47 protein-coding genes and 1 pseudogene are annotated in these 49,643 nt (G+C 70.4%); 17 read left to right on the top strand and 31 right to left on the bottom strand.

What is annotated here, in order from left to right; translation table 11 throughout:
- Nucleotides 1-30 precede the first annotated feature (30 nt).
- Nucleotides 31-1,023, bottom strand: a complete 993-nt coding sequence (locus LE548_RS37625; RefSeq protein WP_225101541.1) for a phospholipase D-like domain-containing protein — start codon at nt 1,021-1,023, stop codon at nt 31-33.
- Between the two features lie 207 nt (nt 1,024-1,230).
- Here LE548_RS37625 and hemB point away from each other — a divergent pair, with 207 nt between their 5' ends.
- Nucleotides 1,231-2,223 (top strand): porphobilinogen synthase, encoded by a 993-nt coding sequence (gene hemB, locus LE548_RS37620; protein WP_225101540.1) that lies wholly within the window; start codon nt 1,231-1,233, stop codon nt 2,221-2,223.
- A gap of 16 nt (nt 2,224-2,239) precedes the next feature.
- Here hemB and LE548_RS37615 read toward each other — a convergent pair whose 3' ends face one another.
- Nucleotides 2,240-2,980, bottom strand: a complete 741-nt coding sequence (locus LE548_RS37615; RefSeq protein WP_225101539.1) for a DUF4232 domain-containing protein — start codon at nt 2,978-2,980, stop codon at nt 2,240-2,242.
- A 183-nt stretch (nt 2,981-3,163) separates the two neighbouring features.
- On the opposite strand from LE548_RS37615, the gene LE548_RS37610 reads away from it, so the two are divergent.
- Both LE548_RS37610 and LE548_RS37605 read left to right on the top strand, forming a co-directional pair.
- Nucleotides 3,164-4,591, top strand: a complete 1,428-nt coding sequence (locus LE548_RS37610) for a helix-turn-helix transcriptional regulator (protein WP_225101538.1) — start codon at nt 3,164-3,166, stop codon at nt 4,589-4,591.
- A gap of 92 nt (nt 4,592-4,683) precedes the next feature.
- On the top strand, nt 4,684-5,910 hold the full coding sequence (locus tag LE548_RS37605; RefSeq protein ID WP_225101537.1) for a PLP-dependent aminotransferase family protein: 1,227 nt from the start codon (nt 4,684-4,686) through the stop codon (nt 5,908-5,910).
- A 40-nt stretch (nt 5,911-5,950) separates the two neighbouring features.
- On the opposite strand, the gene LE548_RS37600 is transcribed toward LE548_RS37605, so the two are convergent.
- Nucleotides 5,951-6,757 (bottom strand): DUF4253 domain-containing protein, encoded by an 807-nt coding sequence (locus LE548_RS37600; RefSeq protein WP_225101536.1) that lies wholly within the window; start codon nt 6,755-6,757, stop codon nt 5,951-5,953.
- Between the two features lie 141 nt (nt 6,758-6,898).
- Here LE548_RS37600 and LE548_RS37595 point away from each other — a divergent pair, with 141 nt between their 5' ends.
- Nucleotides 6,899-8,062, top strand: a complete 1,164-nt coding sequence (locus LE548_RS37595) for a hypothetical protein (protein WP_225101535.1) — start codon at nt 6,899-6,901, stop codon at nt 8,060-8,062.
- Nucleotides 8,063-8,144: 82 nt separating this feature from the next.
- Here the strand turns inward: LE548_RS37595 and LE548_RS37590 are convergent, their stop codons facing one another.
- A complete protein-coding gene (locus LE548_RS37590) occupies nt 8,145-8,654 on the bottom strand; it encodes a CGNR zinc finger domain-containing protein (RefSeq protein WP_225101534.1) in 510 nt (169 codons plus the stop codon).
- Nucleotides 8,655-8,691: 37 nt separating this feature from the next.
- Between LE548_RS37590 and LE548_RS37585 the strand changes: the two genes are divergently transcribed.
- Nucleotides 8,692-9,393: a hypothetical protein gene (locus tag LE548_RS37585; protein WP_225101533.1), complete on the top strand. Its 702-nt coding sequence runs from the start codon at nt 8,692-8,694 to the stop codon at nt 9,391-9,393.
- A 7-nt stretch (nt 9,394-9,400) separates the two neighbouring features.
- On the opposite strand, the gene LE548_RS37580 is transcribed toward LE548_RS37585, so the two are convergent.
- A complete protein-coding gene (locus LE548_RS37580) occupies nt 9,401-9,790 on the bottom strand; it encodes a VOC family protein (RefSeq protein ID WP_225101532.1) in 390 nt (129 codons plus the stop codon).
- Nucleotides 9,791-9,864: 74 nt separating this feature from the next.
- Between LE548_RS37580 and LE548_RS37575 the strand changes: the two genes are divergently transcribed.
- Nucleotides 9,865-10,827, top strand: coding sequence for a YafY family protein (locus LE548_RS37575; RefSeq protein ID WP_225101531.1), 963 nt, complete (start codon nt 9,865-9,867; stop codon nt 10,825-10,827).
- Between the two features lie 6 nt (nt 10,828-10,833).
- Here LE548_RS37575 and LE548_RS37570 read toward each other — a convergent pair whose 3' ends face one another.
- The 6 genes from LE548_RS37570 to argS all read right to left on the bottom strand — a co-directional run bounded on the left by LE548_RS37570 (nt 10,834) and on the right by argS (nt 18,970).
- The gene (locus tag LE548_RS37570; protein WP_225101530.1) at nt 10,834-12,042 is read right to left on the bottom strand and encodes a HEAT repeat domain-containing protein; all 1,209 of its coding nucleotides are present in this window, start codon (nt 12,040-12,042) and stop codon (nt 10,834-10,836) included.
- 94 nt (nt 12,043-12,136) lie between these two features.
- Complete coding sequence (locus tag LE548_RS37565; protein ID WP_225101529.1) at nt 12,137-12,700, bottom strand: SUKH-4 family immunity protein; 564 nt, start codon at nt 12,698-12,700, stop codon at nt 12,137-12,139.
- A gap of 40 nt (nt 12,701-12,740) precedes the next feature.
- A complete protein-coding gene (locus LE548_RS46215) occupies nt 12,741-14,381 on the bottom strand; it encodes a nucleic acid/nucleotide deaminase domain-containing protein (protein WP_308030983.1) in 1,641 nt (546 codons plus the stop codon).
- 124 nt (nt 14,382-14,505) lie between these two features.
- A complete protein-coding gene (locus tag LE548_RS37550; protein WP_225101528.1) occupies nt 14,506-16,215 on the bottom strand; it encodes a hypothetical protein in 1,710 nt (569 codons plus the stop codon).
- 26 nt (nt 16,216-16,241) lie between these two features.
- Nucleotides 16,242-17,117, bottom strand: coding sequence for a nucleic acid/nucleotide deaminase domain-containing protein (locus tag LE548_RS37545; RefSeq protein WP_225101527.1), 876 nt, complete (start codon nt 17,115-17,117; stop codon nt 16,242-16,244).
- Nucleotides 17,118-17,191: 74 nt separating this feature from the next.
- A complete protein-coding gene (gene argS / locus LE548_RS37540; RefSeq protein WP_225101526.1) occupies nt 17,192-18,970 on the bottom strand; it encodes an arginine--tRNA ligase in 1,779 nt (592 codons plus the stop codon).
- 157 nt (nt 18,971-19,127) lie between these two features.
- Between argS and lysS the strand changes: the two genes are divergently transcribed.
- Nucleotides 19,128-20,873, top strand: coding sequence for a lysine--tRNA ligase (lysS, locus tag LE548_RS37535; protein WP_225101525.1), 1,746 nt, complete (start codon nt 19,128-19,130; stop codon nt 20,871-20,873).
- Between the two features lie 105 nt (nt 20,874-20,978).
- Here lysS and LE548_RS37530 read toward each other — a convergent pair whose 3' ends face one another.
- From LE548_RS37530 to LE548_RS37520, 3 genes are all read right to left on the bottom strand, one after another.
- Complete coding sequence (locus tag LE548_RS37530) at nt 20,979-22,226, bottom strand: DUF2637 domain-containing protein (protein ID WP_225101524.1); 1,248 nt, start codon at nt 22,224-22,226, stop codon at nt 20,979-20,981.
- A 142-nt stretch (nt 22,227-22,368) separates the two neighbouring features.
- Nucleotides 22,369-23,268 (bottom strand): DUF3558 family protein, encoded by a 900-nt coding sequence (locus LE548_RS37525; RefSeq protein ID WP_374116226.1) that lies wholly within the window; start codon nt 23,266-23,268, stop codon nt 22,369-22,371.
- A 122-nt stretch (nt 23,269-23,390) separates the two neighbouring features.
- On the bottom strand, nt 23,391-24,233 hold the full coding sequence (locus tag LE548_RS37520; protein ID WP_225101522.1) for a DUF3558 domain-containing protein: 843 nt from the start codon (nt 24,231-24,233) through the stop codon (nt 23,391-23,393).
- A gap of 225 nt (nt 24,234-24,458) precedes the next feature.
- Here LE548_RS37520 and LE548_RS37515 point away from each other — a divergent pair, with 225 nt between their 5' ends.
- Nucleotides 24,459-25,652 (top strand): RtcB family protein, encoded by a 1,194-nt coding sequence (locus LE548_RS37515; RefSeq protein WP_225101521.1) that lies wholly within the window; start codon nt 24,459-24,461, stop codon nt 25,650-25,652.
- Between the two features lie 45 nt (nt 25,653-25,697).
- Here the strand turns inward: LE548_RS37515 and LE548_RS37510 are convergent, their stop codons facing one another.
- The 4 genes from LE548_RS37510 to LE548_RS37495 form a co-directional block, all read right to left on the bottom strand.
- Entirely contained in the window at nt 25,698-26,531 is an 834-nt protein-coding gene (locus LE548_RS37510) for an LAGLIDADG family homing endonuclease (RefSeq protein WP_225101520.1), read from the bottom strand.
- Between the two features lie 165 nt (nt 26,532-26,696).
- A complete protein-coding gene (locus LE548_RS37505) occupies nt 26,697-26,882 on the bottom strand; it encodes a hypothetical protein (protein ID WP_225101519.1) in 186 nt (61 codons plus the stop codon).
- The gene (locus LE548_RS37500) at nt 26,882-27,649 is read right to left on the bottom strand and encodes an SDR family NAD(P)-dependent oxidoreductase (protein WP_225101518.1); all 768 of its coding nucleotides are present in this window, start codon (nt 27,647-27,649) and stop codon (nt 26,882-26,884) included. Before LE548_RS37500 ends, LE548_RS37505 begins: the two co-directional genes overlap by 1 nt.
- 53 nt (nt 27,650-27,702) lie before the next feature.
- Nucleotides 27,703-28,041, bottom strand: a complete 339-nt coding sequence (locus tag LE548_RS37495) for a YnfA family protein (RefSeq protein ID WP_225101517.1) — start codon at nt 28,039-28,041, stop codon at nt 27,703-27,705.
- A 136-nt stretch (nt 28,042-28,177) separates the two neighbouring features.
- Between LE548_RS37495 and LE548_RS37490 the strand changes: the two genes are divergently transcribed.
- Nucleotides 28,178-28,687: a hypothetical protein gene (locus LE548_RS37490; protein ID WP_225101516.1), complete on the top strand. Its 510-nt coding sequence runs from the start codon at nt 28,178-28,180 to the stop codon at nt 28,685-28,687.
- A gap of 12 nt (nt 28,688-28,699) precedes the next feature.
- Here LE548_RS37490 and LE548_RS37485 read toward each other — a convergent pair whose 3' ends face one another.
- Nucleotides 28,700-29,104 (bottom strand): helix-turn-helix domain-containing protein, encoded by a 405-nt coding sequence (locus LE548_RS37485; protein ID WP_225101515.1) that lies wholly within the window; start codon nt 29,102-29,104, stop codon nt 28,700-28,702.
- 139 nt (nt 29,105-29,243) lie between these two features.
- Between LE548_RS37485 and LE548_RS37480 the strand changes: the two genes are divergently transcribed.
- From LE548_RS37480 to LE548_RS37455, 6 genes are all read left to right on the top strand, one after another.
- Nucleotides 29,244-30,134: an NADP-dependent oxidoreductase gene (locus LE548_RS37480; protein ID WP_225101514.1), complete on the top strand. Its 891-nt coding sequence runs from the start codon at nt 29,244-29,246 to the stop codon at nt 30,132-30,134.
- Nucleotides 30,135-30,236: 102 nt separating this feature from the next.
- A complete protein-coding gene (locus LE548_RS37475; RefSeq protein ID WP_225101513.1) occupies nt 30,237-31,319 on the top strand; it encodes an LLM class flavin-dependent oxidoreductase in 1,083 nt (360 codons plus the stop codon).
- Between the two features lie 105 nt (nt 31,320-31,424).
- Nucleotides 31,425-32,168 carry a response regulator transcription factor gene (locus LE548_RS37470; RefSeq protein WP_225101512.1) on the top strand — a complete coding sequence of 248 codons (744 nt, stop codon included), beginning with the start codon at nt 31,425-31,427 and terminating at the stop codon, nt 32,166-32,168.
- Nucleotides 32,169-33,614 (top strand): HAMP domain-containing sensor histidine kinase, encoded by a 1,446-nt coding sequence (locus tag LE548_RS37465; protein WP_225101511.1) that lies wholly within the window; start codon nt 32,169-32,171, stop codon nt 33,612-33,614.
- An 85-nt stretch (nt 33,615-33,699) separates the two neighbouring features.
- Nucleotides 33,700-34,359, top strand: coding sequence for a hypothetical protein (locus LE548_RS37460; protein ID WP_225101510.1), 660 nt, complete (start codon nt 33,700-33,702; stop codon nt 34,357-34,359).
- Nucleotides 34,360-34,436: 77 nt separating this feature from the next.
- Complete coding sequence (locus LE548_RS37455) at nt 34,437-35,705, top strand: ArgE/DapE family deacylase (protein ID WP_225101509.1); 1,269 nt, start codon at nt 34,437-34,439, stop codon at nt 35,703-35,705.
- A gap of 6 nt (nt 35,706-35,711) precedes the next feature.
- On the opposite strand, the gene LE548_RS37450 is transcribed toward LE548_RS37455, so the two are convergent.
- Together LE548_RS37450 and LE548_RS37445 are read right to left on the bottom strand one after the other, a co-directional pair.
- Nucleotides 35,712-37,541 (bottom strand): phosphatidylglycerol lysyltransferase domain-containing protein, encoded by a 1,830-nt coding sequence (locus LE548_RS37450; protein WP_225101508.1) that lies wholly within the window; start codon nt 37,539-37,541, stop codon nt 35,712-35,714.
- Between the two features lie 183 nt (nt 37,542-37,724).
- On the bottom strand, nt 37,725-37,994 hold the full coding sequence (locus LE548_RS37445; protein WP_225101507.1) for a hypothetical protein: 270 nt from the start codon (nt 37,992-37,994) through the stop codon (nt 37,725-37,727).
- A gap of 190 nt (nt 37,995-38,184) precedes the next feature.
- Between LE548_RS37445 and LE548_RS37440 the strand changes: the two genes are divergently transcribed.
- Complete coding sequence (locus LE548_RS37440; protein ID WP_225101506.1) at nt 38,185-38,958, top strand: MBL fold metallo-hydrolase; 774 nt, start codon at nt 38,185-38,187, stop codon at nt 38,956-38,958.
- 173 nt (nt 38,959-39,131) lie between these two features.
- Entirely contained in the window at nt 39,132-40,028 is an 897-nt protein-coding gene (locus tag LE548_RS37435) for a helix-turn-helix domain-containing protein (RefSeq protein ID WP_225101505.1), read from the top strand.
- Nucleotides 40,029-40,142: 114 nt separating this feature from the next.
- On the opposite strand, the gene LE548_RS37430 is transcribed toward LE548_RS37435, so the two are convergent.
- The 10 genes and pseudogenes from LE548_RS37430 to LE548_RS37385 all read right to left on the bottom strand — a co-directional run bounded on the left by LE548_RS37430 (nt 40,143) and on the right by LE548_RS37385 (nt 49,186).
- On the bottom strand, nt 40,143-41,318 hold the full coding sequence (locus LE548_RS37430) for a flotillin family protein (protein ID WP_225101504.1): 1,176 nt from the start codon (nt 41,316-41,318) through the stop codon (nt 40,143-40,145).
- A gap of 11 nt (nt 41,319-41,329) precedes the next feature.
- Entirely contained in the window at nt 41,330-41,581 is a 252-nt protein-coding gene (locus LE548_RS37425) for a hypothetical protein (RefSeq protein WP_225101503.1), read from the bottom strand.
- Nucleotides 41,582-41,710: 129 nt separating this feature from the next.
- A complete protein-coding gene (locus tag LE548_RS37420) occupies nt 41,711-42,460 on the bottom strand; it encodes a polyprenol monophosphomannose synthase (RefSeq protein WP_225101502.1) in 750 nt (249 codons plus the stop codon).
- A complete protein-coding gene (locus LE548_RS37415) occupies nt 42,457-43,221 on the bottom strand; it encodes a hypothetical protein (protein WP_225101501.1) in 765 nt (254 codons plus the stop codon). The genes LE548_RS37420 and LE548_RS37415 overlap by 4 nt, the downstream gene beginning before the upstream one ends.
- Complete coding sequence (locus LE548_RS37410; RefSeq protein WP_225101500.1) at nt 43,218-43,529, bottom strand: PadR family transcriptional regulator; 312 nt, start codon at nt 43,527-43,529, stop codon at nt 43,218-43,220. The genes LE548_RS37415 and LE548_RS37410 overlap by 4 nt, the downstream gene beginning before the upstream one ends.
- A 214-nt stretch (nt 43,530-43,743) precedes the next feature.
- Nucleotides 43,744-45,273, bottom strand: coding sequence for a hypothetical protein (locus LE548_RS37405; protein WP_225101499.1), 1,530 nt, complete (start codon nt 45,271-45,273; stop codon nt 43,744-43,746).
- A 107-nt stretch (nt 45,274-45,380) separates the two neighbouring features.
- Nucleotides 45,381-45,530 (bottom strand): annotated as a pseudogene (locus LE548_RS37400) (transcriptional regulator); the annotation flags it as partial.
- 41 nt (nt 45,531-45,571) lie between these two features.
- Entirely contained in the window at nt 45,572-48,271 is a 2,700-nt protein-coding gene (locus LE548_RS46210; protein ID WP_225101498.1) for a caspase family protein, read from the bottom strand.
- A 47-nt stretch (nt 48,272-48,318) separates the two neighbouring features.
- A complete protein-coding gene (locus tag LE548_RS37390) occupies nt 48,319-48,678 on the bottom strand; it encodes a hypothetical protein (RefSeq protein ID WP_225101497.1) in 360 nt (119 codons plus the stop codon).
- A gap of 127 nt (nt 48,679-48,805) precedes the next feature.
- Nucleotides 48,806-49,186, bottom strand: coding sequence for a helix-turn-helix transcriptional regulator (locus LE548_RS37385; RefSeq protein WP_225101496.1), 381 nt, complete (start codon nt 49,184-49,186; stop codon nt 48,806-48,808).
- Nucleotides 49,187-49,643: the final 457 nt, after the last annotated feature.

Below are 49,643 nucleotides of genomic sequence, written 5' to 3'. Positions count from 1 at the left end.
CGGCCCCCCCCCCCCCCCCCCCCTCTCCGGTCAGGCCGCCGTGCCGCCCGCGTAGTCGCCGGCGAACGTCGTCTCGATCGTCTGGGCCACCGGCTGGGCCACGCCCGTGCCGGTCAGGATGATGCCCAGCTCCCTGTTGTTGCTCAGGGAGTTGCTGCTGATGTTCATCGAGCCGGCCTCCACCTCCTGGGTGGACAGGCCGTAGTCGGCGACCATCGCCTTGGCGTGGATGTAGAAGCCGTTGGGGTCGGAGTAGCCGACGACCGTGCCGCCGGCGGCCTTGATCTCGGCGACCTCGCTGGAGTAGCTGGAAGGATTCTCCAGGACCACGCGGACCTTCACGCCCGCCTTGGCGCGGGCCACGATCGCGTTGACCACCGTGCTGTCGCTGAACTCCAGCTCCTCCACGTCGAGCGTCTTGGTCGCGGAGTTGATGAAGGACACCAGGCGGTTGCGGGAGTCGGTGGGGGACCACAGGAGGTGGTCGCCGTCGGTGGGGGTGATCGACGTGGCCGTGTAGTCGGCGTTGAAGACCTTTTCGATGGAGGCGACGTCCCGGGTGTCGTCGGTGAAGACCCCGTAGTCCCGGCTGGTCGTGTAGTACTGGGACGTCAGGTTCCCCGTCATGATCAGGGACTTCACGCCGTCGACCGTGATCGTCTTCTGGTGGGTGTAGACGTAGGCGGAGGAGGACCAGACGACGCCTATGCCCGCGTTCGTCAGGGACGTGTACGCCGGGCCGTTGGCGCTCTGGTGCTGGCGGTCGAGGATGACGCGGACCGTCACGCCCTTGTTCTTCAGGGCTATGAGGTCGTTGACGGCGGTCGTGTCCTCCAGCTCGTACATCGTCATGTCGAGCGTGGTGGTGGCCGAGTTGATGAAGTCGTAGACGGCGGGCTGGCTGCCGCTCTGGGAGAAGGCGAACGCGGAGTAGCTCGCGGCGTTCGCGGGGACGGCGGTGGCGACGACGGCGGCGCCGGCGGCCAGGGCGACGCCCGCCCGGCCGAGGACCTTCCACAGCATGCGTGACTCCTGGGGTGAGCTCACGGGAGGGGGTGGCGCGTGCATGACACCACGCGCGTAGAACGCTGGGGAGGCGTGCGGTTCCAGGGACGGCCAGGGGAGCGCAAAAACTTGGTATCAGGGCGCCGCTATGCCCCGGTTGGGGCCTCTTGGCGGCCGACACAGTGTTGGCAAAGGCGGTATCCGGGCGGGCGTAGCGTAGAAGGCATGACGAAGTACGGATCCTTTCCCGGTACGCGTCCCCGGCGGCTGCGGACCTCGCCCGTCATGCGCCGGATGGTCGCCGAGACCCGCCTGCACCCCGCAGACTTCATCCTCCCGGCGTTCATCCGCGAGGGAGTGAGCGAGCCCGTGCCGATCGCCGCCATGCCCGGGGTTGTGCAGCACACCCGCGACAGCCTGAAGAAGGCCGCTGCCGAGGCCGTCGAGGCGGGGATCTCCGGGATCATGCTCTTCGGCGTGCCGGAGGAGTCGAAGAAGGACGCGCTCGGGACGCCGGGCACCGACCCCGACGGGATCCTCCAGGTCGCCATCCGGGACGTACGCGCCGAGGTCGGCGACGACCTGCTCGTCATGTCCGACCTGTGCCTCGACGAGACCACCGACCACGGGCACTGTGGCGTGCTGGACGCCGAGGGCCGGGTCGACAACGACGCCACCCTGGAGCGGTACGCCGAAATGGCCCAGGTGCAGGCCGACGCCGGAGCCCATGTCGTGGGCCCCAGCGGGATGATGGACGGCCAGATCGGCGTCGTCCGCGACGCGCTCGACCAGATCGGCCGCGAGGACGTCGCCATCCTCGCCTACACCGCCAAGTACTCCTCCGCCTTCTACGGCCCCTTCCGCGAGGCCGTCGCCTCCTCGCTGACCGGGGACCGCAAGACGTACCAGCAGGACCCCGCCAACTGGCGCGAGTCGCTGCGCGAGCTGGCCCTCGATCTGGAAGAGGGCGCGGACATGGTCATGGTCAAGCCGGCCGGGCCGTACCTCGACATCCTCGCCCGGGTCGCCGACAGCGTGGACGTGCCGGTCGCCGCCTACCAGATCTCCGGCGAGTACTCGATGATCGAGGCCGCCGCCGAGAAGGGCTGGGTGGACCGGGACCGGGCCATCTTCGAGACCCTCACGGGCATCAAGCGGGCCGGCGCCCGGAACATCCTCACCTACTGGGCGACCGAGGTGGCCCGGAAGCTGCGCTAGTTCCTTGCGGGGCTCATCAGTTGAGGGCGTCTTCCCGGTTCTGCTGCCAGTACGTCACGGTCAGCGAGCTGTCGTAGTAGACGCCCTTCGCCGGCAGGGCCGGGGTCGCGGCGGGGCCGCCGTCGCTGTTCGGCGTGCGGCCCTGGAACATCACCGTCAGTTTGTGGCCGGTCGTCCCGCCCTCGCCGCTGCCGTCGGCGGCCGACAACAGCACGCCCGCGTACCCCGACTCGCCCGGCCGCAGCGTCGTCACCGCCTGCGGCTGGGTGTCCTTCGCCCCCTGCGGCGCCCACTGCATCTCGTCGAAGCGCAGCACCGGGTAGTACGGCAGCAGGCAGGTCCTGCTGCCCGTGTTCGTCACCGTGAGCAGCATGTGGTTCAGGGGGCGGGTGACCGGCTGGGCGGTGACGCGGGTGTTCGCGCCGTTGCAGAGGACGGGTGAGGAGCCGGTACCGGTGCCGGTGCCCGTCGTCCTGCCGGCGCCCGGCCCGGTGGCCGGTCCGTGGGTACGGGCCACGGGCGTGCCGTTCGCCGTCCCACCGCCGGCCGTCCCGCCGCCCGCCGTGGTGCCGGAGGACGTCTGAGTGCCTGTCGACGCCGACGCCGACGCCGACGACGATGACGACGCCGACGGCGACACCGACCGCGCGGCGCCCTCGTCCTTCGTCCCCGTCCCATTGCCACCGCACGCGCTGAGCGCGAGGGCGGCCACCGCGGTGCCGGTGGCGGCGAGCAGACGGATGTGGCGCATTCGCATGGCAAGTCCTCTTTCAGGCTGGGCCAGTTGGCGTGTTTGGATGAGTCACAGCCTGAGCGGGGCCTTGTCCCGGCCGCCAGAGACCACGGCCGATCCGGGACGCTGGAACGCCCGCATAGGCGCTGACCTGCGGAGACATCCCCTTCCTGGAACGCCGGGATGGGACGAGGGGGAGGGGAGACGGTGGCGGACGACACCAGGGAGAGCGCTTTCGCCGAGCTGCTGCGGGAGTTGAAGAACCGCTCCGGACACAGCTACGGCACGCTCGCCAAGCGGCTCCACATGAGTACGTCGACGCTCCACCGCTACTGCAACGGGGACGCCGTACCGACCGACTACGCCCCCGTCGAGCGCTTCGCCCGCCTGTGCAAGGCCACGCCGGAGGAGCTGGTGGAGCTGCACCGGAGGTGGGTGCTGGCGGATGCGGGGCGGGGGAGGAAGGAGCCGGCGGCACGGGAGGAGGCGGTGGCGGTGGCGGTGCCGGCGTCGGAGACGGTGGCTGCCTCGGAGCCGGAGCCGGAGCCGGAGCCGGAGCCGGAGACGGTGCCGGTGGCGGAGCCGGTGCCGGTGGGGGGTGTTCCGGAGCCGGAGGCCGAGTCGGTGTCGAGTGTTCCGGAGCTGGTGCCGCCGGTGTCGGATGTACCCGAGCCCGTGCCGGACGCCCGCATCCGCACCCGCACCTGGCGTCGTACCCGGACCGTCCTCCTCTCCGCCCTCGCTCTCACCGCCGTGCTCGGCAGCGTGGCGCTCGCCCTCACCCTTCCCTCCGGCGGCCCGGAGGCGGACGGAAAGGGCGGGCCGGCCGCCGCGGGATCCGGGTCCGTACGGCAGCACGCGTCGACGGCCGGCGCGGCGCACGGGACGGACCCCAGCCGTTCGCCCTCCTCGTCCTCCTCCCCGTCCGGTACCTCGGCCACGGGCTCCGGGCCGTCGTTCGGCGACCAGCCGAGCGGCGCCGCACGCACCCCCACCGGCGCGGCCGGCGGCACGGACACCGCCGCCGTGCCCCTCGCGGTGACCACGCACCCGTACTCCTGGCCGTCCCCCTGCTCCCAGCACTATCTGATCGACCGGGCACCGGGCGACGTCTCCCCGCCGCCGCTGGAGCAGGACGCGCCCGCCTGGGTGGCCGTGCACCAGGCGGTCTCGGCGGGGGAGCAGTACGTCACGTTCACCGTGCAGGGCACCGGCGCGGACACCGTCGTCCTGGAGGGGCTGTCCGTGCGCATGGCCGGCCGGCGGGCACCGCTCGCCTGGAACGACTACGCCATGGGCTATCCCGGTGTGGGCTGCGGCGGGGGCGTGCCGACGCGGGCCTTCACGGTCGCCCTGGACGCCCTGCGCCCCCAGGTCGTACCGGAGTCCGGGCAGCAGGACTTCCCGTTCAAGGTGAGCCGCGCGGACCCCGAGGTCTTCCATGTCACGGCCGACGCGTCCGCGTACGACGTCAGCTGGTACCTGGAGCTGTCCTGGTCCAGCGGGACCCGGCACGGCACGCTGCTGATCAGCGACAACGGCCGGCCGCTGCGCACCAGTGGGAACAACGGGCGGCCCGCGTACGCCTTCCCGCTGGGCGGCGAGACCTGGAAGCCGGCGGCCGAGGCCAACTGAGGGTCCGGATCGTGGAATTGCCGGTGTAGACGGCAGGCACCTTCTCTAGGGTGGCCGGATCCAGAGCCGAAGAGCCGTAGGAGAGCCGCGCCATGCCCCTCACCGAGCCAGCCCCCGCCCCTGCCCTGACCCGCGCCCCCGTCCCGCCGTTCGCCGCGCGCGCCCGCAGCGTGGGCGGTTCGCCGGTGCGGGACATCCTCGCGGTCACCGCACGCCCCGAGGTGATCAACTTCGCGGGCGGGCTGCCGGCACCGGAACTCTTCGACCGCGAGGGCATAGCGGCGGCCTTCGAGGAGGTCCTGGCGCAGAGCCCGGAGCGGGCGCTGCAGTACTCCACGACGGAGGGCGAGCCGACGCTCCGCGCCGCCCTGGCCGCGCGCGTCACCGGCCGGGGACTGCCCACCGACCCCGACGACCTGCTGATCACCACCGGTTCCCAGCAGGCCCTGTCCCTCCTCGCCACTGCGCTGCTCGAACCCGGTGACACGGTCCTCGTCGAAGACCCCTGTTATCTGGCGGCACTTCAGGTCTTCGGCCTCGCGGGCGCGCGCGTGGTCGCCGTGCCGGGGGATGCGGACGGGGTGGATCCGGCTGCGCTGGAGGAAGCGGTGCGCCGCGAACGCCCGAAGCTGCTCTACCTCGTCCCCACCTTCCAGAACCCCACCGGCCGTACGATGCCCGCGCCGCGCCGGGAGGCGATCGCCGCCGTGGCCGCCCGCGCGGGCCTGTGGATCGTCGAGGACGACCCGTACGGCGAACTCCGCTACGACGGCGAGCACGCCCCCTGGATCGCCTCCCTCCCCGGAGCCGAGGACCGCACGGTCCTGCTCGGCTCCCTCTCCAAGGTCATGGCACCCGGCCTGCGCCTCGGCTGGCTGCGCGCCCCGGCCGGGCTGCGCCGGGCGTGCGCGGTCGCCAAGCAGGCGGCGGACCTGCACACCCCGACGCTCAACCAGCTCGCCGCCGCCCGCTACCTCGACGTCCTGGACGCGCACGTCGCGCGGGTACGGTCGGTCTACGGTGCCCGCCGGGACGCCATGCTGGCGGGCCTGCCCGGCGCCCTGCCGGCCGGCTCGCGGTGGAGCCGGCCCGAGGGCGGGATGTTCCTGTGGGTCCGGCTGCCGGAGTCGTACGACACGGTCGCCCTGCTGCCGCGCGTGGTCGAACAGAACGTGGCGTACGTCCCCGGCGCGCCCTTCTACGCCGGCACCCCCGACCCCGCCACGCTCCGCCTGTGCTTCGTCACCCAGACACCGGAGGAGATCGCGGAGGGGCTGCGGAGGCTGGGGCGGGGACTGGAGCAGGGCCTCGGCGGCTGAGCCCCCGTCCGGGGTCACCCGCACCGGCAGGCCCCGGTGATCAGTCCCACCAGAAGGTCCAGACGGTCTCGCCGAGCAGTGCCTTCGCGTACGTGCGCAGGCTGTCGGAGTTGAAGTTGTCCGGGCAGAACGCGTAGTGCTCCGCCGCCACCGCCTCGGCGTCCTCCTGGGTGGCGGGCGGGGCGGCGACGGACACGACCAGGGTGTCGAAGCCGAGTCCCACCACCCGTATGCCGAAGCGGTCCTCCCAGGAGCGCAGGACCGCGCACAGCCGGGCCACGTCGTTGTCGTGGTTCAGCGGGCCGGTCCAGCCGATCGCCGCCGGGATGTCGGCGGACCGGCGGGCCGGGACCAGGGCGAGGTGCGCCTCCCTGAACCATCGGGACGCGTCGTCCGTCAGCGCGTCCGCCACCTGGGCGGCCCGGGTGTCCGGCTCGGCGGAGAGGTGCGCCCCGGGCGCGAGTCCGGGCCACTCGTCCGCGAACGGTTCGATCTCCTCCCCCGCCCCCTCCTCGGTCCAGTCCTCCCAGTACTCGGCGAGGACGTCCTCGGCGTCGTGATCGCCCGGGTACGACATCAACTGGGGCGACAGCTCCCAGTCCGCGGGCCCGCCCTGGCTGCCGCCGACCTCGACGAGCACCGGCAGCAGACCGACCCGGGCGCCGGGTGCGCCCAGTGCCTTCCAGGTGCCCGGCGCGGCCGGCTTCTCGGCGTGCCACAGCAGGGGTTCGTGCCAGGGGCCGTCGTCCGTCGCGTCGACAAGCCGTCCAGGAGGGAGCTGCAGCCCCAGTGAACGCCCGCTGGGGTCGGTGGCCAGTGTGGGCAGCGGGTTGGGAAGAGTCGCCATGCCTGCGACTGTAGGGGGACCCACTGACAATCCCGTTACCGACGACCGGCACGATGAACCTGTGGCCCGCGTGGCCCCTCTTAAGAGGCGGTGTGGTGACGGGAAGGACGGATACGAGACGTGCGGCTCGGGAATAGCCCGGTGCGGTGGCATATTGTGCTGCTCACGCTGTGGACGGCCGTCTGGTTCGTGGTGGCCGAACGCCACGCGGCCGTGTCGTGGCACTATCTGCGCGAGGGCGAGCAGCTGCTCTTCGGCCAGCGGGGCGGCGGTGGTCTGGCCCTCTACGCCAACCACCCCGAGCTCCAGATCGGTCCCGTCAGCTTCCTGGTGGCCGGACTCTTCGCACCCTTCCCCGCCGCGATGGGCGAGAAACTCGCCGACGCGTTCATGTCGGGCCTCGGCCTGTACATGCTGGTGCTGATCGGCCGGGCGGCAGCGGACTACAACCGGGGCACGGGCCTGAACCACAAACGCCTCCAGCAACGGGTCCTGATCTCCGGGGCGGCCTTCATCCCGATGTGGGTGGAGGTCTCGGTCCGCTTCGCCCACCTCGACGACGTCCTCACCCTGTTCTTCACGACGCTGGCGGTCCGCGCGCTGGTGCGGGGAAACGCGACGGCGGTGGGAGTCTTCCTGGCGCTGGCGGTGGACTCGAAACCCTGGGCCGTGGGCTTCCTGCCCCTGCTGCTGGCCCTGCCCCGCCAGTCCCGGCTGCGCTCGGCGGCCTGGGCCTTCGGCCTGGTGGCGGTGGCCTGGCTGCCCTTCTATCTGACCCACCTGAACACCCTGCACGCGGCTCGCTTCACCATCCCCAACCAGCCGGCGTCCGCCCTGCGCTGGTTCGGCGTGGACGACCCCGCGACCCCGCCGTGGGACCGCCCCGCCCAGATGGCCCTGGGCGTGGCCCTGGGCTCCCTGGCCGTCCGTCGCAACCGCTGGCCGGCAGTGGTGTTCCTGGCGGTCGACGCCCGCATCATGCTGGACCCGAGCGTGTACACGTACTACAACGCCTCGGTCCTCCTCGGCACGCTCCTGTGGGACTCGATCGGCCAACGCCGCCTGGTCCCGTGGGTCAGCTGGATCGCCCTCCTCTCCCTGTACGGCAGCGTTCTGGTGGTCCCGTCGGACTCCACCCGGGGGCTGATCCGGCTGGCCTTCTGCATCGGGTCGGCGGCGTATGTGCTGCTGTGGCCCCAACGAACGCCACGGGGGAGACGGGGCCGACGGTCACGCCACCCGGGCGCGGACGGGGGCGGAGGGAACGAGATGCGGGAGCGGCCGGTGGGAGGGGCTGTTCTCTGACCTCTCTGAAAGCACGGCCCCGCCAAGGGCCGACCCCGGCCAGGGACACCGCTCTTTCGGGCCGCTCGCGTCCGCGGCCCTGTCAGCCCGCGGCCTTGCGGCGGGCGCGGTACGCGGCGACGGTGGTCCGGCTGGCGCAGGCGTTGGAGCAGAACCGTCGGGTGCGGTTGCGGGAGTCGTCGACGTAGAAGCGCCCGCAGTCGACGGCGTGGCAGCGGCCGATCGTCACGGCCGGATCGCCGCAGACGACGTGTGCGAGCGCGGCGGCGCAACTGCGCCCGAGCCAGCTCACGGCATCCTCGCCGTTCGGGGCGAAGTGCAGGTGCGCGGAGCCCTCGCCGTCGTGGTCGTCGACCCGGATGAGCGGCGGGTGCCGTTCCAGCAGGGCGTTGACGGGATCGACCGGCCCGCCCTGGGACGCGGCCTCGACCGCTGCACGCAGTGCGGGCAGGAACGCGTCGAGCCGCTCGGTGCCCGGCTCGGCGATCCGGTGCTGGCGGAACATCTCCTGGCGCAGCTCGCTCGGGACGTCGCCGTTGACCATCTCGACCGCGAGTCGGGTCAGATTCCCGATGTAGTCGACGTAACGCACTTGACCACCTACCTCCCCTGACTGAAGAGTAGGCACCATGAATACTGATGCCGCCTACATGGTGGACCGTGGGCCTGCCGTCGCGCGAATCCTGCACCGTGCGGGCCGGTGGGACGAGGCGTGGGCCGCGCTGCCCGAGGACGCGCTTGCGGAACGGGCCGAGATCCTGGTGGACCGGTACTGGTGGCGGCTGGACGGCGCCGCGGCGGCACAGGACGCGGTCGGCGCGCTCCGGCCGTACGACCCGGTGCTCGCCGGATATCTGGACGCACAAGTCCGCTACACCCGGCTGCTGTTCAACCTGGGCCCGCTCCCCGAGGACCTGCCGCAGGCCCGCGAGGACTTCACCGCCGCGACGGCCGACGCACGGTTGGCCGGCTGGGCCGCGTTCTGGCTCGGGGTGATCGCCGACAACGTCGACGGCGATCCCGGCGCGGCCGGGCCGTCCTACCGGAAGGCGCTGGAGCAGGCCCGGGAACAAGGTGACGCACTGCTGGAGTCCTACGCCGTACGCCACATCGGCGCTCACATGCTGGAGCAGGACCGGGAACAGGGCATCGCCCAGCTCCGCCGGTCCTACCACCTGCGGGCCGCCCTGGGCGCCCGTCCGCAGACGGCGGCAGCGGCCCTCACCCTCGCCGGCGAACTGCCCGCCGGTGCCGAAGCCGACCAGCTCCGCGAGACGGCCGGTCTGACGGCCCGTGAGCTGGGACTGACCTGGCTGCTGCGCTCCCTCTGACTGGGTTTCAGACCAGCGTCGTGATGCAGAACGGATGCCCCGCCGGGTCCAGCAGCACCCGCCACCGCTCCGGCTGCGGCTGGAACTCGGGCTTGATCGCGCCCAGTTCGAGCAACCGCTTCTCGGCGAGGTCCAGGTCGTCCACGCCCAACTCGATGTGCGCCTGCTTCTCCTGCGCCGGGTCCGGCCAGGTCGGCCGGCGGTAGTCGGCGAGGCGGTTGAAGCCGAGGCCGGCGGCGCCCTCCTTGCCGAGCAGGACGAAGTCGTCGGTGGAGAACAGGACCGGGAAGCCGAGCAACTCGCCGTAGAAGCGGGCCATTTCGGCGGGGTCGGCGCAGTCGAAGGTGACGGCGGCGTAGCGGAAGGCGGGGGCGGAAGAGGTGTCGTCCGTGGTCATGGGGAGCACGCTAGGACGTGACCAGGACAGTTCTGGTCCTGGTTACGGCGAACCCTGTGCCAGACTTTCCCACCGTGCTCAGCTCGTCCGCCCGCCTCCTGCGCCTGCTGTCCCTCCTCTCCTCCCGCCCGTCCTGGACCTGCGCCGAACTGGCGGACCGCATGGAGGTCACGGATCGGACGGTCCGCAGGGATGTCGCGAGGCTGCGGGAACTCGGCTACACGGTGGACTCCGAGGCCGGCCCCTGGGGCGGCTACCGCCTGCGCGCCGGCTCCCGCCTGCCCCCGCTGATCCTGGACGACGAGGAGGCGCTGGCCGTGGCGGTGGGGCTGAGCGAGGCGGCGCTGGGCGGGGACCAGGCGGCCCTGTCCGCGATGCTGAAGCTGCGCCAGGTCCTGCCCCGGCGCATCGCGGACCGCCTCGGCGAGCTGGACGACACCTTCGTACGACTCCCGGGCACCGACGCGCCGCAGATCAGCCCCGGCCTGCTGCTGGAACTGGCGGCAGCGTGCCGGAGCGGGGAGCGGGCCCGGCTGTCGTACACGGACGGGGAGGGGCGGGTGACCGTCCGGGACATCGACCCGTACCGCCTGGTCCACACGGGCAGGCGCTGGTACTTCGTCGCGCGGGACGTGGCCCGGGGCCAGTGGCGCACCTTTCGCGCCGACCGCGTCGACCGCCTCCAGCTCACCGGCCACCCGGCGGACCTCACCGACCCCCCGGACCCGGCCCACCTGGTCTCCCGCAACATCGCCAACGGCCCCTACCCGCTGACGGCGACCATCCGCCTCCCCGTCCCCCTCCGGGAAGCCCTCCGCCTCATCCCCGCCACGATCGGCACCCACCATCCCGGCGGCCCGGCCGCGACCACGGTCGACATCGGCGGCCCGGACGCGGACGGCCTGGCCCGCTATCTGCTGGGCTTGGGAACGCCGTTGCGGGTTCTCGGGCCGGACGCCGTACGGCAGGCCCTGGTGCGACGGGCCCGGGAGCTTGCGGTGGAGAATGCGCAGGACGGGGACGAGCCCTCCAGCTAGCCGTTGTCAGATGGCGTATGCCCCCGTGGCCGGTCTTCCGTGCTCTCGTGCGTACGGGGTCAGGGCCACGATCCCGGCTCCGCGCACCGTTGTGGGTGCGCCCAAGCCGAAGGGACTCACGCCTAGTTGGCGTGCCAGGTCAGGCGCGAGGTAGGGGGCGAAGTCCGCCCAGTCCTCCTCGTCGTCCGGTGCAAGGCCCTCCTCGATGCAGGCGGCGCGCTCTTCCGGCAGGGGTGCGCCCAGTGTGTACCGCGCGTCGGCCTCCCCCTGGAAGCCGCCGTAGCGCCGCACCACGTCGCCGTTCTCCGCGACGAGCCAGCCCGAACCGCCGCCCTGTTCACCGAAGTAGTAGGCCTGGGCCTTGCCGTAGCGCCGGCTCAGTTCCGTGACGACGCGCAGCACGTCCTCCGCGCGCTCCTCTTCGACAGGGTTGCACCAGGGACCGAGGACGAGGGTCCACCCGTCGACTTCCGGGGTGACGTACACCCTGCCGTACTCGAAGCCGTCGTGGCTGTCGTGGGCCCCGATGCTGTGCCCCAGCGCGAAGGTGGCTGGCCTCGCCTCGAAGAGGTCAAGAAGTTCCGTGATTCCCTGCTGGTCGCCGCCGGGGACGGCGATCCAGGACGTGAAGCAGACGTCCAGTGGTCGGGCCTGGTCGTCCAGCAGCTTGATGCGGATCAGTCGTTCTACGGCGGCCCGGTCCGCCGTCGACAGAGCCTCCTCGCCGCCGACCGCGGCCAGCACCGACAGCGCGCGAGCCCGCAGCTTGCCGGGACCGTGCCTGCGCACCTGCCGCATCGGCTCCACGACACCCGGCCCCAGCATGCACAGCAGCCAGGTCACGCGCTGGAGAACATCCGGATCCGGGTCGGCGAGCAGCGGAATCAGCGCGCCGATCACCGCGTCGTAGTCCACGTCGGGATTCGGCTTACGGCCGTAGGCGACCGAGCAGGCGGACTGGATGCCGTTGGCGGCGGAGAGCCGTACGGACGCGGACGGATGGTTCAGTGCCTCGATGTAGCGGTCGACCATGCCGAACGACGCGAAGACGCTGCTCAGGCGACGGTGCGGCTCCTCGTCCGATACCGAGGCCACGGCTGCCAGCACCTCGTCATAGGCGTGTTCCGGGAGCCATTTGACCAGCAGCCTTTCTATCTCCCCCGGTGGTACGGGTGACGTCATGTCCAGCAGCTCGTCGATGAGCGGCCGCACCACCGCTGGGCCCTTCACAGCCAGCCTGACCCGCGCCGCCTCCCGTCGGTACGGATCCGCTGCAAGAGCCTTGATCGCCTCTGTGATTCGCACGTTCCTACCAAATGCCGTCGAGGACCTCTTCGAGCACCAGGTTCCACTGGGACTCGTCGTCCTGGAAAGGTAGAGAATCAAATTCGGACATACGGGACCGGAGGCTCTCTACTCGCGATTCCAGTTCGGCGTCCTCGTCCCGTTCGTGCTGCAGGAACTGCAGGAACTGCTGGAACAGGTGTAGGGAGTAGACCAATGACTCGACATCCGCGTGGAGCTCGGTGTAGGAGTCCAGGGGTTCTCCTTCGCCGAATGCGTAGACCCTGCCGGTCTTGGGATCCAATGCAATGAGAGAGGCCGCAAAATAAGCCAGCACGAGCCAGTTTCGGCATTCCGCGGGCAGTGGTCCGTCTTCAGGGCTGAACCACTCGGTCAGGCTGATCGATTCGTCCTGGCCGACGCTGGCCTTGGACTTGAACCAGTTGGTGTGTGGCAGCCCCACCTGGCTGAGAAACAGCGCTGTCCGCTCGTCGAGCAGGTTCTCTGCCGTATCAAACCGAGGGAAGTAGACGACTCCCGTCAGCCCGAATGATTCCAGCACGTCATTCGATGAGACGGCGAAACTCATGTGAATACCTTCCAGATCACGTCAGTTGGGGAACGTCTTTCTATCGTCCGTGATGTAGTCTCAGTTCTTCCATGTAGGCCTTGTGTTCCTTGTCCCGGGTATGGCGTGGAAGTGACTGGTCGTAGCTGTTGTAGTGATGCACTGTCGTGGTGGCACGGAATCGCAGATTCAACCAGCGGTCGCAACTGGGCTTCTTTTGGCACGGCTCACGCTCGGTGAACACCTCTTTGAGCCCGGACTGGGTCTTCCTGTGCAGCAGTGGATACCCGATGGAACGCTCAGAATGCATACCGTCCTCGCTGTATCCGACGAGGATGCTCGTACCTCGGCCTTCGGGGTCAATATACCGGCCCGCGGCATAGTTGTTTCCGTCGTAGTCGTTCCTGGCGTACCGGGCAAGCTGCGTTGCCTGGCCGAGCTCATCGGTATACGGGTCGACCTTTGTCGAATGCACCTTCCCTGTATGAGAGTTCGGTACCTTCGTCTCATCCTGGTCTCGTCGGGTCTGCGGACGCCAGGCCCGCCCGTTGGCATCGAGAACCCCGTGCAGCCGGTGCCGGTCTGTGCTGTCGAGAGGATGGAGGTTGCCGTCGGAATGGAGACGCTGCACACTGCCGTCAGTGTGCAGCAGGTAGGTGCGGACGTCTTTGGCCTGCTCTCCTACCTCGTGGTCGATGTCCTTGTGGAGTTGCGAGACCGCCTTCGCGCGCTTCGGGACCGTCTCCGCAAGGTGTGTGCTGACCTTCTTGAGAGCCTGCTCGCAGCCTTCCAGCGCCCCGTGCAGCATCGAGTCGAAGGTCTGGGTGAAGGGATCCTTGCCCCTGTTGCGGCCGAACAGGCTCCTGGCGCGGCCCAGCGGGGCCGCGCTGTTCCGGTGGAGTTCGCTGCCGTGGAAGGAGAGCTTGCCGGCGCCGCTTTCGAACTCGTCGTGGTCGATGTGGAGGTCACCTCCAGCGCCCGAAACACCAGACGCCGAGGCCAGTTCCATGCCGCCGTTCCCGGCTCCCGCCGAGGCCAGCTGCATGCCGCTATGGTGTCCGTGACCGTGCCCGTGGTCGGCGCCGCCACTACCACCGCTGCCCGCGCCGGTCGGGGCAGGCGGCAGGGTGAACGCATCCTCCGCCAGGTTCAGGACCGCGTCCTGGATCATCGCCTCCAGCTTGGCGTTGACCGGCTCCGTGACCTTGGCCATCAGTTCGTTCACGATCTGGTTGGCCGCGTCGTCGATGATTCGTTTCACCAGCTGCCGCATGGCGGTGATCTCGGCCGCGCCGAGGAGTGCGGACAGGCCTCCGGTGATGAAGGCCGCGCCGAGCGAGAGGCCCACCGAGCCTGCCATGACGGCGAGTTCGGCCTCGGCCTTCGTCTTCATGCCGAAGATGACGTCCGCGATCACGTCCAGGGCGTCGGCGAACAGGCGGGCCAGCTCCGGGATCTTGTCCAGGTGGCCGGCCTTGACCTGGTTCCAGTGGGTCTGCATGGAGTGGACCGCCCAGCCGTGCGAGGAGGCGAGGATGGCCTCCACCGTCTTGTGCGCGTCGGCTCCGTGGCCCTCGAACTTGTCGGCGAACTCCCGCATGGCGTCGGCCATGTGGCGGTAGTCGTCCTCGTCGACGTTCGGGAAGTGGATGCCGATGTAGTCCACGACTTGATCCGGCCAACCCGGAATCGTGTAGCCCATCCCCCGTGACACCCCTCGTTCTCGTGATCATCGCACGAGTGTGAAAACCATAACGGGGGTTGAGAGTTGGCAGGCAAGGATGACTGACGGGTCTATGGCATGACTGTGACAACCACAGCCGTCTTCAGACGGGACGCAGACACACCAGCATCTCGTCCGTGCCGACAAGAAGCGCGCCGGTGCCGGTCAACGCCAGCGAGTGCACCGGGGCTCCGGGCCAGTAGGTGCGGACCGTGCCGTCCTCGTCCAGGGTGTGGTGTTCGACCAGGCCATCCGCCCACCCGACGGCCAGCACCGGCGCACCGCCTGCGCCTGTGGCCCCGGCCGCCGCCAGCGCCGTCACCGGGTACGGCCGTGACCGGACGGGGGAGGCGAGCGGCTCGGCGCCCGGGCCCCATGCCCGTACCGTCCCGTCGTAGCCGCCGCTGTAGACCAGTGGGATGCCCGGTCCGTCCTCGGGTACGGTGAGGCGCAGGGCTGCCACACCTGTGACCTCTCCCTCGTGCAGCCGGACCGTGAAAGACCTTGGCTCCGCTTCGACCTCTGCGTCGACTTGCGAGTCGCCTTCCGTGAAGGCGTGTACTCGACCTGCCCCGTCACCGACGGCAAGCAATTGTTCACAGGCCGCCAATGCCGTGACCTGACCGTCCAGTTGAGCTCGCGCGGCCTGTGCCAGCCGCTCCAGAGGCGTCGGCCCGTCGTCCAGCAGTGCCGACAGGCCTGTGGGCCTCGGTGCGGTGGGGTTGCGCCCTGTGTCCAGCCGGCCCTGTGCGTCCAGGACGATTACGTCGCCCCCGTGCGTGGCGGCGACAGCGCGCGCCTGTCGCACCGGCTCCGGCAGCCTGCCGACCGGCGCGGCGTCCCTCGCATCCACCAGGCGGACCGTGCCTTGGTGATCAGCCACGAGCAGATGCCCACGAGCGCACGCGAGCGCATGCGCCGGTCCCGGCCACGGTGGTCGCACATCGCCGCGGACCCTGCTCCAGACAACCTGCCACGCCGCGCTCTCGGCCAGCGCAGAGATCGCCTGCGGCAGCCTCGGGTCGGCCCCGTCGCCCAGCGCCGCCAGGAGTACGACGGCCCGGTCCGCGGGCGTCTGCTCACGGGTCAGGGACACCCCTGCTCGCAACCAGGCCGTCCGCAGACCGCCATGAGCCTCGTCCGAGCGTTCGTACAGGCGAGTCACCTGCCACGGGTCCGCGGCGCAGACAGCGGCGGGGTCGTACAAGTCGACGGCCGACAGCTCTGGCAGGGCTCCGTCATCCTCCGGTTCCGCCGGCCCGCGGGAGTCCTGCTCCCTGGCCCACACCGCGTACCGCTCCGGGTCGGTCCACTGCCTCTCGTCGAGGTCCATTACTGCGGGACGCGTGGCCAGGAGGCCACCTGCCACATCACTGTCGCCACGCAGTTCCACAATGAGTCGGACGTGCCCCAACTGGACGAGACGAAGGACAAGTTCCGCGACCGTGTCGGGATCGTCGGCCGAGTGCAGGTCCGGCAGCACGATCACCGTACGGCGTCCGTCGGCTGCGAGGGCGGTCACCAGATCCCCCGGGGTCCGTGCGGCGATTGCCAACTGCTGCGCCAGGGTCCAGGTGGCCGTGAGGGCGCTTTCCCCTGCCATCGGGACAAAGCCGTGCACCCGGCTTTCCGGCAGCGTCCCCTCCCGCGTCCCGTGCCCGATCAACCACGCCAGCAGCGTCGATTTGCCGCACCCCTCGCCCCCGGTCACCACACACAGGCGCGGGGCGTCCGGGTCGGCCAGCCAGGACAGCAGCGCGGCGGCGGCCGGTTCGCGGCCCGCTGCCGGGCGGGACCACTTCGGCTCGGGCACGGCAGACTCCCCCTTCCGTGACGACGTCACCGGCCCCCTGCCTGCTGGGCCGCGTGCGTGATGAGCTCCTTCAGGCCCTCTTCCCGCGACTCCGCCGTGTCGCCGTAGTCGAAGCTGTGCGTGAACTCCGCGTGCGGGAAGGTGGCCTGGAGCCATACGGCGCAGTAGTGGCCCGGCATCATGCAGGGCTCCAGCTCGCAGTAGACGCGGCGTACCTGCTCCGGGGAGATCCCTTGCGCGTGCAGGCGCTGCCAGATCAGTTCCTCGGGGTGCGGGCGGCCGGGGCCCGTCGCGTCGGTGACGATCTGCTTGGCGCCCGTCGCGTCGACGTACTCGAAGGCCGACGAGAAGGGGAAGTTGAGGGTGTGCCGTACGTCGTCCAGGACCCTCGGCCACCAGCTCTCGCGGTCCTCGAAGGCGGCGGCGTCGATCTGCCGCAGCTCGGCGTTGAGCTCACGGAACGCGGCCGCCGCCACCGGGAGGCTGGTCGAGGCGGCGATCACCGGCAGCCGGCGGTCCAGTGCGGCCAGCGAGGCGGTGAAGGCGGGGAGGTCCGAGCTGACGAACATGTCGTCCTCGCCGACCCCCAGGAAGACCGCCTGTACCGCTCCGTCGGGCCGTACGCACAGGTGGGCCAGCGGGTCCGTGCCGATGCGCAGCCAGGTTTCCTGGCCCGCGGGCACGGGCAGGCCGTGGTGGCCGGCCGTCATGCCCAGCGTCGGTCCGTCCGTCTCCGCCGCCGCCGTGAAGTACGGCGTCACATGCAGCGGGACCCCGGTGTGCGCCAGTGCCTCGCGGGCCATGTCGGGCAGCTGGACGCCGTAGGAGGCCGGCACCGTGAAGCGGCGCATGCCGGCCGCGCCGAAATGGGCCGTGGACGGGTCGGGGACTCGCTCGGACATCGGGCTCCCTCAGAGTCTGTTCAGGCCTGCAAGGACAGGACTGCTCCACAGACTCTAAGGGAGCCTCTCAGAGGTCAGAGCTTCTCAGGCGTCCTGATGCCCAGCAGGGCCATGCCCTGGTGCAGGGTGCGGGCCGTGACGTCGCACAGGAAGAGGCGGTTCTCCACCTGCTCCGGCGTCTCGGCCTTCAGGACCGGGCACTTGTCGTAGAAGGTCGTGTAGAGGGACGCCAGCTGGTAGAGGTACGCCGCCAGCTTGTGCGGGGCGTACTCCTGCGCCGCTTCCGCGACCGACTCCGCGAACGCGTCCGCGTGCAGGCCCAGGGCGCGCTCCGCCGGCGCCAGCTCCAGCTCCGGGTGCGCGACGGGGCGGACCTCGCCGGCCTTGCGGAGGATGGACCGGATACGGGCGTAGGCGTACTGGAGGTACACGCTCGTGTCGCCGTTCAGCGAGACCATCTGGTCCAGGTCGAACTTGTAGTCCCGGTTCGCCGACGTCGACAGGTCCGCGTACTTCACCGCGCCGATGCCCACCTGGGCGCCCCGCTCGGCGATCTCCTCCTCGGACAGGTCCTGGGCCTTCTCCCGGACCACGGCCGAGGCACGGTCGATCGCCTCGTCCAGCAGGTCGACCAGGCGGACCGTCTCGCCCTCACGCGTCTTGAACGGCTTGCCGTCCTTGCCGAGGACCGTGCCGAAGGCCAGCTGGAAGGCGGTGACGTCCTCGTTCAGCCAGCCGGCCCGGCGCGCCGTCTCGAAGACCATCTTGAAGTGCAGGGCCTGGCGGGCGTCCACCACGTAGACGAGCGTGTTCGCCTTGAGGCCGAAGACACGGTCGCGGATGGCCGAGAGGTCGGTCGCCGCGTAGCCGTAGCCGCCGTCCGACTTCTGCACGATCAGCGGGACCAGGCTGCCGTCCGGGCCCTTGATGTCGTCGAAGAAGACACACAGGGCGCCCTCCGAGCGGACGGCCACACCCGACTCCTCCAGGAGGCGGCAGGTCTCGGCCAGCATGTCGTTGTAGCCCGACTCGCCGACGATGTCCGGGTCCTGGATCTCCATGTCCAGCTTCTCGAAGACGGAGAAGAAGTAGATCTTCGACTCGTCGACGAACTTCTGCCACGTGGCCAGGGTCTGCGGGTCGCCCGCCTGGAGGTCCACCACACGGCGGCGGGCCCGCGTCTTGAACTCCTCGTCCGCGTCGAACTTCTTCCGCGCCGCCTTGTAGAGGCGGTCCAGGTTCGACATCGCCTCCTCACCGGACGCGGCCGTGTCCTCGGCGGACGCCTTGTGGTCCAGCTCGTGCGGGTGCTCCTCCAGGTACTGGATGAGCATGCCGAACTGGGTGCCCCAGTCGCCGATGTGGTGACGGCGGATCACGTTCTCGCCGGTGAACTCCAGGAGCTGGACCACCGAGTCGCCGATCACCGCGGAGCGCAGATGGCCTACGTGCATCTCCTTCGCCACGTTCGGCTGCGCGTAGTCGACCACCGTCGTACCCGGCTCGGCCGCGACCGGCACGCCGAGGCGGCCCGTCTCGTCCGCGTACCGCGCGGCCAGGTTCCCGGTGATCGCCCGGTCCGCGATCGTGATGTTCAGGAAGCCGGGGCCGGAGACCTCGACGTCCTCGATCAGCTCGTCACCCGTCACCACCTGAGCGACGACCTGCGTCGCCAGCTCCCGCGGGTTCGCCTTCGCCTTCTTGGCCAGGGCCAGGATCCCGTTGGCCTGGAAGTCGGCCCGGTCGCTTCGTCGCAGCAGCGGGTCCGCGCCGGCAGCCTCCGGCAGGGTGGCCGAGAGGGCGGACGCGAGGCGCTGCTGGACGGAATCGCTGAGGGACGTGACCGAGGCCATAGGAATGGGTGCCGTTCTCCTCGTGGGGATGGATAGACCCAGCCAGTATCCCATGGTGGGTAAAGCGGTTTTCGCGGGCGCGATCCGGTCTGTGAGAATGAGGTGTCACCCCGATCAGATGGAGTGCCTCCCCGTTCCAGGTTCCAGAAAGAAGGACGTGCCGATCGTGGCTCAGAGCAGCACCGAGACCGCCGACTGGGTCTCCCGTTTCGCGGATGACGTCATCGAGGAGTCGGAGCGCCGGGCCCCGGGTAAACCCGTCGTCGTCGCGTCCGGACTCTCCCCCTCCGGACCCATCCACCTGGGCAATCTCCGTGAGGTCATGACCCCGCACCTGGTCGCGGACGAGATCCGCCGCCGCGGGTACAAGGTCCGGCACCTGATCTCCTGGGACGACTACGACCGCTACAGGAAGGTGCCGAAGGGCATCGCCGGGGTCGACGAGGAGGCCTGGGCCGAACACATCGGCAAGCCGCTGACCTCCGTCCCGGCGCCGAAGGGGTCGCCGTACCCGAACTGGGCCGAGCACTTCAAGGCCGCCATGATCGCCTCGCTCGCCGAGCTGGGCGTCGAGTTCGACGGGATCAGCCAGACCGCGCAGTACACCTCCGGTGTCTACCGCGAGCAGATCCTGCACGCCATGAAGCACCGAGGCGACATCGACGCGGTCCTCGCCCAGTACCGCACCAAGAAGGCCCCGAAGAAGCAGCAGCAGAAGGCCGTCGACGAGGCCGAGCTGGAGGCCGAGGAGGGCTCCGGCGCGGCGAGCGAGGACGACGGCTCGTCCGGCTCCGCCGGCTACTTCCCGTACAAGCCGTACTGCGGCAACTGCGAGAAGGACCTGACGACCGTCACCTCCTACGACGACGACACCACCGAGCTCACCTACACCTGCACCGCGTGCGGCTTCTCCGAGACCGTCCGGCTCAGCGAGTTCAACCGCGGCAAGCTGGTCTGGAAGGTCGACTGGCCGATGCGCTGGGCGTACGAAGGAGTGATCTTCGAGCCCAGCGGCGTCGACCACTCGTCTCCCGGGTCGTCCTTCCAGGTCGGCGGGCAGATCGTCGGAATCTTCGGCGGCAAGCAGCCGATCGGCCCCATGTACGCCTTCGTCGGCATCTCCGGCATGGCGAAGATGTCGTCGTCCCGCGGCGGCGTGCCCACCCCCGCCGACGCGCTGAAGATCATGGAGCCGCAGATCCTGCGCTGGCTCTACGCCCGCCGCAGGCCCAACCAGTCCTTCAAGATCGCCTTCGACCAGGAGATCCAGCGGCTCTACGACGAGTGGGACAAGCTGGCCGGGAAGGTCGCGGACGGGTCCGCGCTTCCCGCCGACGTCGCCGCCTACACACGCGCCGTCGGCACCGCCGTCGGCGAGCTGCCGAAGACGACGCGCCCGCTGCCGTACCGCACCCTCGCCTCCGTCGCCGACATCACCGCCGGACACGAGGACCAGGCACTGCGCATCCTCTCCGAGCTCGACCCGGAGCAGCCGCTGGCCTCACTGGCCGAAGCCCGGCCGCGCTACGACAAGGCCGAGGCCTGGATCAACACCCACGTCCCGGCGGACCAGCGGACCATCGTCCGGGACGAGCCCGACGCCGAACTGCTGAAGTCCCTCGACGAGGCCTCCCAGCAGTCCGTACGCCTGCTGCTCGACGGACTCGCCGAGCACTGGTCGCTCGACGGACTGACCCACCTCGTCTACGGCGTGCCCAAGGTGCAGGCCGGCTTCCCCGCCGACGCCACGCCCAAGGAACTCCCGCCGGAGATCAAGACCGCCCAGCGCACCTTCTTCGCCCTGCTCTACCACCTGCTCGTCGGACGGGACACCGGGCCACGCCTGCCCACCCTGCTCCTCGCCGTCGGACAGGAGCGAGTGCGGCGCCTGCTCGGCGAGTAAGACCGCGGAAGTAATCGCGTAAGGAAAGAGGGGGCCCTCCGAAAGCGAGGGCCCCCTCTTTCCTATGCCTTCCTGCGTTCCTATGGCGTTCCCATGCGATTTTTCTTAGGCGATGTGGTCTTCCTGCAACTCCGCCGTGTGACGGTTGGTGAAGCGGTTGACCATGCGCTGGGCATCGTTCAGCGGAAGCACGATGCCGAAGGTCGCCTCGATGTCGTCCTTGAGCTGGGCAGCGGTCGGATAGCTGCCGTCGATCGACTTACGGAACACCTGGTAGAAGTCCTCCTCGGCCGGCTCCAGCCCCGGAGTGCCGCCGCCCTCGCCCAGCTCGCGGGTGCGGTTCGGACCCACCGGAATGGGGAAACTGCCGGTCTCCTCCGGGGACGGCTGCTGGAAGTCCTCCGGCTGCTGCTCCTCGTACCACCCCTCGTACTCCTCCTCCGGGACGTACTGAGGTTCCTGGGGCGGGTCATAGGTGGGGTCGTAGCCGCCGTGGTACTCGATCTGCTGCTGAGCCTGGAACCAAGGGCTCTGCTCATCCACAGCCACCGGAGGTTCAGGGGTTTCCAGCCGCCCGGGGTGGTGGCCGGGCAGCTCGGGGCGCTGCTCGCCAGGAGGCGCCGCCTGCACCGGGACGGGCGCCGCCCCAACGGCACGACCGTCCACAACGGCGGCAGGTATCAGCGTCGGCTCGATCCCCGCCGCCGCCAGACCCGCCGGAGCCGTGTCCGACAAGGGCACGCCGTAACGCGCCAGACGCAGCGGCATCAGAGACTCCACCGGAGCCTTCCTACGCCACGCGCGGCCGAAGCGGGAGTGCAGGCGGGCCTGGTAGACGAGACGTTCCTGCTCCAGCTTGATCACCTGGTCATAGGAGCGCAGCTCCCACAACTTCATCCGGCGCCACAACAGGAACGTCGGCACCGGAGAGAGCAGCCAGCGCGTGAGGCGGACACCCTCCATGTGCTTGTCCGCCGTGATGTCCGCGATCCGGCCGACCGCGTGCCGAGCCGCCTCGACCGCGACCACGAACAGGATCGGAATCACCGCATGCATGCCCACACCCAGCGGGTCCGGCCAGGCAGCGGCACCGTTGAACGCGATCGTCGCCGCCGTGAGCAGCCAGGCCGTCTGCCTCAGCAGCGGAAAGGGAATACGGATCCAGGTCAGCAGCAGGTCCAGGGACAGCAGCACACAGATGCCTGCGTCGATGCCCACCGGGAACACGTACGAGAAGTTCCCGAAACCCTTCTTGATGGCCAGCTCACGAACGGCCGCGTACGAGCCGGCGAAGCCGATACCGGCGATGATCAAGGCGCCGGTCACGACCACGCCGATGAGTACGCGGTGCATCCGAGTCAGCTGCGGTGGCGCGGCCACTCGTACTCCCCTCCCATTGCCTGATGTTGCGCGCAACAGGGTGGCACACGCATACGGCGAACGTGGCACCGGTCGGAAGTTCGCCGATGCCACGCCCACCGGAACGGCACCGGGATCAGCCCTTGCCGCTCGCCGACTTGGACGGAGAAGCGCTGGAAGAAGGGGACCCGGACGCCGCCTTGGACGGAGAACCGGAAGGCGCGGAAGACGACGACGAACCCGCCCCCGAACCCGACCCCGACGCGTTGCCGTTGGCGGCGGAGACCGCGGCGACCGCCTCCTTGACCGCCTTCTCCGCCGACTGAGTCAGCTCGTCCGCGTCCGGAGTCTGGTCACCCGCGAGGCCCGCACCGTTGTAGTCCAGCGTCACGACCACGTTCTCGACCCGGGCCACCACCGTCTGCTGCTTGAAGAGCCCTTCCTTCTTCTGCAGGTCGTAGCGCACCGCCGTCGCCTCCGAACCCACGCCGGACAGCGGCACCTCCTTGCTGTTCTTCGCCCCGCCCACCGCCTCGGCGTCCTTCACCTGCCGCGCGAAGTACGTGTGCGCCTGCGCCTCACCGGTGCCACGCGTGGAGTCCGAGTCGAAACGCAACAACGAGACGTTCAGCCAGCGGAACTGCGAACCCTTCACACCATTGTTGTCCAGACTGCTCCAGGAACAGGAGGCACGGGACGACGGGTCGTCCGAACTGCCCTTCTTGCCCGAAGTGCCCTTCGGCACCAGATCGGAGAGGGTGTTCTTCGACAGCACCCCGCACGCATCAGGAAGCTTCTGATACGCCGCCGCCTGCACGGTCGGGGACGCACTCGACGACGACGACGCGCCCGATCCGCCCGCGGACGCCTGCGCACTGCTGCCGCCACCCTTGCTCTTGGAGTCGCCCGAGTCCGACGAACAGGCGGCGGTGATCAGCATCGCGGGAACGGCTGCCGCGCAGACAAGCACACGGCTCAGGCGCTTGCCACGCCTTACTTCCTGGGCACGGTCGTCTCGCTGGGCTGCTCGCTGCATGGTTCCTTCACTACGCTCGGTATTCGTGCGGGTTCCTGCGGGCCCACGGTACGCGGTGAAGGAGCTGTGCGGTTTCCGTTCGCGTTCTTCGCGAACAGGGCGGCGCCGAGCCGCTGCGGACGTCAGCCGCCCAGCGAGTCATCCAGCTTGGCGGCCAGATTACGGGCCCTGTCCTGCATTTCCTTGCTGTCCGGGACCGTTCCCGTCGCCGTCGGCTGCTCCTCGTACTCGATGGTGACGAGGACGTTGGACGTGCGGAACACCACAGTCACCGTCCGCTGTTCGGCCGTCGAACCGGACGCGGCAAGCTGGTCGTCCAGATACGCGTCGTCACCGAGATCGGTCAGCACGCGCGGCTGCAGATCGGCGGAAGAGGAAGGGGAGCCGCTCGGCGAGCCCGACGGGGAACCCGAGGGAGAGCCCGACGGGGAACCGGAAGGAGAACCTGACGGAGAGCCCGAAGGGGAACCACTGGACGACGGCGCGGACGGAGACCCGGTCGCAGACCCGCTCGGCGCCGGCAGATCGGCCGCCGCCTCCTTGTCCGCGAACAGCTTCTTCGCCTGGTCGTCGTCGCTGACGCTGTTGTCGTACGACACCACGCGCTCGAAGTCGATCGACAGACGGTCGGTGGCGTCGTCGGAATCGACCTTCCAGCGGCAGCCGACCTTGCGATCGGTGTCGTACGTCAGCTCCGCGTCGCCCTGGTAGGCCTTGTCCCGCTGGCCGGGATCGGCGAGTTGCCTGATACCGGGCAGCAGTGTGTCGAGGGTGTCGTGGGTGACCGCGCCACACGGTTCGGGCAGCGTGCGGTACTTGCCCGGCTGAGCGGCGGCCGCCGTCGTACCGGCGTCGCCCGGGTTGGCGTTGTCCGTCGAGCCGTCACCGCCGGAGCCGCTCGTGCAGCCGGCCAGCAGCGCCGCGAGGAGGGCGGCGGTGCCGGGTACGTACGCCTTCCGCTGCACGGACGGGCTCCTCTCGGGTGGGTCTGCGCTCGCTCGGTGCTCCAGTGTCCCCGCTGGTTAATCGCTTGCCGCAGCGGGGCGTCCCCTGGAGACAATGTGTATCGCACGCACTGCGGTGGACGCCGGTCCCGTGTCCCTTTTCGCCACCCCTGGCGCTGTTTTGCGCTTTGTCGTGTTTGTTGCTTCTAAGTCTTTTGTTGTCGTAACCGGGGGAACGAGGAACGTATGTCGTACGTGGAGATGCCGGGCGCGAAGGTACCGATCCGGATGTGGACGGACCCCGCGACGGTCGAGGACGTGGCCCTGCGCCAGCTGCAGAACGTGGCGACCCTGCCCTGGATCAAGGGCCTCGCCGTCATGCCGGACGTGCACTACGGCAAGGGCGCGACGGTCGGCTCGGTCATCGCGATGCAGGGTGCCGTGTGCCCGGCGGCGGTCGGGGTGGACATCGGCTGCGGGATGTCGGCGGTGAAGACGTCGCTCACGGCCAATGACTTGCCGGGGGACCTGTCGCGGCTGCGGTCGAAGATCGAGCAGGCGATTCCGGTGGGGCGGGGGATGCATGAGGATCCGGTGGAGCCGGGGGATTTTCATGGGCTGGCCACCGCGGGGTGGGATGACTTCTGGGGGCGGTTCGACCAGGTCGCCGATGCTGTGAAGTTCCGGCGGGAGCGGGCGACTTTGCAGATGGGAACACTCGGAGCCGGGAATCACTTTGCAGAACTCTGCATAGATATGCAGGATGGAGTGTGGCTCATGCTGCACTCCGGCTCCCGGAACATCGGCAAGGAACTTGCCGAGCACCACATCGGCGTGGCCCAGAAGCTCCCGCACAACCAGGGCCTGGTCGACCGGGACTTGGCGGTCTTCGTCTCGGACACCCCGCAGATGGCGGCCTACCGTAACGATCTGTTCTGGGCGCAGGAGTATGCCAAGTACAACCGCACGCTGATGATGGCGCTCCTGAAGGACGTGATCCGCAAGGAGTTCAAGAAGGCCAAGCCGACCTTCGAGCCGGAGATCTCCTGCCACCACAACTACGTGGCGGAGGAGCGGTACGAGGGCATGGACCTGCTCGTCACCCGCAAGGGAGCGATCCGGGCCGGCTCGGGCGAGTACGGGATCATCCCGGGCTCGATGGGCACGGGGTCGTACATCGTGAAGGGTCTCGGCAACGAGAAGGCCTTTAACTCGGCGTCGCACGGCGCGGGTCGGAAGATGAGCCGGAACGCGGCGAAGAGGCGCTTCACGACGAAGGACCTGGAGGACCAGACCCGGGGCGTGGAGTGCCGCAAGGACTCCGGCGTCGTGGACGAGATCCCGGGCGCCTACAAGTCCATCGACCAGGTCATCGACCAGCAGCGGGACTTGGTGCAGGTCGTGGCCAAACTGAAGCAGGTCGTCTGTGTGAAGGGCTGACGCGAGGAGGCCCCGGCTACTCGGCCGGGGCCCCTCCGTGTTTGGTTACTGCTTGTCGGGCATCGGAACTTGGCCCGTGCGCAGTCGCCAGAGGCGGAGATTGCAACTCTTTTCGGTCCTGCCGAGCACCTCGGCAGCGGCTGTTGGACTGTTGAGCTCCAATAGCATGCGGTCTTCCTGCTCGCTCCAGCAGCGCTTTGTGTATTCGGCCCTCATGCCAGTGGGGCGAACCCAAGTGGCGAGAGAGTCAGCGCAGGTGTGCTTGCGCTCCAAGGAGAGGCAGTTGGCGTAGTACAGGTCGGCGGTCAGACGCTGCGCTGTCTCCATCGAGTAGAAGATGTTGTAGATGTCGTCGCGCGTGTTGCGCTTGAGCATGCGCTCCGCCCCCGTCACGTCTCTGGCGTATTCACGCAGACAGGACGCGATGGCGGTGCTCGCCGTGGTGAGGGAGATGAAGGGGAATCCCTTGCTGGTGAAGCCGACCGAGCCGTCTGCGTCGATGAGGCCGCGCAGATAGTCGCGGCGCGAGAATTCGACGTCGGGAGGAGCGATCGTCTTTGACTTACGGCCGTACGGCAGGCCGAGCTCGTTGAGCCTGGTCCTGGCTTCCAGGGAACACAGGCTCCAGATCGCGGCGCGGTGAGTCTCGGCGAAGTTGGTCGACCGGGTGCGTTCGGTGATGCTGCTGTTGTACGGCGTCAGTTTCTGGAACTTGCGCAGCAAGTCGATGTCGCGGGCGCTGATCTCGACGGTCAGTCGCCCTCGTTGCCGCGATTGCTGGGACAGATGTCCATCCGCCTGCACGAACCCGAACATGTACGCATACTCGGGCACCGTCAGGTCCATGAACCGGTGGGCGTTAGGCTCGCAGTCAGCCACGGGAAGCCTCCACTTCCATGCTGGTGAGGCCCTCGGCCGGGACTGCAATCCCTGCCGAGGGCCGTCGAGTTGATCGTGTGGCGCGAGCCTAGGGCGCCCGTTCGGTTGGTGATCGGGTGATCGGTGAGGTTCCCCCGTGTGAGTGAACGGGGGCGGAGTGGCAGGTCAGTGGCCGTGGCGGACGGCGTAGATCATGACGAAGGCCACGACGTGGATGCCGAAGAGGAAGTAGCCCAGGAACCACCAGACCCTGCGTTCGTCATGGGTTTCCTGGGCCAGGCGGGCCTTTTCGAGGGACTTTTCCAGGGAGTCGAGGGAGTCGGCCTGGGACTCGGGGGTTTCTTCGGGCATCACGGCTCCCGGTGGACCTTGGTGTTGGAGGCCTGGGCGCGGGGGCGGAGGATCAGGAGGTCGACGTTGACGTGGCTGGGGCGGGTGACCGCCCAGGTGATGGTTTCCGCCACGTCGTCCGCCGTGAGGGGGGCGGCGACGCCCTCGTAGACCTTCGCCGCCTTCGCCTCGTCTCCGCCGAAGCGGGTCAGGGCGAACTCGTCGGTCTTGACCATGCCGGGGGCGATCTCGATCACCCGGACCGGTTTGCCCACGATCTCCAGGCGGAGGGTCTCCGCGAGGACGTGGGTGCCGTGCTTGGCGGCGACGTAGCCGGCGCCGCCCTCGTACGTGCCGTGGCCCGCCGTGGAGGACACGACCACGATCACGCCGTCGCCGCTCGCCTCCAGCTTCGGCAGCAGGGCCTGGGTGACGTTCAGGGTGCCGATGACGTTCGTCTCGTACATCGTGCGCCAGTCCGCCGGGTCGCCGGTGGCCACCGGGTCCGCGCCGAGGGCGCCGCCCGCGTTGTTCACCAGCACGCCGATCGTCTGGAACGCCGTGGCGAACTCGTCCACCGCCGCGCGGTCCGTCACGTCCAGCGGGTACGCCGTCGCCGAGTGGCCCGCCTTGGTCAGTTCCTCGGCCAGTTCCTCGATGCGGTCCTTGCGGCGCGCGGTGAGGACGACGCGGTAGCCGGCCGCGGCGAGCTGCCGGGCCGTGGCGGCTCCGATGCCGCTGCTCGCACCGGTGACGACGGCGATGCGGGAGGCGGGGGCCGGGGCCATGGGCAGCTCCTGGGGTCTGGTCGTGGCGGGTCTGCGTCCAGCGTAAGTGAGGCTCAGGCGCCGTTCCTCGGCGCCCACATGATCACGGCCATTCCGGCGAGGCAGATCAGCATGCCGGTCAGGTCCCAGCGGTCGGGGCGGTAGCCGTCGGCGATCATGCCCCACAGGATCGAGCCCGCGACGAAGATCCCGCCGTACGCCGCCAGGATGCGGCCGAAGTGGGCGTCGGGCTGGAAGGTGGCGACGAAGCCGTAGGCGCCGAGGGCGAGGACTCCGCCGGTCATCCAGAGCCAGCCCCGGTGCTCGCGTACGCCCTGCCAGATCAGCCAGGCGCCGCCGATCTCGAAGAATGCGGCGACGACGAACAGGGCGGCGGAGCGGAGGATCGGCATGGGTGTCAGCTTCTCATCCGGGGTCCGGCGGCTGAGCCTGTCACCTGTTCGAGGGCGCCTGGGCGGCCGGGCTCGGTGGCATGCATGCGACGTCGGGTCTTTCGTGAGTGCGGGGAGTGCGGGTGAGGTGAGTGGCGTGCGGGTGAGTGGCGTGCGGGTGCGGGTGCGGGTGCGGGTACGGGCGTGGGTGGCGGCGGGGGCGGTGGCGGGGGTGTGTGCCGGGTTCGTTCTGGTGCCGGGGGTTGCGTCGGCCGCTCCTGTGCCTGAGGCCGATCTGGCCTTTCACGGGACCGCGCTGATGGCCGGGGACACGGTGGACGTGCGGCTGACTCCCCGGAACAACGGGCCCGCCGCTGTGCCGGATGCGACGGTGCGGCTGCGCTGGTCGGTGCCGCTGGCCGTGGCGCAGCAGCTGCCTGCCCGGTGTGTGCGGGAGGACGAGCGGACGGTGGTGTGCTCGACGGGCGCGCTGGCTGTGAACGGGGTGGGGGAGCAGGTGATGGTGCCGGTGCGGCTGATGGAGAAGGCGTCGGAGGTCACGCTGGAGATCGGCACGGTGTGGGGTGGCGGTGCGGTGGACAGGGATCACACGAACGACGAGTTGAAGGTGCTGGTGCTGGACACCGGGGACGCCTATGCCTTCTGAGCTGCTGGTGGGTCAGGCGGGGTTCTCGGCGTCGTAGCGCTCGCGGGCGTCCCGTACTTCCTCGAAGTGGGTCTCGGCCCAGTCCTTCACGGCGGTGAGCAGGGCGGCGAGGCTGGTGCCGAGGGGGGTGAGGGCGTAGTCGACGCGGACCGGGACGGAGGGGGTGACGGTGCGGGTGATGATGCCGTCGCGTTCGAGGGTGCGCAGGGTCTGGGTGAGCATCTTGGGGCTGACGCCGGCGATCTTGCGGCCGATGTCGCTGTAGCGCTTGGGGCCCTGGGCGAGGGCGGCGACGACGAGGCTGACCCATTTGTCGCTGAGCCGGCCGAGGAGCTGGTTGGTGGGGCATGCGCGCAGGAAGGCGTCGTAGTCGGCGCGGGCCTGTTCGCGTCGCTGGGAGGCGGTCGTGGTGGCCATGGTCCCTCTCCTTCGGGTCTGCTACGCACTCTCAGGTAACTACTTACCAATAGATAGTAGCTCTCCTACGGTGGGTTGTGCGGCCGGGAAGTCCCGCGCGATCGAATCGTCAAATGGCTTGTTTTCAGGGAGAGTTGTCATGCGTGCTGCTGTGGTGAGGACGTTCGGCGGTCCGGAGGCCGTGGAGATCGCGGAGGTGCCGGTGCCGGAGCCGGGGGCGGGGCAGGTGCGGATCAAGGTGGCCGCGGGTGCGCTGAACCCGGTGGACGCGGGCGTGCGCGCCGGCGTCTTCGGTGGGGCCGGCAAGACGATCGGGCTCGGCTGGGATGTGGCCGGCACGGTGGACGCGGCGGGGGTGGCCGCCGCCTGGCAGGTCGGGGATCCGGTGGTGGCGCTGGTGGCGAGTGTGGCCGAGCCGCTCGGGGCGCACGCGGAGTACGTCGTGGTCGACGCGGACGCGGTGGCGGTGGCGCCCGCCTCGGTGGACGCGGTGCACGCGGGCACCCTGCCGTTGAACGGGCTGACCGCGGTCCAGGCCCTGGATCTGCTGGATCTCGCGCCGGGTTCCTCGCTGCTGGTGACCGGGGCGGCGGGCGCGGTCGGCGGGTTCGCGGTGCAGCTGGCCGCGGGCCGGGGGATCGAGGTGACCGGGCATGCGCGGGCGGGTGACGAGGAGCTGGTGCGGTCGCTGGGGGCCGCGCGTTTCACGGCCGGTGGGGGAGAGCCGGGCGGTGTGGACGCGGTGCTGGACGCGGCGGTGCTCGGTGAGACGGCGCTGGCGTGGGTGCGGGACGGCGGTGTGTACGTCGGGGTGCGGCCCGGTGGGCAGCCCGGTTCGGTGCGCGGGGTGCGTACGGACGCGGTGGCGGTACGGCCGGACGGGGCGCGGCTCGCGGAGCTGGGCCGGCTGGTGGACGAGGGGGTGCTGACGCTGCGGGTGGCCGAGACGTATCCCTTGGGGGAGGCGGCGAAGGCGCATGTGCGGCTGGCGGAGGGCGGGCTGCGGGGGCGGGTGGTGCTGGTGCCGTAGGGGTTGGCTGTGGGGTTCGGTCGTGGGGGTCGGAATAGGCGAGGTGGGGTGGCCGTTGCCGGGGTATAGTTGAACAGTCAACAACCTGGAGGGTGAGCGGCCATGCAGTTCGGGATCTTCACGGTCGGCGACGTCACGCCGGACCCCACCACGGGGCGTACGCCGACCGAGGCGGAGCGCATCAAGGCGATGGTCGCCATCGCGCTGAAGGCCGAGGAGGTCGGCCTGGACGTCTTCGCGACCGGCGAGCACCACAACCCGCCGTTCGTGCCGTCGTCGCCGACCACGATGCTCGGCTACATCGCGGCACGGACGCAGAACCTGATCCTGTCCACCTCCACCACCCTGATCACCACCAACGACCCGGTGAAGATCGCGGAGGACTTCGCGATGCTCCAGCACCTGGCCGACGGCCGGGTGGACCTGATGATGGGCCGCGGCAACACCGGGCCGGTGTATCCGTGGTTCGGGCAGGACATCCGGAAGGGCATCGACCTCGCCATCGAGAACTACGCCCTGCTGCGCCGGCTGTGGCGCGAGGACGTCGTGGACTGGGAGGGGAAGTTCCGCACCCCGCTGCAGGGCTTCACCGCCACGCCGCGGCCGCTGGACGGGGTGCCGCCGTTCGTCTGGCACGGCTCGATCCGCTCACCGGAGATCGCCGAGCAGGCCGCCTTCTACGGCGACGGCTTCTTCCACAACAACATCTTCTGGCCCGCCGACCACACCAAGCGCATGGTCGAGCTGTACCGGACCCGCTTCGCCCACTACGGCCACGGCACGCCCGAGCAGGCGATCGTCGGACTGGGCGGCCAGGTGTTCATGCGGAGGAACTCGCAGGACGCGGTGCGCGAGTTCCGGCCGTACTTCGACAACGCGCCGGTCTACGGCCACGGGCCGTCCCTGGAGGACTTCACCGAGCAGACCCCGCTGACCGTCGGCTCGCCGCAGCAGGTGATCGAGAAGACGCTGGCGTTCCGGGAGTACGCCGGTGACTACCAGCGCCAGCTGTTCCTCATGGACCACGCGGGGCTGCCGCTGAAGACCGTGCTGGAGCAGCTCGACCTGCTCGGCGAGGAGGTCGTACCCGTGCTGCGCAAGGAGTTCGCCGTGGGACGTCCGGCGGATGTGCCCGAGGCACCGACCCACGAGTCGCTGCTCGCCGCGACGGTGAGAGGACGGTAGGGGGCGGGGGTGGGTTCCCTTGGGACCGTGAGAGGGCGGTAAAAAGCGTGATCGTAGACCCGCCCGGTTCCGTCGAACCACCGGAGGGCTTGGCAGACTGGGTGCGTGCCCCAGACTGTGCTGCTCGCTGAAGACGACCGTGCCATCCGTCATGCCCTGGAGCGTGCCCTGACGCTGGAAGGCTACGCGGTGACGGCGGTCGCCGACGGCGTCGAGGCGCTGGCACAGGCCCACAAGACGCCGCCGGACGTGCTGGTGCTCGATGTGATGATGCCGGGGATCGACGGGCTTCAGGTCTGCCGGGTGCTGCGTGCCGAGGGCAACCGCACCCCGATCCTCATGCTCACCGCCCTCGTGGAGACCGCCGACCGCATCGCCGGTCTGGACGCCGGCGCCGACGACTACGTCGTCAAGCCCTTCGACGTGGAGGAGGTCTTCGCGCGGCTGCGTGCGCTGCTGCGCCGTACCAGCCCCGTGCCCGCCACGACCGGCCCGAGCGGCGGTGCCGGCGGCAGTGACGCGCCGCGCGCCGACGTGCAGATCTCCGACCGGCAGGTCGAGGCCGCCGGTATCCGTATGGACCTCCAGGCCCGGCGCGCCTGGCGTGGCAAGCGGGAGCTGGAGCTGACCCGCACCGAGTTCGAGCTGCTCGAACTGCTGGTGCGCAATGCCGGGATCGTGCTCGACCACTCCACCATCTACGACCGGATCTGGGGATACGACTTCGGGCCCGGGTCCAAGAACCTCGCCGTGTACGTCGGCTACCTGCGCCGCAAGCTCGACGAGCCCGGCGCGCCGCAGCTGATCCACACGGTACGGGGCGTGGGTTACGTGCTCCGGGAGGACTGAGTGGGCCGCCTCCAGCGGCTCCGGCGGCTGCTGGCCCGGCGCCGGCCCAAGCTCGTCTCCCTGCGCACCACGTTCGTCGTCTCGTTCGCGGCCGTCACCGCGGCGGTCACGATCCTGGTCGGCATCCTGTCGTACAGCTCGGCCGCCCGGCTCGTCCGTGTCGACCAGCAGACGGTGTTCTCGCAGGTCGTGCAGGACGTGCGGGACGAGGTGCGGCAGCACGAGATGGTCCCCGAGGACTTCTCCTCCTCCCGGCCCGGACATGATCTGGTGCGGCCCGCCCGTACCGATGTGCAGGTGCTCGGCGCGCAGGGCCAGATCGTGGACCGTGGCGATCCGCGCCTGCCCGTGACCTCCCGCGACAAGGCGATGGCCCTCGCGCAGACCGCCGGGAAGGTGGTCCAGCACAAGGACGTGCCGGTGGACTCGGACCTGTACCGCATCGCCACCATCTCGCTCGGCGACGGGCGGGGCGCGGTGCAGGTCGCGCAGGAGTTCAGCGACACCGAGGATCTGCTGCGCACGCTGCAGCGGCGCACGCTGGTGCTGATGGTGGTGGTCGTGCTGGCGGCCGGGCTGTTCGGCTGGTGGCTGGCCCGGCGGATCACCCGGCGGCTGGTGATACTGACCACCGCCGCCGAGGACGTCGCCCGCACCCGCCGGCTCGGCATCCAGGTGCCGGTGGCCGGACTCGACGAGGTCGGCCGGCTCGGGCGCGCCTTCGACCGGATGCTGGGGCGGCTCGCCCAGTCCGAGGAGGACCAGCGGCGGCTGGTGCAGGACGCCGGCCATGAGCTGCGGACGCCGCTGACGTCCCTGCGCACCAACATCTCCCTGCTGCGGCGGATCGACGAGCTGCCCCCCGCCACCCGCGAGGAACTCGTCGCCGACCTCACCCAGGAGGCCCGCGAGCTGACCGACCTGGTCAACGAGCTGGTCGACCTCGCCGCCGGGCAGTCGGACACCGAGCCGCCGCAGCGCGTGGACCTCGCCGACATCGCCGAGGAGGTCGTGGGGCTGGCCAAGCGCCGTACGGGCCGCAAGATCGTGCTGCGCACCAGCGGCGACACGACCACCGACGGGCGGCCCGGGATGCTCCAGCGGGCCATGTCCAACCTGGTCGAGAACGCGGCCAAGTTCGACCGGGGCGGCGACGCGCCCATCGAGGTCAACATCACCGGGCCCGCGCGGCCCGGGACCGTGCGGGTGGAGGTCCTGGACCGGGGGCCGGGGATCGCCGAGGGCGACCTCATCCGCATCTTCGACCGCTTCTACCGTGCCGCCGACGCCCGCTCGCTGCCCGGCTCGGGCCTCGGGCTGTCCATCGTCCGCGAGGTCGCGCTGGCCCACGGCGGAGCACCGTTCGCCTTCCGGCGCGAGGGCGGCGGCGCGGTCATCGGGTTCACCGTGGGCGGCGAGCAAGTGCAGAGCGGCGGCGGCAGCTGACCTTCCCGGGTGAGTACGGATACCCAGGCCGGGGCGGGTAGCCACGCCCATCCGCCGGGCCCGGCCGGCGGCCTACGGTCCCGGTATGCCCGAGCAGATCACACCCACGCACACCCGCGCCCTCGGCTTCGGATGCGGAGCCGTCGCGCTCGCTGTCCTCCTCTCCCTGGCCTCCTGGATCGTCCATAACGCGCAGTCGACGGACTACGCGACCCTCGCGCCCGAGAAGCGGGCCGGCCGGCTCCTGCGGTACTCCCAGGAGGCGTACGACGTCCTGGGGTTCACGCGCGAGGTGCGGCCGGGGACCGAAGCCTTCGGGGTCGGCGTGGGGAGCGCGTTCAGCGCCGGCTTCTGCTACGACAACGGCCCGCTGGGGGTGGAGGACAAGACCGTCGACGGGGCCTACCGGCTCAGCCATGAGTGGGCGCTGGACCACGTGCCCGAGGGGCAGGCCGTGCCCGGGCTGCGGCGGCTGCGATGGCGGCTGGCGGAGGAGGGCTGGAAGATCAGCGACTACCGCGCCGGTGGGGCGGGCGCGGACGCGGAGCTGTTCGTCCAGCGGGACGGCGGGGACGAGCGGATGTCGTTCACCTGGTACGCGGACCGGGAGTATTTCGACGGTGGTGCGTCCGTGCCCTGTGCGTACGTCCCCGGGCCGCGGACCGATTCCGTCGGGTCCTGGGACCCCGACTCCGCCCTCGCCTCCCTGCCGGCGCCCGTTCTCGGCCCGTCGCCGGCCCGCTGACCGCCCTCTGTTCCCTGCGCCCGGCGCGGGTGATGATCGGGGCAGGGACCGACCGGATCGACGAGGGGGCCGTGAGGATGCTCAGCCGTACGGAGGCCGCCGCGGTCGCGTGTGTGGACGAGGAGGCGCTGGGGCGGACGCTGCTGGAGCTGATCTCCGTGCCGAGCGTGACCGGGAGCGCGGCCGAGTCGGAGCTGCAGCAGCTGCTCGCCGGGCGGCTGGAGCGGCTCGGGCTGGACGTCGACCTGTGGTCGATGGACCTGCCCGCGCTGCGCGCCGACCCGGGGTTTCCGGGGACGGAGGCGGCCCGGGACGAGGCGTGGGGGCTGGTCGGGTGCACGGCGGGCGGCGGGGACGGGCCGACGCTGATCCTGCAGGGGCACGTGGACGTCGTACCGCCCGGGGATCCTCAGGCGTGGGACGGGGATCCGTTCGTGCCGCGGGTCGTGGGCGATGTCGTGTACGGGCGCGGGGCGTGCGACATGAAGGCCGGGCTGGCGGCGCATCTCGCGGCGCTGGCGGCGATCCGGGCGTCCGGGGTGCGGCTGCGCGGGCGGGTCGCCGTGCATTTCGTCGTCGGGGAGGAGGACGGCGGGCTCGGGGCGTTCGGGACGCTGCGGCGCGGGCACACGGGGGACGCGTGCGTGATCGCCGAGCCGACCGCGGGCACCCTCGTCACCGCCAACGCCGGCGCCCTCACGTTCCGCCTCACCGTGCCCGGCCGGGCCGCCCACGCCAGCTCCCGGGACGCCGGGGTCAGTGCCGTGGACGCGTATCTGCCGCTGCACCGGGCGCTGGCGGAACTGGAGACCGAGCGCAACCGGAACCCCTCCCCGCTGATGGCCGAGTACCCGATCCCGTACGCCCTGTCCGTCGGCACGCTGCACGCCGGTGACTGGGCCAGCAGCGTGCCGGACCTGCTGGTCGCGGAGGGGCGGCTCGGGGTGCGGCTGGGCGAGGAACCGGCGGCGGCGCGGGCCGAGTTCGAGCGGTGCGTGGCGCGGGCGTGCGCCCGGGACGCGTGGCTGCGCGAGCATCCGGCCCGGGTGAGCTGGCCGGGCGGGCAGTTCGCCAGCGGCCGGCTGCCGCAGGGGCATCCGCTGCGGGACGAGGTGCGTGACGCCTGCGCCGACGTGGGCGGCTGGGCCGCCCGGCCCCGAGAGCGCGGGGCGCCGTACGGCAGCGATCTGCGCTTGTACGCCGGTGCCGGGATCCCCACGCTGCAGTACGGGCCCGGCGATGTGCGGGTGGCGCACAGCGCCGGTGAGCACGTCTCGTTGGGTGAAACGGCGGCCGTCGCGCGGGCCTTGGTGGTCACGGCGCTGCGGACGGCCGGGGTGGAGTAGAGCGCGTCACGGCGCCGGAGGCTGGCTCATCCCCGGCAGCGTGAGGAACCCTTCCGCACGGGCGCTCGCCAGCCCGATCCGCGGGATGTCGCGGGACTTGGCGAAGAGCAGGAAGCGCGGTTCCCAGACCGGGCGGTACTTGGCATTGGCCCGGTACAGGGACTCGATCTGCCACCAGCGGGAGAAGAAGGTGAGGATGGAGCGCCACAGGCGCAGCACGGGGCCGGCGCCGAGGCGGGTGCCGCGTTCGAAGACCGAGCGGAACATGGCGAAGTTCAGCGAGACCCGCTGCACTCCCAACTCCTTGGCCTGGAGCAGGAGTTCCACGACCATGTACTCCATCAGGCCGTTCTCGCTGTCGCGGTCGCGGCGCATCAGGTCCAGGGAGAGGCCGTGCTCGCCCCAGGGCACGAAGCTGAGCAGGGCGCGGGGCTCGTCGTTCGCGTCGCGGCACTCCAGCATCACGCAGCGGCCGTCCGCCGGGTCGCCGAGCCGGCCGAGGGCCATGGAGAAGCCGCGTTCGGTGGCGCCGTCGCGCCAGTCGTCGGCGCGCTGGACGAGGACGGCCATCTCCTCGGCGGGGATGTCCTCGTGGCGGCGGACCCGGACCGTGTAGCCGGCCCGCTTGACCCGGTTGTGGGCCTGGCGGACCACGCGCATCGCGCGGCCCTCCAGGGTGAAGTCGGCGATGTCGACGATGGCCTCGTCGCCGAGTTCCAGCGCGTCCAGGCCGTGGCGGCGGTAGATCGTGCCCGCCTCCTCGCTCGCGCCCATGACGGCGGGGATCCAGGCGTGGCGGCGGGCCTCGGTCAGCCAGGCGTCGATGGCGCCGGGCCAGGCCTCGGGGTCGCCGATCGGGTCGCCGGAGGCGAGGGAGACCGCGCCGACGACGCGGTAGGTGATGGCGGCCTTGCCGGTGGGGGAGAACATGACGGCCTTGTCGCGGCGCAGCGCGAAGTAGCCGAGGGAGTCGCGGGCGCCGTGCTTGTCGAGCAGCGCGCGCAGCTTCTGCTCGTCCTCGTCGGTGAGCAGCTTCCGGCCGCGCGGGGAGCGGAAGCAGGCGTACAGGACCAGGCAGAAGGCGGCGGCCAGCAGGATGTTGAGGATGATGTCGACCCAGCGGGGCGCGTGCACGGAGTCGACCCGGTCGGCGAGCGGGCCGACGCTGACGCCACGCAGCAGGCTGTAGGCCACCTCTTCGAGCAGGGGGGCGTGGGGCAGCTTGTTGGTGGCGTGCACGAGCAGGGTGCCGAGACCGCCGGTCACCAGGACGCCACCGGCGCCGACGGCCAGTGCCAGCTTGGGGTTGGAGGGGTCGCCGACGGCGTTGAACTCGCGGCGGCCGATCAGCAGCGCGGCGACGAAGAGGCCGGTGAGGGCGGTGGAGACCCAGTTGAAGGCGTGGTCGCGGAACGGGTGCTGGGTGAGCGCGAGGACGTAGAGCACGAACAGGGGACCCGCGCACAGCAGGTTGACGAGCCATGCGGCCCGCTTCCCGCGCCGCATCACCAGCGCCAGGAAGATCGCCGCCGCGGCCGAGGCCAGGCCGGCGGTGGCCAGGTACGGGGTGAAGAACTGGCCGGCGTGGTGCGTGTGCGCGTGGACGTGGCGGGCGGTGAAGATCTTGCCGTCGTTGTGTTCCTGCACCTCTTTGCGGAACGGCAGCGACATGACCGCGATGATGTTGAAGACGGCGATCAGCCGCAGGTACCACACGGTGGCCGCGGCTGCTCTCGCCCGCAGCTTCGGGCCGGGCGTGGGCAACGAGAACTCGCGACGGCTGCCGCGCTGGTTCGGGACCTGCGCGTCGATCACGGTCGACTGCTGTGCGGGCATGGTGACTGGTCACCTTGAGGGGGAGGAGGGGACGGGGCAGACGCTGACCCTACAGTTCGTAAGGTAAGCGCCGGGTATCCGGAGCGTACCGGCATCCGCTCTTACCTGGAGCTCCTTGTGCCCGCGTTCCTGAGAACTCCCTGTGCTCGCCTTACCCGGATTTACTTACCCGGACTCAGGGACTTACCTGCCCGCGCCGCGGCGGGAGGCCGTCAGATGCCAGGCCAGATTGCCCACCGCGGCGCCGGCCGCCACGGCGGCGACGATCACTCCGCCGGTCGCGAGGCCGTCGCTGAACAGATGGGGGCGCCGGTCGAGGCTGTGCAGGCCGAAGCCGCACAGCTCGTACACGCCCACGGCGGCGATGATCAGGCTGACGACCAGCAGGGTCACCGTCGGCGCGAGGCTGTGCGCGCAGACCTCCCTGCCGGCTTTCGTCTCGGTGTCCTGCATGGGTCCCCCGTTGAACAGACGTGGCCGCTGCCGGTTGGGAACCTACAATACGTAGGGTTTCCGGGTGGTGCCGCCGGGCCCGCAGATCTCCGGGGCGTTCGCGATTCTCACGTTATCCCTTGCCGCTATCCGTGAGTGAGGTTTACTGTTCCTCACGGATGACATTCCTTCAAAACGTGAGGTGAGTAAGATGGCCGCCGAGCCCTCCGCGTCCGGTGAGCGGATCCCCGTCCGTGTCCTCGGCGGTCCCACCGTCCTCATCGAGTACGGCGGCCTCCGCCTCCTCACCGACCCGACCTTCGACGACCCCGGCGACTACCCCTCGCCCAGCGGCCGGACCCTGGTCAAGACCGCCCCGCCGCGCATGAGCGCCGCCGAGCTGGGTCCCGTGGACGTCGTCCTGCTCTCCCACGACCAGCACGCCGACAACCTCGACCACTCCGGCCGCGCCCTGCTCGCCGCCACCCCGCGCACCTTCACCACGCCCGCGGCGGCCGAGCGGCTCGGCGGCGGCACCGTGCCGCTCACCCCCTGGCAGTCCGCCGAGCTGCCCCGCCCCGACGGCGGTACGGTCACCGTGACCGCCACTCCCGCCCTGCACGGCCCCAAGGGATCCGAGCCCCTCGTCGGCGAGGTCACCGGCTTTCTGCTGACCTCCGCCGACCTGCCCAGCGTGTACGTCAGCGGTGACAACGCCTCCCTGGAGCTGGTCCAGGAGATCGCCGACCGGCACGGCCCCGTCGACACGGCCGTCCTCTTCGCCGGCGCGCCCCGCCTGAAGGTCCTGGACGACGCCCTCCTCGTCCTCGACGGCGAGGGCGCGGCCACCGCCGCCGGCCTGCTCGGCGCCCGCCGGGTGGTGGCGGCCCACTGCGACAGCTGGGCCCACTTCACGGAGGGCCGCGCGGAGGTCGTGACGGCGTTCACGAAGGCGGGACTGGCGGACCGGCTCCAGCTGGACTGACGTACCGCCGGCGCGGGCTCCTCGGCGCCCCGGTCCGTCCGGCCGGGACCGGCTCCGGGTCCGGCGGCACGTGGGTGGTCATCGCGTGACCACCCGCACGGCTCCCGTCCGCCCCGCCCGGCGGGCATGATGGACGAAAGGCCGCCACGACGGACGATCTTCGGGAGGCATGGATGGACGCCCCGTCCGAGCTGGGAGACTTCCTCAAGACCCGCCGGGCCGCCGTACGGCCCGAGGACGTCGGGCTCGCCACCGCGCCGAACCAGCGCCGGGTCGCCGGACTGCGCCGCGAGGAGCTGGCCCTGCTCGCCGGCGTCAGCGTCACCCACTACACCCGGCTCGAACAGGGCCGCGCGGCCGGTGTCTCGGACTCCGTGCTGGAGGCGATCGCCCGCACCCTGCGGCTCACCGCGGACGAGACCGCCCATCTCAAGGACCTGGCCCGCCCCGCCACCGGGCGCCGACCCGCCGCACCCCGTACGGAACAGGCGACCGCGTCCGCCCGCCAGCTGCTCGCCGCCATGACCGACGTACCGGCGCTGGTCCTCGACCGGCGCTCCGACGTGCTCGCCTGGAACCGGCTCGGACACGCGCTGCTCGCCGCCCATCTGGGGTGGGAGGCCCCGCAGGCGCCCGAAGCCCGGCCCAACCTGATCCGCATGCTGTTCCTGGACGAGCGCTACCGGGACCTGTACGCCGACCGCACGGAGGAGGCCCTGCTCGCGGTCGCCTCCCTGCGGCTGGTCGCAGGGAGGCACCCCGAGGACCGCGCCCTGGCCGAGCTCGTCGGCGAACTCTCCATCCAGAGCGGCGAGTTCGGCGCACTGTGGGCCCGGCATCCGGTGCGCACCTGCACCTCGGGCGGCAAGACACTGCGTCATCCGGCGGTCGGCGACCTGGAGTTGAGCTTCGAGAACCTGTGCATCCCCGGCCCCTCCGGCCAGCGCCTCATCGCCTACACCGCCGAGCCCGGCTCCCCGTCCGACGCGGGCCTGCGGCTGCTGGCGAGTACGACGGGCCCGGCAGAGGCCCACCCGGTCACCGGGGAACCGGTGGGCGACCCGCGCTGAATCGCGGACAGCGGGCGACGGCGCCGGCCGGGCCACCGCGGTACGCGTGCGCGGTGCCGGACGGCTCGAACTCGTCGGCACCGGCCATCACTTCACGCTCGCCGAGGCGGACCGCTAGTCGACGTTCACCGGCCCGTCGTCCGACGTGCCGCCCTTGTTGCCCGAGTGCAGCTGGAGCAGGCCCTTGTCGGTGTCGGCCTTGCCGTCCTGGCCGCCGTTCAGGTTCTGGCGGACCGAGTCGAGGATCGTCAGGCCCTGGGAGACCAGGCCGGCGGCGATCTCGCCGAGGCCGTCCGCGCCGTTCAGGACGTTGACGTTGGCACCGGCCAGACCGCCCGCGGCCTCCTTCACGATCTGCGGGAGCTGGTCGATGAGCATCCGGTCGAGCGCGACCCGGTCGTAGGAGGCCGCCGCCTCCGCCTGGATCTTCATGCGCTGGGCCTCGGCGGCGGCCAGGATCCGCACCCGCTCGGCCTCGGCCTGGGCGGGCTTGACCACCTCGGCCACCAGCTGCTGCTGGCGCAACTCGGCCTGCTTCTGGGCCAGTTCGGTCTGCGCCGCCAGCACCTCCTGCTGGGCGTGGGCCTGCGCCAGCGGACCGGCCTGGGCGGCCTGGGCCTGCGCCCGGTCCACCTCGGCCGAGTACTCGGCCTTCACGATGGCGGTCTGCCGGGCGTACTCCGCCTGCTTGCGGGCCGCCGCCTGCTCCGCCTCGACCGAGGCCTGGGTGGCCTGCGCCTGGGCGATCTGGGCCTGGCGCTGGATGGCCGCCTTGTGCGGGGCGGACATCGCGGCGATGTAACCGGTGTCGCCGTCGTCGATCGACTGGATCTGCAGCGAGTCCACGATCAGGCCGATCTTGGCCATCTCCACCTTCGAGGTGTCCAGCACCTCGGCGGCGAGCTTCTGCCGCTCGGTGACGATCTCCTCGACCGTCATCGAGCCGATGATGGCCCGCAGGTGGCCGGCGAAGATCCGGCCGGTGAGCACCGACATCTGCTCCTGGTCGGACAGGAAACGCTGGCCGGCGTTGATGATGCTCTCCTGGTCGTTGCCGACCTTGAAGGCGATGACCGCGCGGACGTGCAGCGAGATGCCCTGCTTGGTCACGCAGGTCTCGGTGACCTCGGCCTCACACATCGACAGTGTGAGGAACCGGACCTTCCGGAAGACCGGGAGCACGAACTTGCCGTGGCCCGTGACCACGCGGAACGGAGCGCCCCCCAGTCCCCGCCTGCCACCCGAGATCAGCATCGCCTCGTCGGGCGCGGGAACGCGGTATCCGAACATTCCTGTACTCCTCAGCTTGCGCCGGCGGTGTCTCCGCCGAGCGCGTCCAGTGGATCAACCCACTCGATGACCGCGACCTCGCGGCATCCCCGTGATTCGATCACGAGGACCGTCGCGCCCGCGGGCAGGGGATCCTCGGACCAGGCCAGGAACGTCTCGGAGCCGCCTCTGACCCGTACCAGGACCTCCCCGGGACCGGCGGATCCGCGCGTCCCGATGAGCACCTTGCCCGTACAGCCGACCACGGCCTCGTCCTGCGGCATCACCGGCCGTCCTCCTCGTCCTGACCTCAGGAATCCGACGATAGCCCCAGTCGGGCCAGGACCCAACGGGCAGGGCGGCACGGCGTACCGGCGGGTACGGGGGAAGTGGTACGGCGGCCGGAGCGCGCCTCAGCGAGGGCCGCTGCCGAAGCGCAGCCGCCACGGTGTGAGCGCGGATTCGACCTGCACGGCCAGGCTCATCTTGGAGGCGCCCGTGACCCGCTCCGCGAACCGGATGGGCACCTCCACAACGGTCAACCCCCGGGTGATCGTGCGGTAGTTCATCTCGACCTGGAAGGAGTAGCCGTTGCTGCGCACCGTCGGCAGGTCGATCGCCCGCAGTGTCCCGGCCCGCCAGGCCTTGAAACCGGCGGTGGCGTCCTTGACGCCGAGCCGCAGGATCGCGTCGACGTAGCGATTGGCCCAGACGGACAGGGCCTTGCGGTGCCACGGCCAGTCCGCGGCCGTGGAGCCGCCCGGGACGTACCGGGAGCCGAGGACGACGGCGGCGTCCCGCGTCAGCAGTGCGTCGAGCATCGCCGGGATCGCCTCGACCGGGTGCGAGAGATCGGCGTCCATCTGGATCACCACGTCGGCGCCCTCGTCCAGCGCGCGCGTCATACCGGCGAGGTAGGCGCGGCCGAGCCCGTCCTTCGCGGTGCGGTGCAGCACGCCGACGGTGCCCGGCGACGCGGCGGCGAGCCGGTCGGCGACCTCGCCGGTGCCGTCGGGGGAGTCGTCGTCGACGACGAGCAACCGCAGGTCCGCCACCGGCAGTTCGGCGAGAAGGCGCGCCAGCACGGGCAGGTTCTCCCGCTCGTTGTAGGTCGGCACGACGACAACGACGGCCGGAGATGCCGGAGTCGAGGCGGCTGTCATCGTCTCCGGCCCTTCTTCCGGCGCAGGTCGCGGCCGGCGCTCAGGGCGGTGGCGGCCAGGAGGCCCAGCGCCAGGGTCTCCGTGGCGGAGAGCGGGCCCGGGGGTGCGGCGAGGAGATTCCGGGCGGCGGCGAGGGCGAGTCCCGTGCCGATGTACAGCAGGGCCGCGGACAGCCGGCGGGTCGACGGCAGGGCGGCCGTACGGGCGATCCGGGCGACCAGGACGCACAGGCGGACGGCGACGAAGCCGAGCGTGAGCCAGTAGGAGGCGACCATGGCGGCGGCGGTGAGGCCGGCCGGCCGGGCGGGTGTGCCGCTCCACGCCAGCAGGCACAGGTCCAGGAGCGCGGCGGCCGGCGCCGCCAGGGTACGGACCGCAGCCCCTGCCAGCCGGCGCAGTGCCGCGCCGCGCAGCGGGGGCAGGGGTGCGGCGAGGGCGAGGCCGAGCAGCAGCGGGGCGAGCCACAGGCCGCCGGCCGGGTGCCGGGGGCCGACGGCCAGGGCGTCGGAAGGCTCGAAGGAGCGCAGCAGCAGCCCGGCGGCCGCGGTCAGCGCGAAGAGGGCGACCGTCGTCACCCGGCGGGTCTGCCCGGCGAACGTCTCGGGCCAGTCGCCGGGGTGCAGCCACAGCCGGACGGCCCCCGCGACGGTGTCGGGCCAGGACCGGATACCCGACGCGGACACCTCGCTGCGGATGTCCGCGCCCCAGCGCTCACGTACGGCCGGCGGATACAGGCCGGTCAGCAGCGTGGCCGCGCTCATGCCGGACCGGCCCCGAGGGCGCGCAGACCGGCCGCGGAGATCCGGGCCATCTGCTGCAGTTCCGCCCGCAGTTGCTCCCGCCCGGCATCGGTGATCCGCATGGTCCGGTGCCGTGCCTCGGCCTCACCGGCCTCGTCCGCGGCCCGGACCAGCTCCCGTGCCTCCAGCCGGGCCAGCGCACCGTAGAGGCTGCCGGGGCCGAGCCGGTGCCCGGTCAGCTCCTCGATCGCGGTGTTGATGGCGTACCCGTGCCGCGGCCCGCCCGCGAGGACGGTGAGCACCAGCATCTGGGCGTCGTTGCTGTGCATGCGTCGTCTCCTTGCCTTCGGGACGACATGGTACGAGGCTCGATAGTACTTGTCACGTAGTACGGGGCGTGTACTGCGGGAGGCGTGCTGTGGGACGTGTGCTGCGGTGCTGTGGTGGCGCTGTCGAAACGCGGCCGGGGGGCCGCCCGGGGAAGATCCTCGGGCGGGCCGCCGGTGTGAGTCGCCGGTGTGGCGGTGGTGGGGCCGTCGGTCCTCAGCTGACGGCGTACGCGTTGTACACCGTCGTGGTCGAGCTGTCGCCGTGGGTGTCGGTGACCGTCGAGCGCAGGCCGACGCGGCCGGAGGACGGGTTGTGGACGGCGATGGTCCACGTGCCGCCGGACAGCTTCGCGGCGGTGGCGTGCCAGGTCGTGCCGTTGTCCGTGGTGTACCAGGCCCGCACGGACCTCACACTGTCCGACAGCTGCTGGATCGTGCCGTCGCCCGTGCCGGTGCGCTGCATGCCCAGGGCGACGGTCGTGGTCGAACCGGAGGCCGCCTGGTTCCTGGAGTTCAGCGCGTAGGGCCAGAACCGGGTGATGTAGTCCCGGATCTGCTGGTTCTTGCCGGGGTCCGCGTAGAAGGTCAGGCTCAGGCCGGCCGTGGTCGACAGCGAACCGGACGGCAGGCTGCGCCGGCCGCTCTCGTACAGCGTGTACCAGCCCGCACCGGGGAGCACCGGCTGCCCGTCGATCTCCTGCCCGCGGCCGTAGGTGTGCGAGTAGAGCGTCTTGCCCGCGTGGGTCAGCCGCACGCTGCCACTGGCCAGCGTCCCGCCGGCGGCAAGGGCCGGGTCCGCGAACATGTTGATGGACCCGAGATACAGCTGCTTGTACCAGGTGTAGGGCAGCCGCCCGCCGGGCCCCCAGACCGCGTGACCGAGGGTCAGCGAGGTCGTCGTGCCCGCCGCGTAGCTGTGGAACCCGTCAACGATGAGGTCGTTGGCATCCTGGCCCACCTGCCACTGCCCGGCCGGGAGGTGGGCGGTGAAGGAGTTGGGCAGCTCACGCCGGAACTGGAGTGAGTTCGTGGACATCGAGCAGCTGTCGGTGCTCGTCGTCGCCTGGTAGCCGAACGAGAATCGCGCCTGTCCGCTGTCGGGACCCGAACGGGCGGACACCTTGAGGGCGGCCAGCCCGGACTGCTTCAGCGTCGCGGACACCCCGGACGGCACACCGCCCGTGTGCGTGGCGGACGCCACCCAGAAGTCCCCGCCGGTCGCCGAGCGCGGCTGGTACGTGGTGCCGTAGGACAGCTCGTACGCCTTGCTGCTCGACGGGATGACGTACATCTTGCCGGCCGGCGCGGACGTGCCCATGTTGGCGGGCCCGTTGTCGGAGGCGCAGACGTACGCGCTGACCGTCTGGTCGTATCCGCTGCCCGGGTTCGGACTGAGCGAGACCTTGACCGCGCGGCCCTGCCGGGCGTCGAACGTGGTCTTCGTGGTCCCGGAGACGGTCACACTGTGCCCGCCGACCGTGGCGCCCTCGTCCTGGGCGTCGCTGATGGACGTGACGAGCTCGTAGCTGCCGGCGGGCAGTGACGTCGCCTTGTTGCTCTCGATGAAGCGGAAGTCGTTCGTCTTCGTGTTGTAGACCGCAACCTGGGCGTACACCGGCTTGCCGGCCCGGTCCAGCGTCGTGACGGTGAGTGATCCGCCCGCGGCCGACGCCGTGGGAGCACCGGCCAGAAGAAGCGGCCCGAGCGCGATGACGACACTCGCTGCCGCTGTGGTTCGCCGCATCAAACCCCCCAATAGGTGCGCGACAAAAGTGAGTCACCGTAGCGCACGGGCGACGCGTACCCATCACCGGCCCCTCACCGGGCCTTCACCGGCAGCTCATCGGCCCCTCACCGGCTCCTCACCGGCCCTTCAGGGCAGCAGCCGGCCTCCGCCGCGGAGGCGGCCCAGGAGGCGAGGAGGTGCAGGGAGTCGTGCCCGGGTGTGCCGGGGGCGGCGCTGTAGGCGGTGAGGGTCAGGCCGGGCTGGGCGGGCAGTTCCGATTGGTGGCCAGGATGTCCAATGGCCCCCGTGGCGCTGATCAGCCGCCGCCCCTGGCGAGGCGGTGCAGGATGTCCCAGCCCTTGTGTGTCATGCGAGGATTGTCCCGGCCCAGCAGATGATCCTGATTGAGTCGAGTGACCGCCTGGCAGGTCTCGGAGCCGTAGGAGCTCTCGCTCGCCAGCTGATCGAGATATCCGGCCCGTTTCAGGAGCCTCTGCAACTGCTCGACGTCCGCGTGGACGCGGCCCGGCACGAGGCGCCGCGGGAACGGTGGGAGCATGAAGTGCCTGCGGTCGGACTGGAGGGGAATGCTGAGGGCTTGCCCCTCATAGAGGGTGTACGGGGCTCGGAGGGTGTTCTCATCGATGATCCCCGCTTGGCGCACGCCGTAGCGCTTTGCGATGTCAAAGACGGATTCATCGCGTTTGACGACATACATCACGTGCGTGTGTGGCGATGGCTGGTAGGCGAAGCGCTGACGCGGCCACCACGGCCACCAGGGCTCCGCGGGCTTGCTCTCGGTCCGCGCGGTGCGCAGGAGGTCGGCGAAACCCTCTGCGCGGGAGGCCCGTTGCTCCAGATACCGGGCGCAGCCGATCTGTGAACGCTCCTCCAGTGCGATGACGAGGTGTGCCTGTGCGGCCATGCTCCACTCGGCGACGGCCGCCCGGAGGATCTTGTTGGACAGAGTGTTGGCCTCTGCCTTTTCCAGGCTGTCCACCATCGTGACCACCTGGTCGGCGGGGCGTTCCGTAATGCTGAGCAGTAGTTCCGACTTGTGCGGGAGAGAGCGCTCCAGCGCCACGGCGAGTCGGGCCAGGTCACTGGGTGGGCACGTCTGCCAGAGTTCGGGCAGCTCGGCGTCGCTGACGAACCGCGACCCGGTGTGGTCCAGGTGGCGGAGCATTCCGGCGGCGTGGCCCACGGGACGGTGGAGGCTCAGCCAGAAGATGCGGTCCGCCGGTCCGTCCTGTCCCGCGGCGTCCAGCTTGCTCACCAGGTAGGCGGCCTGGCTGGGCGAACACGTTCGAGCGGCGTCGTCCAGGAGTTCTCTCATCGCCTGGTCGGCGACCAGGTCGGTGAGGTGCGAGGTGATGGAGGCGAATTCCTCGACTGTCCGCTCCCGCGCCGTGTGTATGGCTGCCTCCAGCGCGTGCTGGTGCTGGCCGACCGTCAGCAGATGCGCGATGAACTGGGAGACATCCTCTGTGGGCCAGTGCTGCACAGCCAGGAACCGGGCGCTGGCAGCGGCGTCGACGAGTTGGTTCGCCTGCAAGGCTGCCACCAGCTCCGCCAGGTAGTGGGGGCCGCGTTGGCTCATACCGACCGCGAAGATCTGTCGCGCCGCGTGTTCGTGCCCTTCCCGCACGAGGACGGAGATCATCTCGGCGGCATCGATCGCGCTGCGCTTCGCCGCGACGATCTGGGAGAGGAGGGCTGCGGTGTCCGGCATGCCGTCGACGCACAGAGGCAGGAACAGTGCCGTGACGTCAGCGACGGCCCGGCGTTCGGCGACGGACCGCGCGACGTCGGCGAGAAGGTGGGCCAGGTCGCCATGGGCGAGTTCCTGCATCAGCTGGACAGTCTCTGCTACGTCCCTGGTCAGTGCACAACCCGTGAGGAGCGCCCGCGCGTGTTCGGTGAGGTCCGCGCGGCAGAGAGCCTCGGCGAACCGGACAGCCTGCTGTGTCGGCTGTAACCGTACGGAAAGCTGAAGCAGGCTGACCACGCACTCGTCTGCGGACATCGCGTGCAGCAGGTCCACCAGATGTGCGGTTTCCTCCACGGGCCGGGTCAGGAACAGGGTCGGCAGCGCGGCCTCGGCCGGGGCACGATGACCGGCCTCGAAGAGAGCAGCCAGGAACGGGGCGAGTTCGGTGACCGCTCGTACCTGGAGGGCCGTACGGACGATGTCGCCGGCGGTGGCCGAGCGCTGCTCGCTCAGCAAGCCCACCGACGTCACCAACTGGGCGACCGTGGCGGTGCGCGGCGTCGACTCCAGGACATGCAGCATGTCGTGGTGGGCATCGGCCGGGGGCGGGGCGGCAGGCACATAGGCGCTGTTGCGGATGAAGGGGGTGGCGCCCAGGCCGTTGCGGTCCAGGTCCAGCGGCGTGGGTCGGCCTCGGGCCTTCAGCCGCCCCCGTACATGGCGGAAGATGACATTCAGGTCGAGCAGTTCGCTCGCGCCCGGCACGCCCCCGCTCAAGGTCTCGATGAGTTCGGCGGTGAAGGCCGTGTAGGTCTCCCCTGGCGGGGCGAGAGCTACGGCCGTTTCTCCCGCCGCGGCCATGACATAGGTACCGTCCACCTCCGCGAGGTCGATGACCGACTCGGACTGGATGCCGAACGCCCGTGCGCCGTAGCAGCAGTCCAGGATGACGATGCGCCGGGTCGCTCCGGTTGACTCGATGGGGCGCCTGATCCAGTCGTAGGGGACGGCTGTGTCGTAGACGGAGTCGTTGTCGCTCTGCGGAATGGCCAGGTGCAGGGCTCCCTTGTCGTCCAGGAGACCGTGCCCGGCGTAGTAGATGAGCAGTGTGTCGGTCGCTTCGCGCGCGGCCTTCTGCACGGCCTTCGACACCTCGGCGGTGGTGGCCGGGTCGACCAGGGCGACGCAGTTCTCCGTGCGAAGCGGAGCGGCGGCCCCGCACAGCAGTGCCCTCAGCGCGGGTACGTTGGCCTGTACGGCGGGCAGATCATCGAGGTGGGAGTAGCTGCTGGCACCGACGAGCACTGCGCGTGAACGCTCCGGGCAGGGAAGGCAGTCCACGGTCGGCGCGCCTATTCGAGCTCAAGCCGTTCGAGGAGCATCTGCGCCTCTTCCACCGAGCTGGTGCTGATCTCCACGGTTACTCCGTCGGGCCGGCGAACCGTCAGGACCGGGTGCTGCGGTCGTGTGGCGCGCCAGCTCATGAGGCTGACCGCCAGCGAAGCGGCGTTGAAGGCCGAACCGAGCACCAGTGAGAGAACGTCGATCACCGAGCCCTGTGCCCCCGGTACCGGCGGGTCCACTGCGCCTAACTGCGGGGCCGTGAGGCGCCTCGTCTGCCGGTCTGTGTGAAGCCAACCGTGCAGCGATCTCAACTCGGCCTCTGTTTGAAGGCCGTTCAGCCCCACGACAGCAACTTGGACTTGCACCATCGCCCCTCTCTCGTCACAGCCCTCATCGCCTAAAAACGTCGCTCCTGACGCGACGGTTCCCGACGGGCCAAGGCTCGCCGGCGGCAGATCCGGTCGGCGCCCCGTGAAATTTTGAGAGCGATCGAAATCAGATGCCGCGGGCTGCCGACCCCGCCTCCTCCGCGAGGGAGGCGGCCAGCACGGCCGACAGCAGGCCGGGAAACCGCTGTTCCATCTCGTCGGTGCGCAGCGTGTTCATCTTCGTCGTGCCGACGTAGTACTGCCGGATCACACCTGCCTCGCGCAGCACGTTGAAGTGGTGCGTGAGCGTCGAGAGCGACACCGGCGCGTCGAAGGTGCCGCAGCTCTTGTCCTCACCCGCCCGGGCCAGCTGTGACACCACCATGCGCCGCACCGGATCCACCAGAGCCTCCAGGACCTGCTGCAGCGAAACCTCCGACAGATCGGGGTGCTCCACTGTCCGGGCGGCGGTGCGGGGGCGGGCCACGGTGACTCCTTGGGGCGGCATCGATGCGGTCAGGCCATAGTACGACCGCCATCGAAACGGGCTGGCCCCCAAGATCGATCGTGCCGGTGTGCCTGCCCTCCAGTACCTCACCGGGTGGGGTCGGGGCGGTGCGCGTCGAGGACCTCGCCGGTGCAGGTGATCAGGGTGGGGCCGAGTCGGACGTTGTGGTTGTTGGGTTGACCTGGTCGGCGGCGGAGGGAGAGATGCGGAGGCGGCCGTCATGAGCGGCTGCCGCGATCTCGGGGCTGGTGAAGGTCTTGCCCGCCGCCCACGGCACATCCGTGCCCCCAGCGAAACCAAGGTGCCCTGGCCGCCTGACGACACATCTCCGGCACCAAAAAGGGCGAGGCCCGAAAACCCCGTCCGAAACCAGCAAAACCCCACCCATGAGGGCCGGGCCTGTCAAGCGCAGATGTGACCTCGGCCTTCGGCTTTTGTTCCTCGCCGAGGCGTTTTC

The organism is Streptomyces sp. CoH27, assembly GCF_020181035.1.
GTDB classification, from domain to species: domain Bacteria; phylum Actinomycetota; class Actinomycetes; order Streptomycetales; family Streptomycetaceae; genus Streptomyces; species Streptomyces camelliae.
The sequence above is the reverse complement of the archived record's forward strand: the minus strand, read 5'-3'. Positions and strand labels throughout refer to the sequence as shown.

Coding starts and splice junctions, on each gene's coding strand:
- LE548_RS37545 (WP_225101527.1), bottom strand. CDS start 17,117: ATGTCCGAGCGAGTCCCCGACCCGTCCACGGCCCATTTCGGCGCGGCC.
- LE548_RS37525 (WP_374116226.1), bottom strand. CDS start 23,268: ATGCAGCGAGCAGCCCAGCGAGACGACCGTGCCCAGGAAGTAAGGCGT.
- LE548_RS37430 (WP_225101504.1), bottom strand. CDS start 41,318: ATGTTCGGATACCGCGTTCCCGCGCCCGACGAGGCGATGCTGATCTCG.
- LE548_RS37475 (WP_225101513.1), top strand. CDS start 30,237: ATGCAGTTCGGGATCTTCACGGTCGGCGACGTCACGCCGGACCCCACC.
- LE548_RS37605 (WP_225101537.1), top strand. CDS start 4,684: ATGCCCCTCACCGAGCCAGCCCCCGCCCCTGCCCTGACCCGCGCCCCC.
- LE548_RS37415 (WP_225101501.1), bottom strand. CDS start 43,221: ATGAGCGCGGCCACGCTGCTGACCGGCCTGTATCCGCCGGCCGTACGT.
- LE548_RS37495 (WP_225101517.1), bottom strand. CDS start 28,041: ATGCCGATCCTCCGCTCCGCCGCCCTGTTCGTCGTCGCCGCATTCTTC.
- LE548_RS37480 (WP_225101514.1), top strand. CDS start 29,244: ATGCGTGCTGCTGTGGTGAGGACGTTCGGCGGTCCGGAGGCCGTGGAG.
- LE548_RS37580 (WP_225101532.1), bottom strand. CDS start 9,790: ATGACCACGGACGACACCTCTTCCGCCCCCGCCTTCCGCTACGCCGCC.
- LE548_RS37530 (WP_225101524.1), bottom strand. CDS start 22,226: ATGCACCGCGTACTCATCGGCGTGGTCGTGACCGGCGCCTTGATCATC.
- LE548_RS37565 (WP_225101529.1), bottom strand. CDS start 12,700: ATGAGTTTCGCCGTCTCATCGAATGACGTGCTGGAATCATTCGGGCTG.
- LE548_RS37600 (WP_225101536.1), bottom strand. CDS start 6,757: ATGGCGACTCTTCCCAACCCGCTGCCCACACTGGCCACCGACCCCAGC.
- LE548_RS37625 (WP_225101541.1), bottom strand. CDS start 1,023: ATGCTGTGGAAGGTCCTCGGCCGGGCGGGCGTCGCCCTGGCCGCCGGC.
- LE548_RS37460 (WP_225101510.1), top strand. CDS start 33,700: ATGCCCGAGCAGATCACACCCACGCACACCCGCGCCCTCGGCTTCGGA.
- argS (WP_225101526.1), bottom strand. CDS start 18,970: ATGGCCTCGGTCACGTCCCTCAGCGATTCCGTCCAGCAGCGCCTCGCG.
- LE548_RS37390 (WP_225101497.1), bottom strand. CDS start 48,678: ATGGTGCAAGTCCAAGTTGCTGTCGTGGGGCTGAACGGCCTTCAAACA.
- LE548_RS37500 (WP_225101518.1), bottom strand. CDS start 27,649: ATGGCCCCGGCCCCCGCCTCCCGCATCGCCGTCGTCACCGGTGCGAGC.
- LE548_RS37410 (WP_225101500.1), bottom strand. CDS start 43,529: ATGCACAGCAACGACGCCCAGATGCTGGTGCTCACCGTCCTCGCGGGC.
- LE548_RS37425 (WP_225101503.1), bottom strand. CDS start 41,581: ATGCCGCAGGACGAGGCCGTGGTCGGCTGTACGGGCAAGGTGCTCATC.
- LE548_RS37445 (WP_225101507.1), bottom strand. CDS start 37,994: ATGCAGGACACCGAGACGAAAGCCGGCAGGGAGGTCTGCGCGCACAGC.
- LE548_RS37455 (WP_225101509.1), top strand. CDS start 34,437: ATGCTCAGCCGTACGGAGGCCGCCGCGGTCGCGTGTGTGGACGAGGAG.
- LE548_RS37385 (WP_225101496.1), bottom strand. CDS start 49,186: ATGCCGCCCCAAGGAGTCACCGTGGCCCGCCCCCGCACCGCCGCCCGG.
- LE548_RS37450 (WP_225101508.1), bottom strand. CDS start 37,541: ATGCCCGCACAGCAGTCGACCGTGATCGACGCGCAGGTCCCGAACCAG.
- LE548_RS37440 (WP_225101506.1), top strand. CDS start 38,185: ATGGCCGCCGAGCCCTCCGCGTCCGGTGAGCGGATCCCCGTCCGTGTC.
- LE548_RS37485 (WP_225101515.1), bottom strand. CDS start 29,104: ATGGCCACCACGACCGCCTCCCAGCGACGCGAACAGGCCCGCGCCGAC.
- LE548_RS37615 (WP_225101539.1), bottom strand. CDS start 2,980: ATGCGAATGCGCCACATCCGTCTGCTCGCCGCCACCGGCACCGCGGTG.
- LE548_RS37515 (WP_225101521.1), top strand. CDS start 24,459: ATGTCGTACGTGGAGATGCCGGGCGCGAAGGTACCGATCCGGATGTGG.
- LE548_RS37435 (WP_225101505.1), top strand. CDS start 39,132: ATGGACGCCCCGTCCGAGCTGGGAGACTTCCTCAAGACCCGCCGGGCC.
- LE548_RS37420 (WP_225101502.1), bottom strand. CDS start 42,460: ATGACAGCCGCCTCGACTCCGGCATCTCCGGCCGTCGTTGTCGTCGTG.
- LE548_RS37405 (WP_225101499.1), bottom strand. CDS start 45,273: ATGCGGCGAACCACAGCGGCAGCGAGTGTCGTCATCGCGCTCGGGCCG.
- LE548_RS46215 (WP_308030983.1), bottom strand. CDS start 14,381: ATGGGCTACACGATTCCGGGTTGGCCGGATCAAGTCGTGGACTACATC.
- hemB (WP_225101540.1), top strand. CDS start 1,231: ATGACGAAGTACGGATCCTTTCCCGGTACGCGTCCCCGGCGGCTGCGG.
- LE548_RS37505 (WP_225101519.1), bottom strand. CDS start 26,882: ATGCCCGAAGAAACCCCCGAGTCCCAGGCCGACTCCCTCGACTCCCTG.
- LE548_RS37585 (WP_225101533.1), top strand. CDS start 8,692: ATGAATACTGATGCCGCCTACATGGTGGACCGTGGGCCTGCCGTCGCG.